Genomic DNA, 52,800 nt, shown 5'->3' on the forward strand with positions numbered 1-52,800 from the left:
AATACTGCAATGCGCTATATTGAAGATAACCTTACGAATGAAATTGATTTTAAAGAAGTTGCGAGGCTAGCTCTCTGTTCTGAGTATCACTTTAAAAGAATGTTTTCGTTTTTAGCAGGTATATCACTATCTGATTATATTCGCTGTAGACGTCTTACTCTCGCTGCCTTTGAACTAAAAAATAGCGATGCAAAAGTCATTGATGTCGCTATAAAATATGGCTACAACTCACCAGATTCATTCGCCCGTGCATTTCAAAACTTGCACGGTATAACACCTTCAGAGGCCCGAAATAGTAGCCATTCTTTGAAGGCTTATTCACCAATGACCTTCCAATTATCCATTCAAGGAGGAAATGAAATGAACTATCGAATTGAAGAAAAAGAGCCATTTCGAATTATAGGTATTACAAAACGAGTACCAATCGTTTTTAACGGTGTAAATGAAGAAATTGCTTCTATGTGGAAAAGTTTAAACCCAGATTCTATTCAAACATTAAAGTCCCTTTCAAACATTGAACCTACTGGAATCATTAGTGCTTCTACTAACTTTTCTGAAGGAAGAATGGAGGAAAAAGGCGAACTCGATCACTACATTGGAGTAGCCACAACAAAGGATTGTCCAGAGCAGTTTAAACAACTTGAAGTTACTGCTTCAACATGGGCTATATTCGAAGCTGTCGGTCCATTTCCTGATGCATTACAAAATGTATGGGGACGTATTTACTCTGAATGGTTCCCTTCTTCGAACTATGAACTAGCGGAAGGACCGGAGATATTGTGGAATAAACAGAAAGATATATCTTCTCCAAACTTTAAAAGTGAAATTTGGATACCGGTTTTGAAGAAGTGATAACAAAAGGAAAAGAGCTAAGCATTGTGCCTAGCTCTTTTTACATATTTGCTTACTCGTAAAAGTGTATATATTTCATCAGTTCTTCGATTCCTTTAAATTGGAGTAATAGTTGATTGTTCAAGTTTTCTAAAGCCAACTGAAAGGAACGTTCAATTTTTCCATAGTGTAATGTTTCTAAATCATCTAGCAAGCTTTTCATATTTTCTATATAATACACGGTTTTTCTCAAACTGCTTATAACCAGTATTTTACGCAGTTCAGATATTGGAAACATTCTATAACCGTTTTCTTTATTTCTTTCTGAGTGGACTAACCCTTCATGTTCCCAATGACGGATAGCCGAAGTATTTACGCCTGCTATGTTTGCAGCCTCTCCAATGCTCATGCGTTCATTTAACTCTACATTTTTATATTTAGTAAAATCAGCATTTTGAATCATGTTTAGTATTTCTTCTACTCGTTTTTTCTCCACCTGAACATTGAATTGCTGTTCATTAATTAACCAAAGTGCTTCTTCAAACTTTACGTTTTTAATCATCCTCATAACTTTATAAACAATAGGTATATCATATCCTTTTAATAATGCTCTAATGGTAATAAATGCTTGAAAGTGTATCGATGTATAAAACCGGTGATTACTTTCCGTTCTTGGCACAACAGGAATGAGATTTTGTTCTTCATATCTTCTCAAAGTTGTTGTACTAACATTTAAGACATTTGCAATTTGTTTAGGGCTATATGTCTCCATTTATTAACTCCTTTTTAAAGTAAAACCTTAAAGTGCTACATTAACATATTTCAAATAAAATCCTTATATATACGAGAAAAAAGTCATAAATCCGGAAGATTGCATGAATGTTATATGATTTTAGTATAAACAATTTAGGAGTGATAGAAATGGAGAAAATCATAAAACTTACGGACGAATCAGTATTAAAGGTTGGTTTGGTTGGAAATCCAAAATTTAGAACAATCATGCTCCCAGTTGCTAAAGAATCTGTATATGGGCAAGATGCTGAAACTTTGAAGTTGTGGGGAGTAGATCCTGAATTTGGAAAACATTTTATTGATGGACTCATAGATAAGTTTCAGATTTTATATTTTGACTACGAAGGCCATCGTTTGCAACATCCAAATCCAGAGAATCTCACACCTGAAAATATAGTAAAAGACCTATTAACAATTGCTGACGAAATGAATATTAATAAGTTTAGTTATTATGGTTACTCTTGGTTAGCTTTAGCTGGGTTACAATTAGCCATTCGAACGGATAGATTAGACAGTATAATCATGGGCGGGTTTCCACCAATAGATGGTCCATATAAAGAAATGATGGTAGTAACAAATAAAACATATGAGCAAGCTGTGAATAATCACAATTCTCCTGTTATTGATCAAGCACATATTAATCCTGAAAAAATTGATTGGGATAACATACAGATAAAGATCGACATGAGTCAAACTAAACAGTTTGTTACAATGTACGAGAATTTGATGGAGTTTGATGATCAAGACATCCAACATAAACTAATCATTCCGAGATTAGCGTTTTCTGGGGAAAAAGACACTATTGTTTACGGTGAAAATTTTGGCAATGTAGTAGTTGATATTATTGGTATACTTCAAAAAAACAAACAAAAGTTAGAACATCTTGGATGGGATATAGAAATCTTAAGAGGAAATGATATGGATCACACTAAAGCTATGCAACCTATAACAGTTCTGTCATTGATAAAGCCTTGGTTAATTAAAAATTTGAATATAACTTATTAAATATAGTAATTCGAATAACCTAAAAACAAAGCTGCTCTTCCCTAAAAGGAAAAGCAGCTTTATTTACATTTTCAACTCTTCTTTATAAATACTATATGACTTTATTGTTGATACGATAATGCATATTAATATGATTCCAATCCCTATAAAAATATTAAATGGATCTGGAAGCAAAGCCCCGGCATATATACAAAGTGAACCTATTACAAATACCCTCGAAGCAAATCTATGTGTTTTCCTCCAAACTACAGGATTTTCTAATGTCCAGTCCATTCGAATGCCTACTAACCCGTTTGGCTTCGTTTGTTGCATGTAATTACCTAGTACAAGAAACAATGTTCCAAGTCCAAAATTAAATGCAATTGAGCCCGATGCAATATAATTAGACGCTGCTAATAGCGCAAATAAGTTACAGCCGAATCCTATCAAAAGAATAGCATAACGGATTGCGGAAAGGACTTTAGCATGCTGTTTATACTTATCTTTCGTTACGTCAATATACCCAAGAGCTAGCCATATCAAATACAGCAACATCATGCTACCTATTGAAACAGAACTTGCTTCTACTTTAGAAAAATATCCATCTACTACTCCTGCCGCATTATAATGACGTGGAATTTGTTCTGGTAAATGTGGCCATACAATATACCATCCAATTACAATGCCAATAATTAAACTCCATGGTAATACGTGTCTTTTCATCCTCTCTCCCCCATAATTTTTTATTAAGCCCCTATTTCTTTTTTATAAGCAATATATGAATATCCCATTGTTAATCCTACTGCACCGGTAATAATGCCAATGATTAGGAAACCTTTCCACGCTGCCGGAGCAAAAATACTTAAAATCATAATAACTCCTAATACAACAAACACCTTCCCACTAAAACGGTGTGTCTTTCTCCATACTTCCTCGTTACTTAATGTCCACGGTGTTTTTATACCTACAAAGTAATTTGGTTTACATTGTGGTAAATAGTTACCGATGATTATAAATAAAAGACCAACAAGAATATATGGTGTACTATTCATTGGAATGTCATAACCTAATCCAGCTCCAATTCCAATGATACTTACTAAAAATAATAGGAATAATACGCTATAATTTATTACATTATACCCTTTAGAAAATTCCTCATAATTCTCATGCTTAGGATCTATCTTAGGCAATAAAGTCAATAAAGCATATATAAAAACCATAACTGCAACATCCAAAATCATCATGCCCATTTTTGACATACGCCCATCTACCTCACCAGACACATTCCAATGACTCGGAACCTCTCCCGGTAAATGCGGCCACGCGATGCACCATGCAATAATCGTTAAAGCTATTAATAGTAACGGAAATATATGCTTTCTCATTTCCCCTCTTCCCCCTTATTCGTAAATGTAAACACCCAAGTCAACAAATCTTGAAAGACCGTTGTGTTTAAAGAGTACACAACGAATTGCCCTTTCTTTTCATCTTGAATAAGTTCAGCATTTTTAAGTGCGTTTAAGTGGTGTGAAATACTTGGTTTTGTCATATTGAAATGTTCAGCTATCTCACCAGCGGTTAGATCACCTTCTTTTAATAAGTCTAAAATTTTTCGCCTTGTTGGATCTGCTAATGCTTTGAATGCTTGATTCAATGTCTTTCTTCCTTTCGATAATTAGACATTTAGATACTTATCTAAATGTTAAAATGATTTCAGTTGATTGTCAATTATATACGAGGCCCTTTTTACTTTTCTCACTTTTATCCTATACTGTTTACTAGCTTATCTTTCAACATAATGAAAAGACTTGAAACACATGATACACTATAGCTACAATTGTTTTTCTGAGGAGGAATATACATATGTATAAAATTTTAATCGTTGAAGACGATCCAAATATTTCATCATTACTGCAATCTCACATTCAGAAGTACGGTTATGAAGCTGTTGTTGCAGAGAATTTCGATGATATTATGGAATCGTTTAACGCTGTGAAACCACATCTTGTTTTACTTGATGTAAACTTACCGAAATTCGATGGTTTCTACTGGTGCCGTCAAATTCGTCATGAATCTACTTGTCCAATTATTTTCATTTCAGCGCGTGCTGGTGAGATGGAACAAATTATGGCAATTGAAAGCGGTGCGGATGATTACATTACAAAACCATTCCACTACGACGTTGTAATGGCAAAAATTAAAGGACAATTACGCCGTATTTACGGTGATTATGCACCAAATATTTCTGAACGTATCGTTGAAGTAGAAGGTTTAAAACTATTCCCAGAACGTCCTGAAATTCACTTCGGATCTGAACAAGTTCTTTTAACGAAAAAAGAAGCTATTTTAGCTGAAATGTTATTATCTAAATTCCCTCGTACAGCAAGCCGTGAAGATTTATTAGCTGCACTTTGGGATGACGAAAGCTTCGTTGAAGAAAATACATTAAACGTAAACATTACGCGTCTTCGTAAAAAGTTTAATGAGCTTGGTATTGAGAACTCTATTGAAACAGTACGTGGACTTGGATATCGCTTTAACGCAACTTGGAGTGAATAAGCATGAAGCTATTTTTACGTGATCATTTTGCATTTTTCCTACTGTACGTTTTAAACTTTGGTATCATTTTCGTTCTTTATGATGCAGTAGATGGATTTCAAAACAATAAATTTTACTTCGTCGTTTTAAGTTTATATTTATTTATTTGTTTCCTCGCTTACCGTTACGTTCGCAATCGTAGAATGTACCATAGATTAAGCGAGCAACCAGAAAAAATGGAAGATGCGTTTATTGAAAGAGCAACTGCTCCGATGCCTCACGGTGTCAATGAACTCGTGCGTACGCAGTACCGCCTCTTCCAAAAAGAACTACAATCGTATGAAGTAAAACAACAAGAACATCAATTATTTATTAACCACTGGGTACATCAAATGAAGACACCTGTTTCTGTTATGCAGCTTATGGTGCTAGAAATGGAAGACGAGCATTTAATTCCAAAGTTTAAAAAAGAATTAGAGCGTCTAAACCAAGGGCTTGATATGGCTTTATACATGGCTAGGTTAAATAACTTCCATGAAGATTTCCATGTTGAGACGATTTCATTAAAAGATACGGTAACAAAAAATATTAACGGATTAAAAGAACTATTCATTCGTAATGGTGTCTTCCCTGTTTTAGAAGTCCATTCTGATTTAAAAGTTGCTTCTGATGCGAAATGGCTAAAATTTATCATCTATCAGTTAATGACAAATGCTGTTCGTTACTCTGGGGAACGCGGAAAGAAAGTATTCTTATCTGCTTACCGAAACGGAAAAGATATTATTTTAGAAGTTCGCGATGAAGGTGTTGGTATTCCGCAAGAAGATATTCGAAGAGTATTTGAACCATTTTACACTGGGAAAAACGGTCGCGCATTCGGAGAATCTACTGGTATGGGGCTTTATATTGTAAGTAAAATTTGTGATTATTTAGGTCACTCTGTCAAACTAGATTCTGAAGTTGGTAAAGGAACGACGATTAAAATCATCTTCCACAACGCTGCAAATAATCAAGCAGAACATACGGAGAAGGTGACCGAAGCATGATCGTAACATATGCAAGCAAAATGTATGAGAACACACTCTCATACATTTTTTGCAATACAACTACATATTTTCCTTCTAGCGGGAGGTATGTATTATGACATTTTGGCAGTTTGCCTTTAAAAATGTAACACGTAATTCCAGAGCTTATTTTGCTTATTTTGTAAGCAGTTCCTTTTCGATTGCTGTTTTCTTTTCATTTGCTGTTTACTTATTCCATCCGAAATTACAAAACTTTGACATGACCTCTGAAATTTCAGGATTAATGATATTTTCAGAAGTAGTAATTGTATTTTTCTCTTTCTTCTTTTTACTATATTCCATTGGTACTTTTTTAAAAGTTAGAAAAAAACAATTTGGTGTTTTGACCATTTTAGGAATATCGAGAAAACAATTACATCGTCTTGTTTTTATGGAGAATATGTTAATCGGGATTTTATCTATCTTTTTCGGCATGCAGTTTGGAGTTGTTTTTTCTCAATTTTTCTTATTAGTAACAGCCAAACTTACGCATGTTCCAGGAATATATTTATACGGTCCTACTAACGCGTTTATTTTAACAACCATTGTTTTCCTTAGTCTTTTTATCATTGTATCTGCATTCACACCAATGCTTATTCGTACAAAAAAAGCGGTACACCTTTTAAAAACAAATGGTGGAAAACAAAAAGAAAGAAAACCATCCATACTTGTTTCATTATTTGGTGCGATTTGTTTATTTGGTGGTTATACGTTAGCTGGAAATCCTAAATATTTCGTATCAGTAAGCCCGCAAATCGGTGTTATATATATGGTTTCGAGTATTTTCGTTATTCCAATGCTAGTTACAATAGGAACGTATTTTTTCTTTTCTCAAATTAGTTTCTTACTGATTTATATTTTAAAGAAAAGAAGAAGATTTTATATGAAACGGATTAATATGCTTTGGATTTCAGATTTAGCAAACCGTATTCGGACGAATATTAATATGCTTTTTATTGTAGCGATGCTCTCTACAATTGCTTTCACAATGATCACGTTCCTATATGGATTCGGGAAATTCATTAAGCTAGAGGTGAATAGAACTTCCCCTTTCCCAATTTCTTATTTCTCTTATGATGCGAACCCTTTTGTTACAGAGCATTTAAATTGGCTTGAGCAACAATTACAAAAAGAGCACTTCCCTTATCAAAAAATAAAAGCTGATATATATGAAACACCACTAAAAGAAGATAAAGATATAGCTATTTATAATGACGTATACGCAATTAAGCAAAGTGACTATAACAAACTTGCGAATTCTTTACGAATGAAACAACTATTTATGGATGATAACGAAGCATATGTGTTAACAGGGACATCTTATATCACCATATTCAACGAATTTGAGCAAAGCTACAATAGAGATTACATTACACTCTCTAGTACAAATACGAAATTAAGAGTTAAAGGCTATGAGCATGTAAACGCAATCCCATCTGACTTTTCATATCAAACGATAGTGTTGCCTGATGTTATCGTAAATAACTTACCTAACACCGTAAAACATATATCAGCATACAATTACAAAATTCAAAATTGGGAACAGACATATGAAATTGCTGATAATTTTATAGAAAAGGTACAAAAAGATCGAAATAAATACCAGTATGAAGGGCCTCTTATTCGTTCCTTTGAATCAGCAGGATCGTTATACAAAATAACATCAGGTAGTGCCGCGTACTTCCTAATCGGGACATTTTTAGGAGTTATTTTCTTCATTGGAGCTGGTAGCGTTCTTTACTTTAGAATGTATACGGATTTGACGAACGAACAAGAGAAATATATAACGATTTCTAAAATCGGTGTAACAGATACAGAGATGAAACGATCTGCAACCATTCAACTTAGTATTTTATTTTTCATTCCGTACATTATGGCATCCATTCATACAATGTTCGCAACAAAAATGCTACAAGATGTAATTGGTTTATCTCTGTTCAAAGAAGTTTCAGCCGTTCTTATTATTTTTGGATTCGTTGAAATCGTATTTTTCTTATTCATTCGTTCACTTTATATGCAAAAATTATCACATTACACGAGTGGACAAAATATTTAAAACAAACTTGATGAAAAGAGTATCTCTCATACTCTTTTCATCTTCACCCTATTAGGAGGTTTAGGTGAATGACATTTTGGCAGTTTGCATTTAAAAACGTCACAAGAAACGCCAGAGCTTATTTCGCCTATTTTGTAAGCAGTGCGTTCTCCATCGCAATCTTTTTCTCATTTGCAGTTTATTTATTTCATCCTAAATTGCATATGACAGACGTGAATTTTTCTCTGAACATATTAATGACAATTTCAGAAGTTGTCATTGTGTTCTTTTCATTTTTCTTTTTACTGTATTCAATCGGGACGTTTTTAAAAGTACGAAAAAAACAGTTCGGGATTTTAACAGTGCTTGGCATATCTCAAAAACAATTAAAGCGACTCATATTTATAGAAAATATGTTAATTGGTGCTCTTTCTATATTTTTTGGCATTCAACTTGGACTTGTCTTTTCACAGTTCTTTTTGTTAGTTACCGCCAAAATTACACACGTACCTGGTTTATATTTATATCCGCCTACAAGTGCTATCGTTTTAACTATCATCATCTTTCTCGGCCTCTTCATTCTCGTATCATCTTTTACACCGATGCTCATTCGCACGAGAAAAGCCGTACGTCTTTTAAAAGAAGGAAAACAACAAAAAGAAAGAAAAGCATCCGTGCTCATCTCTCTATTTGGTGCGATCTGTTTAATATGTGGATATGCGTTAGCCGCAAATCCGCTGTATTTTATGTCGCTAGGTGACATAATTGGACTTTTATATGCCGTCTCTAGTATATTTGTCATCCCATCGCTTATTGCAGCTGGAACATACTTTTTCTTTTCACAAATTAGTTTTTTACTTATTCGTATTTTAAAAATGCGAAGAACGTTTTATATGAAACGAATTAATATGCTTTGGATTTCTGATCTAGCATCACGTATTCGGACGAATATTAATATGCTCTTTATTGTGGCGATGTTATCGACGCTCGCTTTTACAATGATTACATTCTTATATGGCTTCGGGAAATTTACAAAGTTTGATGCGATTAGACAAAATCCTTTCCCGTTTACTTATTTATCGCATACTGAAAATACGTTAGCTGATGAACATTTAAACTGGTTAGAGCAGAAATTTAATGAAGAGCACTTTACTTATACAAAATTTAAAACAGATATATATGAAGTATCTTCAGCTGAAGATAACACGCAGCTCTATTATGCCATTAAACAAAGTGACTATAATGTACTTGCTAAAGCGTTAAATTGGGAAAAACTCACGGTAAATAAGAATGAATCTTATATTCTTATGAAAGACTTAGATGATCAAGTTATTGGAACACTTCACAATAAAGAACAGAAAAATACTCTTACACTTACTCAAAACAATTTACAACTACAAGTGAAAGAATATAAAAGTTATAGCCCATTCCCAAACAGCTTAATATACCAATTACTCATACTATCTGATGAAAATGTAGAAGCCTTATCCACAGTTTCCAAACAAATGAGTGTATATAACTTCAAAGTTACAGATTGGGAAAAAGCACATAATATCGGTTCATCGTTTATAACAAAAATCCATAACGATAATGCAGCAATTCAAGCAGAGCATCCACCTTTCCATGCAAGTGAAGCGAGCGATTCTCTATATAAGACAAAACTAAATGTCGCTTCGTTCTTCTTAATTGGTACTTTCCTAGGAGTTATTTTCTTTATCGGTGCTGGCAGTGTTCTTTACTTCCGGATGTATACAGATTTAACAAATGAGCAAGAAAAATATATAACGATTACGAAAATCGGCTTAACTGAGACTGAAATGAAACGTTCAGCGACAATTCAGCTTGCGATTCTTTTCTTCGTACCTTACATTATGGCATCAATCCATACAATGTTTGCGACAAAGATGCTACAAGAAATATTACATCTCTCGTTCTTCGCTGAAATTACAGTCGTACTGTTGATTTTTGGAACAGTTGAAATTTTATTTTTCCTTTTAATTCGTTCCTTTTATATGCAAAAATTATCACAACACATTAAGTTTTAAAAAGTAGAAAGGTGATTACTATGGAAGAAGTATTACACATAAAAAACGTCTCAAAAGTATATGAGGGGAAAGTCCCTCATACTGCTTTAAAAAATATAAATTTACACGTGGATAAAGGGGAATTCGTTGCCATTATGGGACCATCTGGTAGCGGAAAATCTACATTTTTAAACGTTATCTCTACAATCGATTCTCCGACTTCTGGTGATGTCGTGATTAACGGAAAAAACCGCACACATTTCGTAGAGAGAAGTTAGCTATTTTCCGAAGACAAGAGTTAGGATTTGTTTTCCAAAACTTTAACTTACTAGATACACTGACAATCGGTGAAAATATCGTACTACCTTTAACATTAGATAATGTTCCATTAAAAGAAATGGATGAAAAGCTTGATAACATTTCAAAAAAGCTTGGAATTGATCATATTTTGGACAAGCGTATTTTTGAAGTTTCTGGAGGACAAGCACAGCGTACCGCAGTAGCACGTGCTGTTATTCATCATCCTTCACTTCTACTAGCCGACGAACCGACAGGAAACTTAGATTCAAAAGCGGCAATTGACGTAATGGAGTTATTTACGAAATTAAATAAAGAAGAAGATGCAACGATTTTAATGGTTACGCACGATCCGTTTGCAGCAAGTTATTGTAACCGTGTTATTTTTATTAAAGATGGCGAACTTTACAATGAACTGCACCGCGGATTATATCGCGAGAAATTTTATCAAGAAATATTAGATGTTTTAGCATTATTAGGAGGAAGACGTGGATGACATTTTGGCAATTCGCATTTAAAAATGTCTCACGTAATTCGAAAGCATATTTCGCCTACTTTGTAAGTAGTGCGTTTTCTATCATGGTTTTCTTTTCATTTACTGTATACGCGTATCACCCGCGGTTACAAAGTGTACAAAGTTTCCAAGAACGTGATCCTCTAATGAACTTAGCTAGTACAGCACAGCTTGTGATTGTTATGTTCTCGTTCTTCTTTCTCTTATATTCAATTGGAACATTTTTAAATGTACGGAAACAGCAATTCGGGATACTCACTATTCTTGGTATCTCACAGAGACAATTAAAAAGATTGTTATTTACCGAAAACATGATAATTGGGATATTATCTATCTTTATCGGCATTCAAGGTGGACTTGTATTTTCTAACTTTTTCTTATTAGTCACTTCGAAATTAACAAGTGCGAAAGGTCTCTATTTATATTGGCCAACAGAAGCGATTATCGTTACAACCGTAACGTTTATCATTTTATTTTTAATCGTTTCTACATTTACACCAATGTTTATTCGTACTCGAAAGACAGCCCACCTCATTAAAGGGAACAAGAAAATGCCAGCTGAAAAAAGACCATCTATACTCATCTCTTTATTCGCTTTAATTTGTTTAGGGCTATGCTATTATATCGCTGGTTATCCGCGAGGCTACGTAACGGAAAAAAATGTGCAAAATGGATCTGTCTTTTTTATTATGTTATCTATTTTACCGCTCGTAATAGTCGGGACATATTTATTCTTTTCACAAACATTCCTTCTTTTCATCTATATTTTAAAGAAGCGCAGAAAGTTTTATTTGAAACAAATAAATATGTTATGGATTTCAGATTTAGTTTCTCGTACACGCAGTAATATTAATGTACTCTTTATTGTTTCTATGCTATCTGCACTTGCATTTACGATTATTATTGGATTATTCGCCGCTAATAACAATACGAAGGCATCAGTATTAGAGCGATATCCCGTTCCCTTCACGTATACATCAGAAGGTGACAATTCCCTTGAACAAAAGCATATTTCTACAATTGAAACGGAGCTTACAACTAATAATTTTCTTTACAAAAAATATAAGTTTACAGTATTAAAAGATACAGCTTCCAAAGAAGATATTATGCTTATGAAGATGAGTGATTATAACGCAATTGCTAAACAATTGAAAAGACCGGAAATAACAATTGATTCTACAGAAGTGTATATTATTTCTCGCCACTCACCAGAACTTCTCGATCTCGTATCTAATCCATTTGCAAAGCAAAATACGATTACACTTGGATCTAATAAAAAAGAATTTCATATTAAAGGGTTTATTAATAAGGGAATCGAACCATCATTTGCATTCCCTCATTTAGCTGTCGTACAAGATTATGTATTTGATAATATGATTCCTCATATTGAAACAACTGTAATCTATAACTATTTCGTAGAAAACTGGGAAAATGCAATCGTTCCAACAAAAAATATGTTACGTGTTATTAGTGGTGATGCACGTGAGTTCTACGAAAAGCATACTGAAGAGAACGCTCAAGTTCCTTTCTTCATACATACGGCTACGGATGAACTTATTTACGGTAAAGGAAATGCAGTTGCTCAATTTTTTATTTGGGCATTTCTCGGCTTTATTTTCTTTATCGGTGCGGCTAGTGTTCTATACTTCCGTATGTATAATGACTTAACAACTGAAAGACAAAAGTATATTACGATTACAAAGCTTGGCTTAACTGAATCAGAAATGTTTCGCTCTGCAACGATTCAATTAGGAATTTTATTTTTCGTACCTTACATCGTTGCTGGTGTTCACACGTTATTTGCGGTTAAGTTTTTACAAAGCATGTTTTCTTTCTCATTACTAAAAGAGACATGTATCGTACTCACCTTTTTCGGGATTATCGAGATTATTTTCTTCTTCTTAATCCGCTCTCTGTACATTAATAAATTATCACAGCATATAAAAATATGAATAAAATGGCCTTGTGCATATTGCACAAGGCCATTTTCAATAGTTTTTAATAATTAGCAGCAATATCCGCCGTAGCCACCATATCCGTAGCCGCCGTAACCGCCATAACCACAACCGCCGCCTCCGCCGAAGCAGCTAGCACCGATGATAATTAATAAAATAAACAATACGATTAGAAGCGCAAAACCGCCTCCGCAACCATGTCTGCGGTTACAATCATCATGTCTGTGTTCACACTTTTCGCTCATTACCCTATTCCTCCTTTAGTATCATTCATAACAAGTTCACCTTGCTCTAAATGAGGGGATTCCATTTATATTATGTTTTCAGGGCGAATAGGAAGCTTGGCTTACCTAAAAACGGGCTTGTTTCAGAAAATGAGCCTTATCAAGATGTAGGTATAAAACATTTGACATACTAATAATTTCTTACTAATATTTAATTGAACGATCAATCAATTTTTTGATTATACATTCAAATTATATAAATCAGGAGTTGAATAGCATGACTGATTCTTTTATTGCAGAGGCTAGGCGTGAACAAATTATTCTTGCATGTATTGATACATTAGAAGAGGTTGGATATAACAACTTGAGCTTAACGAAGGTAGCAAAAAAAGCTAAGATTAGCACTGGACTTATTTCTTATCATTTTAACGATAAGCTTTATCTTATGAATCGGACATTACAATTTTTAGTTGATAAACAACATGAATTTATTAGTAATCGAGTACTATTAGCCCAATCTGAAATAAACAAACTAGAGGCTTTTATTGAAGCACATTTGGCTTATCAAGAAACTCATTACAAAAATAATATTGCCTTAATTGAGATTGTCTTTAATGCAAGAAATGAAGAGAATGTTCCTTATTACAGAATCGAAGACGACGACGAAGATGATGCTCTTAGAACGATGTTATTAGATATTTTGAAGACTGGACAACAAAATGGTGTGTTTTCTAACTCTTTTCAAACCGACACATTAGCTTCATTTATTTTAGGAGCAATCGAAGAAAGAATGTTGAAGGCAAATTCATCTATATCCATAGAAAATTACTCAGATGAGCTCATAAAAATGGTGAAAAAACTCACTATTTAAAACATGCCCTGGTTAAAAAATATATATAAGAAAGGATGAACTACACATGAAAAAGGCATCTGTCATTGGATTAGGTTTTTTAGAAAAGTTACTTGCTATAGTAAGTCCAATCCTTTTAGGCGTTATTGGATATTTTTCACCTAAATTAATAGAGATTATAAAAAAGATTCCTCTCTTTTCTGATTCAAAAATTATAGAACTTTTAAATTTTATTAATCCCTTCTGGCTTCCTATTATCCTCATGCTAATTGGTGTTATTGCAGGAATTTTATTTTCTTTAATTATTTATAGTGAAGCTTTAAAAATGAACATTACTTCGGAAAGCATTCACGTGAATAAGGACGATCAAAAGAAACAAATCACCAGATCAAATGTAAAAGCCGTTTTTGTAGATAAGCGTCAAGTGGTTATCATTGATCAAGAAGACCGAGAATGGTTACGTGAAACATCTGACATTACCCCAAGCAAAATTAAAGATACTTTCTTAATGCACGGCTTCCCCTGGGTGGAACAAGATCCTTATAAACATGAGTATAGCTTATGGAAATTAGAGGATGCGCGATTTAATAAAAGCATAAATACTATTTTGTATGAAAGACGAAATGCCCTTCGAGAAGGAAACTCGAAAAAAAGAAGCATTTACGCAAAGATTTGAATGAGCTAGGAGTCTTTGTCAAAGACGATGGAGAAAATCAGTATGTCCGTTCTATTAAATAATAGGACAATAGAAAAAAGATATAAAAAGCACCTTGCCCTGTATATTTGTAAGTAACTACGATTAAAAAATAGCAAAACCCACAGAGAAATTGAATTTCTCCTGTGGGTTTTATTAATTAAAATGGGCTTTTCTCCCTAAAGAAACATATTCAACAAAAGAGCAAAACCAAATGCAATAAATGATAACAATGTCTCGAGTACCGTCCACGTTTTAAACGTTTCCTTCACCGTCAAACCTAAATACTCTTTTACAAGCCAGAACCCTGCATCATTTACGTGAGAAAACATTAATGATCCTGCACCGGTTGCAATAACTAGCAACTCTAAATTCACACCAGACATGTGCTGAATAACTGGTGAAACAATCCCTGCTGCTGTCGTTAATGCTACTGTAGCTGAACCTGTTGCAATTCGAATTAAACCAGCTACCATGAAAGCTAATACAATTGGTGATAACGAAATATGTTCTGCCATTTGTGCAATAGCTGTTCCAACGCCGCTTTCAATTAATATTTGTTTAAATCCACCGCCTGCACCAATTATTAAAATAATAGAACCGACAGGCAATAAACTTTCATCTGTTAATTTTTTAATCATCTTTTTATTAATACCTTGTTTGATACCAAGTAAATAAAATGCTGCGAAACATGAAATAAGTAAGGCGATTACTGGACTCCCTATAAACACAAAAAATTCAGTCAATTTTTTCGGTAATGAAATATATGGTGCAACTACTGATAAAATCATCAATACAACTGGTAATAAAATAATAAAGAATGAAACTTTACGACTTGGCAAATCAGTTGATACTGTCGTAACTCGAACAAGCTCCGGTTCATTTTCAGGTATAACCCTCTTATGTACCCACTTTGCAAATATTGGGCCTGCGATAATGGCTGTTGGTAACGCGATAATTAATGAATATAAAAGTACCTTTCCTAAGTTCGCGTTATAAATACCGATTGCTGTCATCGCCCCTGGATGTGGTGGTACGAGCCCGTGAACAATAGATAATCCTGCAATGACAGGTAACGCAATTAATAATATATTTTGCTTCGTCGTTTTTCGAATTGAAATAACGAGTGGTAATAAAATGACAATCCCCACTTCAAAAAATACGGGAATCCCTATAACAAACCCTGCAAATAACATAGCCCAAGGTAGTTTCTTTACACCGAAAAATCGAATAAAGAAATCTGCCACTTGCATGCCGGCCCCTGAATCGGACATCATTTTCCCTAAAATTGTTCCGAGAGCTAAAATACCAACTAAATGCCCTAGTACACTACCAACACCAGTTTCATAGGCAGTCACTATTTTCGTTACATTCAGTCCAGACATAATGGCTAAAAATAAACTCGCAACTGTTAAACTAATAAATGCATGCCATTTCCACCATGATACCCCTAAAATAACAATTGTGATCGCAAGTAACGTGACGATTAATAAGTATATATCCATCTCCCATTCCCCTTACTTTTATCCCGATTGGTGTGAGCTAATAATTAGTGGATGATGCCCTCCTCCACTAATTAAAGTTTTACTTTATAAAAAAAGAGGGAACATCCCCTCTTTTTTATACGTCATAATTCACTACATAATGCTGCATCTCTGTATTGTAGTAGCCTTCGCTATATTCAATTACTTCGCCAACTTCATCATAAGAATAGCGCATACGTTTTAATAACGCTGTCCCCTCTTTTTCACCTAGCACTTCTGCAACGAAACTAGGCGCGAGTCCAACAGCGAATTCATCTCTGAAGTTTTCTAAGTGAATGCCTCGGTCTTCAACTAAATCATAAAGCGATTGCAAGTCAAAGTCCGATAAATCTGTACTTGCCATTCCTGCTGAGAAATAGTGCGTATAATGAATGTAAGGTGCATCATTTAACGTATATAAACGTTCAATACGAAAACTCTCCTTGCCGAATAATCGAAATGGCACCGTTCCTTCTTCATTATGAACGATTTCTGCTTTTAGCAATTTTTTTGTACTTTATATCCTTCTTCCACTAACACTTCTGTAAATTTCTTACCTTTTGACAACTTTGTCGCAGAAGTATTGCGGATAACTTTCGTTCCTTTACCGCTTTTCTTTTCTAAATATCCTTCTTGAGCGAGTTCTTTAATCGCATTACGCACTGTAATTTTGCTCACTTTGAACTCTTCTTCTAACTGCGGTTCGGAAGGAATATTCGTATGAATCGCATATACACCATGCAATATTCGATCACGAATAATATTTTTTATTTGTAAATATAATGGTCCTTTTTTCTCGTTACGTTCACCGTTACACCCACTACCTTTCTACATCACCTACTGATGCCGTCATTGCCCGAAGTATATCCTTCTCTGATGACATTGGCGTATCACCGACGATTGTATGTGCAAGCATTCCAGCTGCTGACGCAAATGAAACAGCTTTCTCTGGTGCAAACTCTTCTATCTCGCCATGAATAATCCCGCTCGTATAAGCATCTCCAGCACCTATTCTATCATATACAGAAAACGTAAGTGTTTTTGCAAAAGTGAACGCGCCATCTTTACATATAAATCCGCGAAGCGAATGTGTATTATCACTGTTAATAGAGCGATGAGTACCAGCGATTGTAGCGATATGATACGTTTCAGCTACCTTTGGAATAAGATCAACAAGTTGCGCCTCTCGCTCCGTTTCTTCGGTTTTTATTCCTAAAACAAACATTGCATCTTTTTCGTTCATCATAACGATATCAGCAAGTCCCAGCATTTCTTCATAATGCGGTTTTGCCTGTTCATATCCGTCTTCTCCCCAAAGTGATGGACGATAATTACAATCAAAAACGACGGTTCCTCCGTTTTCTTTAACTGCTCTCGCTAAAGACTTCATATGATGGCGCACCGTATCATTCATCGCAAGTGTAATACCGCAAAAATGAACGATATCAATTTCCTTAGCAATTTCTTCAAATTGGTACATCTCTTCAGACGCCGTATTGAAGCTACTTTCTAGTCGATTCGAATACGTAACGCGGCTTGCACGTGCACCGAATCCATTTTCTAAAAAATACATACCTACATATTTACCGCCTCTTGAAACAAGAGAAGTTTGAATCCCTAACTTTTGAATGTAAGATACAGCTGCATCTCCAACCGAATTTTCCGGTAAAGTTGAAATAAGAAGCCCTTCATGCCCTAAGTGAGAAAGTGCCGCTGCAACGTTCACACCTGTACCTGAAAATGAGTAATTTAACGTGTTAGCTTGCGACAACAATTCATATCCAGGTACTTGCATGCGCATCATTACTTCGCCAAACGCTGCAATTTTCTTACGCATATTGATCAACTAGCTTCTTCACGACTGCTAATAATTCACGAACATCTTCTACTTTCGTGTTACCAGTTTCTTTATCAATAATAGAAGAGTACACGTGCGGGATAACTTGCTCTACGTTTGCTTCAAGCGCAATACGTACAATTGTTTCGAAGTTTTCTTTATCAATTCCGCCTGTTGGCTCTAATGCGAATCCTTCTTCCGCACAAGCTTTCGCAACTGCACGATATTCTTCTTCATGAGCTAAACCTTTCATTGGGAAGTATTTCAATGAATTTCCGCCCATATCACGTACAATTGCAATTGCTGTTTTAATTGGAACGATTGCTTTTTCTTCTCCAGCTGCGCTAATTGGACCAGTAGAAATATTTACGTAACCTACTTTTCCTGTTGGCGATACTAAACTATTAATCCAGCTATCTTTTTCGCCAAGATTTGCACGTGTAGCTCCAACTGAAGGGAACACTTGGTTAATATGGCTGCCAGGATAATGCTTCGCAATCTCAGCTACAACTGCCGCTTGGCGATTATCTCCTGCTCCTAGTCCGATTGATACAGCGTCATCAATTTCTTTTCCGTATGCTTTCATCGCTGTAACGGCTTCTTCTACTGTTGGGTAGTCTTTTGATAATACCCCCACTACTACATACCCTTCTGCTGCTTCAAAAATATCTTTCGCATTTCGGGTATTGTTCGCTAATACATTTAATGCTACGCGGCCTTTATAAAAACGTTTTTGAATATTTGTCATTTTAGTTTCCCCCTACAATTTCTCTCAATTTTTCTTCAATTACATGTATGTCATCACCTTGAAGTGGACGTGGATCAATATCAAAGAATCCTTGTCTTACTCCGTAATCACGTGTATAGATTGCGATTTCCCCTTCGCGTAATGCTGTCACAACGTCTTTTGCCGATTTATTTAACTCTTTTTCGTTAATATGAATACGTGCTCTAAAGATTGCTCTTCCGGCTTCATCTTGAACGATCGTTACATTTACACCTTTTAATTCTTTTAGCGGTATAAGTACTTGTAGCAATTCTTTTTCTTGCTCACTTTTATCTTCTTTTACGCCGTACTCATCAAGCGCTTGAAGTAAGCCGAAAGTTGTTTCTTTCCCAACTTTCATACTTCTTCCGATGCAATGTAATTGCACTTTCAGCCATTCGATATATTTTCGTTTACCGCCAACAATACCAGAAGTAGGTCCTTCAATTGCCTTTGAACCACTATAAATGGCAAGGTCTGAATACTTCACATATTTTTGAATGTCTTCTTCAGCTGCCGCATCAACGATAAGTGGTACGTTATTTCGCTGCGCTACTTCCCATGCTTCTTCAACAGAAATCATATTTTTTTGCACTGCATGATGTGATTTCACATACAGAATCGCTGCTGTATTTTCACCAATTGCATCTTCAATATGCTCTGCTTTCCCTTCATTTGCGTAACCCACTTCAACAAGCTTACCGCCGCCTAAATAAATCATCGTTTCAACTGGAGCACCGTATTGAACGTTATGACCTTTTAACATAATTACTTCGTTTTTCGCGATTACTTCTTGATGAAGTCTTTCACTTTTACGGCGATTTCCTTCCGTCACGATACCAGCGATAGAAAGCGCAATGCCACTCGATGCTGAGTTCACAACGACCGCTGCCTCTGAATCTAGAATTCTCGCAATATGGTCTCCCGCTTTATCTACTAAATCAGCAATTTCCACATAATTTTGTCCACCATGTTTCATCGCATCCATAACTGTATCTGTAGGAGCGGATACACCTAAAATACTCATTCTACCGCTCGCATTAATTACTCTTTTTAATCCGTACTTAGCATTCAATGAATGACCCATTGATTACAACCCCTTTCGTATCAATCCTTCTTTCAGCAATGCGCTGATCCCCTTCTGAATCAATTAACGTAACCTTCTCATCTTTCACTGTAAATAAAGTTAAGTTTGCAATATCTCCTTCTTGAATACGGCCAAGCTCTGGTTTTTTCAGCCACTCTGCTGCATTTTTCGTAACCGCGTCAATTACTTCTTCTAACGGATAACCTAAGTAAAGGAATTTCGAAAGAACGTGAGCCATACTATACACGGGACCGTGTATACGATTCTTCCGGTAAATATCTGTACTAATTGTATTAAAAGCAATACCGTGATGCTTCGCCGCCTCTGCTACTTTAAAAGAAAAACTAGCATTACCGTGACCAACATCTAAATGAACACCACGATTCACTGCATCTAGTAATACAGGTAGCGGTTTGCCTTCTTCATCGAATAAATTATTTTCTTTCCCGTTTAAGTAATGTGTAATGACATCATCTTTTTCTAAAAGAGGTACAACTTCCTCAATGTGAGGAGGCGCTGAACCGATATGTACCATAATTGGTAATGATGTTTCACGGGATAAAGAGCGTGCAACATGAAGCGGTTCAATTCCGCTATCACAAACGACACTTTTACTCATTCTCGCCTTTAACCCAACGATTACATCTTTATACTTTTCTACTGCTTCTATTACTTTCTCTTTATCTATCCATTCCATATTGGACAATTCATCAATTCGTTTCAAACCGATGCGAGAAATGTTTAAAAAGGCAAATAAATTCGTTTTTGCCTGTTCTCTACTTTTTACTAAATCTGCAATACGATCAGCTCCGCAGCTACCCGCATCAACAATTGTCGTTACCCCTTGCTTAACGCCAATTTCATCCACCTCATCGCCATACGGATCAAACTCCGGAAAAGCATGAACGTGCAAATCAATCCAGCCACTCGATACGTAAGTACCTGAGTAATCAAGAACCTTTCCACCTTCGCCAGCACCAGCTTTCGTCACCTGTGCGATTTTATTATTTTCAATTACAATGTCAATCTCTTCCCCGTTCACACGTTTTACATTACGTAGTACGAATCGTTCTGTCATTGTACTTCCACCCTTTTCTATAAGAAGCCATAAGAATACGCTTACATTAAAGTTTCATTTTATATGTCTTTCACACGTTTAGCGTAACACAAAAAAAGGGAGAAGTAAATATAACGTTATAATGTTTGGAAGTGAATAAAAAGATGCTCCTCCAAAATGGTAGTAGTATAGGAAATTATATCAACGATTTTTTGAATATATCTATCATAACTTACAATATATCAACGATTTTTCAATTATATCTATCATAACTTACAATATATCAACGATTCGACAAGGAATATCGATTTACCGACAAGAAACGTCAATTCCTTTCTTATATAAAAAAAGGCTGTCCCAAATGGCACAGCCTTTTTCTCTATTCCTGAACCGTCACAATAACCCCATCCATATTATTCCCCGAAATTTCATACTGCTTGTTTGCTGGAACGTTCACTTTCGTATTCTCAGAAACTTTATAATAAGAAACAGTATATTTCTTACCTTCTACTTCAGTTGAAACCTCTTTTTCCTCTTTTAAAAACTCTAAATATTCCTCTAGTGTGAAATTCTTTTTTGCATAATTGCGCTATGAGGTAGGCCAACATAACGGATATGCCATGGCTCATATTGAATTCCAGTAATGTTACTTTTATTTTTCGGATAACGTAATACAAAGCCATGCTTCCATACGTTCTCTTCGATCCATTTTCCTTCAGGCGCTTTCTCCATCTTCTTTTGCGTTGATCCAACGTCTAGTGATAATCCTAAATTATGTTCACTATATCCTGCTGGAAGCGCGTAATCAGATCCCATTTCTTTATATAATTTACTTTGTTCTTTAAAATCTCGATACCCACTACTCATTAAGAAATGCTGTACGCCATCTTTTCCAGCCGCATCGACAACGTTCAAAAACTTTTTTACAACATACTTTGATAAACGAAGATTTCTATCAAATATTACGTAGCCTCTTACTAATTCACTATTATGATTTACATTTATAATATCAGACCTAATACTATCTTTTTTTACTGGATAATCCCTATTAACTAATAATAAATCACCCTTATAAATTTGTTCCTTCGTAATCTCTTTCCTCTCGGTATTTGCCGCCTTTACTAGCTCATCTTTTCCGACAATTTTAACATCGATTTCCTTTTGAAATAACGGTGATATATAAAAGCCTACACATACTGTGCATGCTATAAAAAAAGAAATAAATACCCACTTTTTCATTTCTAGTTCCTCCTTAACGTAACTTACGTATAGAATAGAAAAAACTATTAAAATAAAAAGTGGGGTAAAGTTTAAATTTTTATTAAATTGTTAAGTTCTCGTCTTTTGGCAATCGCACTTCAAACATTGTTCTAACTACATTACTTTCAGCAGAAATTGTACCGTTATGCTGCTCAACAATATTTTTCGCAATAAACAGTCCAAGGCCTGTCCCGCCACGGTTCTCAGTTCTCGATTTATCACCTGTATAAAACATATCAAAAAGATACGGTAAATCTTCTTCTGGAATGCTGTCTCCATAATTCATAACTTGTACGACAACTTCTCCATTATCGATATACCCATTCAGATCAACAAATTGCCCATCATATCCGTATCGAACGGCATTTGTTAACAAGTTTTCAAATACTCTAGCTAACAATTTTCCATCACCGTTAATTGGCAAATGAGGATCAATATTCAACCTAGCTTGTAAATGATGTTTCTCTAATAAAGGATACAATTCCTCATCTAACTGTATAAGTAGTTCACTTATATCAATCGGCTTTTTATCCAGCTTTAGCATGCCATAATTCATACGTGTAATTTCAAATAACTCATCAATTAAACTTTCGAGCCTTTGCGATTTCGTATATGCAATTGTGGAGAAATGTTTAATTTGTTCTTTTGTTAAATTCTCATCTTTAAGAATTAAATCTAAATACCCTAACACGGATGTTAATGGAGTTCTTAAATCATGAGCTAAGTTTACAACGAGCTGATCTTTACTACTTTCAGCAAAGTCTCCTCTTTCCACCGCTTCTTTTAACTTTTCACTCGCAACATTTATTTCACGTGCGATATCTCCAAACTCATCGTTTGATGAAACTTGAACTTTATTCGTAAAGTTACCGTTCGCAAGATGATGAATCCCGTTAGAAATCTCACTAAAATACTTTAAATACGGTTTTGTCAAAAAGAAGAAAAAGATAATAGATAACGGAATAAAGAAAATTAAAAAGAAGTTAATGTCTCCAAATTCCCTTACCACTGACCTAAATTGCGCTAAAGGCTCTTCGTAGCGAACCATCGTTTTATAATACAGCTGCAATCCTTTATAAATTATATAAGTTACAGTTGCTGCAAGCACCATACTTAACGCAAATAAGGCAATCATTTTAAATCGAAAACTTTTCATCATATTAGCCATTGAAAGTATAACCTACTCCCCACACTGTTTTTATTAATTTATCCTTTCTTTTATCTTCCCCAAGCTTTTTCCGCAACGTACGAATATGTACCATAACTGTATTTCCGCCTTCATAATAATCATCTGCCCATACTTGCTGAAAAATATTTTCCACATTATACACTTTCTTCGGATGGCTCGCTAATAAATATAAAATATCAAACTCTTTCGGTGTTAACTCAATTTGCTCTCCATAGACGTTCACTGTTCTTCGCTCAGGATCAATAATAACTCCGCCTATCTCTAAAGCAGATTTATTCTCCGCTACTTTCGGCTGATTTAATGTAAGAAACCTACGTAATTGTGCATTTACACGCGCAACTAATTCAATCGGTGTAAAAGGTTTCGTCATATAATCATCTGCACCTAATACAAGACCTGTCACCTTATCAAAGTCCGAAGTTTTCGCACTTAAGAAAATGATTGGCATATGGTGCTTCGCGCGAATTTGACGCGTCACTTCATACCCATCCATTTTCGGCATCATAATATCTAAAACCACTAAGTCGATTGGCTGCGTTTCAATAATATGAACAGCCTCTTCCCCGTCCGCTGCCTTCACGACGTGGTACCCTTCTTTTTCTAAATGTATCTCAATTAAATCAGCAATTTCTGCCTCATCATCCACTATTAAAATTGAAATGCGCTTCATTTTACTCCCCCTTTTATACGCTCGATTGTAAACTAGTCTATCCAATTTGTACAATACGAAAAGGTTACCCGTTAGAGTAACCTTTGTAAATAAAATTATATCAGCGATTTTCCAAATATATCGACCATAACTTGAATTATATCGGCGATTTCTCAATTATATCGACCGTAACTCGCATTATATCAGCGATTATTGAAATATATCGACTTACCGACAATTAACAACGAAATTCGCCCGCTACTTTAAAGACTCAAGTTACCGCTCCAAAACAATTCGCTGTTTCGTGATCTCCGCCAACCTTCCGCGGTCTACTTCATACTCAGCTTCAACACTTTGCGGCACCATAACTTTTCCGCCCTTAAGCGTCACTTCCGGCGAAATAATATCCTGCTCCCAATGTCTGCTAGAAGCAGATATATCGCCTGGAATCGTAAAGTTCGGCAATGAAGCAAGCGCAACATTTTGCGCTCGTGAAATCCCCATCTCTACCATACCACCGCACCAAACTGGTATGTTATGCTCCATGCAATAATTATGGATTTGAATCGACTCCGTTAATCCACCCACTCGCCCTGGTTTAATGTTCACAATTTGGCAGCTACCAAGGGTAATCGCAACGCGTGCATCTTCTAAACTATGAATACTTTCATCTAAACAAATCGGCGTTTCAATTTTCTTTTGCAACTCCGCGTGATCAAGAAAATCATAATCGGCTAACGGTTGTTCAATCATCATTAATTGGAATTCATCTAGTCGTTTCAGCCTCTCCGTATCCCCTAATGTATATGCTGAATTTGCATCTGCCATTAGCGGGATATGCGGAAACTCTTTTCGAATCTCTTTCAATAATTCGTAATCATGCTCTGGCTTTATTTTCACTTTAAAACGCTCGTATCCTTCTTCTGCGTACTTCTCGATTTGTTTTAACATAACCGGAATCGTATCGATCCCAATTACAACGCCGACTTCAATTTCAGACTTCGTTCCGCCAAGCACTGTCGCTAACGATTTCTTTTGACACTTCGCATATAAATCCCAAACAGCCCCTTCAATTCCGGCCTTTGCCATTCGGTTTCTTTTTATATGTTGAAATAGACCCGGTACCTCATTCGGATGAGAAATTTCAGCCTTTAATAAATCAGGTATTAAAAAGTCTTGCAGTACATGCAGCGCCGTCTTCACCGTTTCTTCCGTATACCACGGTTCAGAGAACGCAACGACTTCGCCAAATCCAATGTACCCGTCTTCATCTTCTAATTCAATAACGATACTCTCACGCTTTTCGTAAGTCCCGTAGCTTGCAGCAAACGGGATTACGAGTGGCATTTCCGTTATATACAGTGTCGCTTTTTTTATTTCCACCTACATCTCCTCCACTAATTGTCTTAACTCTCGTCTTAACAATTTTTTCGAAGCGTTACGTGGTAATTCCTCTAAGAAACATGCTTTCTTCGGCACTTTATATTTCGCTAATTTCTCCTCGCAAAAGTGAAGAATTTCTTCTTCTGTTACCGCCCCGCTTTTCACAACAAAAGCAGCGGGTACTTGTCCCCATTTATCATCAGTCATACCGACAACACCAGCTTCCGCTATCGCTGGATGGGACAGCAATACTTCTTCAATTTGAGCCGGATATATATTCTCTCCGCCAGAAATAATTAAATCACTGCGGCGATCTAATACGTATAAAAATCCTTCTTCATCTAAATAACCGAGGTCGCCAGTATGAAGCCATCCGTTTTGAATAGTCTCACGCGTCGCATCTTCACGGTTAAAGTAACCACCTGTTACGTTCGGTCCTTTTACTACGATTTCACCTTCCGCATGTGGCGGCACTACTACGCCGTCTTTTTCAATACGAAGTTGGCACTGAAATAGTGGCTTTCCAGCTGATCCTACTTTCGTTAACATGTAATCTGCGGACAACGTACAAATTTGCGAAGACGTTTCTGTCATACCGTACGTTTGATACACAGGAATTCCTTTATCTACACATGTTTCGAGTAACGGTTTTGGCGCTGGTCCTCCGCCAAGTAACATACATCGTAAAGAAGAAGGATATGTTTCTTCTCCAAGTCTCTCTAATAAATCAGTTAACATTTTTGATACGACTGAAATAATCGTTACGCCTCTCGTTTGAAGTGCTGTATGAATAAAATCAGCATCATATTTCGGAACGAGTAAAATGCGCATGCCGTACATAATATTTTTCATTAGAAGAGATAACCCGCCAACATGGAACATCGGCATACACGCTAACCAGCAATCATCATCACGAAGTCCTAAATTAAGCGAAGAGCCAACCGCGCTGGCCCAGTGATTTCCATATGTTAAAATAACGCCTTTCGGTTTCCCTGTCGTCCCTGACGTATAAATAATCGTCATCGCTTCTTCTAAAGAGAATTCTTCTTGTATAGAGGCTTCCTCTTTTGGTCCATTCATCACTTCGGCGAATGAATAGACAGGAACATCTTTAGCATCAAATTCTTGATCGGTCACTAAACAAATAACTTCAGCATCATCCATTTGCCAAAGTAGCTCTTCTCTTGAAAGACGCGTATTTAAAAGCACAGCTACTGCCCCTACGTACGATAGGGCGTGAATAACTGTAATCATCTCCATACCATTTTTCATCAGAACAGCCACCTTTTCCCCTCGCTTCACTCCTACATGCGTGAGGTGTTCACAAACAGATACTACCTTTTCATGCAGCTGCATAAAAGTAACTTTCTCTTCCTCTATTTCAATTGCAGTACGATCTGGTGTTAAAAATGCACGTTGCTTTAACCAATTTGGCATCGTCTCCATCATACATTCTCCTTTCATGAAAGAAAGAGACTTGATGTGACATCAAGTCTCTTAGTTGTTTTGTTTCCGGTTTGATCTCATCTAGCTACAGCGGCTAGAATGTTCGGTGGCTTCACTTCTTCCTACGAGGCAAAAAGCGCCTCTACGTCAGGAGTTCCAACGCCCTCTTGTTCTAAGCGAGCCGCTTCCGCTTTTAATTTCATCCAGCTACAGCGGCTAGAATGTTCGGTGGCTTCACTTCTTCCTACGAGGCAAAAAACGCCTCTACGTCAGAAGCTCCATCCCCCTCATATTCTAAGCGAGCCGCTTCCGCTTTTGATTTGATCAAGGGAAACGAGGGAATTGACCGAAGTCCGGACTGCGTTTTTCTTTGAATGCGTCGCGACCTTCTTTTGCTTCGTCAGTTGTGTAGTACAATAACGTTGCATCTCCAGCTAGTTGTTGAATACCAGCTAGACCGTCTGTGTCTGCGTTGAATGCAGCTTTTAGGAAACGAAGTGCCATTGGGCTGTTTGCTAAGATTTCTTGTGCCCATTGTACTGTTTCTGCTTCAAGTTGTTCTAATGGTACTACTGTATTTACTAAGCCCATATCAAGCGCTTCCCCAGCACTGTATTGACGGCATAGGTACCAAATTTCGCGAGCTTTCTTGTGGCCTACCATACGAGCTAAGTAACCAGCTCCGTATCCACCGTCAAAGCTTCCTACTTTAGGACCTGTTTGTCCGAATACAGCATTTTCTGCAGCGATTGTTAAGTCACATACGATATGAAGTACGTGTCCTCCACCGATTGCATAACCTGCTACCATTGCGATAACTGGTTTAGGAATTGCGCGAATTAGACGTTGTAAGTCTAATACGTTTAGACGTGGGATTTGGTCGTCACCTACATATCCACCATGACCACGAACTTTTTGGTCGCCGCCAGAACAGAATGCACGTCCACCTTCACCTGTTAAAATGATAACACCAACATTTGCATCATCACGAGCTTGTGCAAAAGCGTCGATTAACTCCATTACCGTTTTTGGACGGAATGCGTTATGTACTTCAGGACGGTTAATCGAAATTTTTGCGATACCATTGTATGTTGAATAAATAATATCTTCGTAATTGCCTTCTTTTACCCATTCAATAGCCATTACAACTACCTCCTTGTATATTTCTGATCTCCTCTATAAGTGTAACTTCATTCTTAACTGAAAAAAGCATCACTGCATAGTTTTTAGAAATCCCTTTACTATTGTATCAAACTTTTCCGGTTGTTCCACATGAATTGCATGGCCAGCACCATCAATTTTGACAATTTTCGCATCAGAGACGCATTTTTCGATGTTTTTTAATATGCGAAAGAACTTTTCATCATGCTCTCCGTTCATTAAAAGAACAGGTATTTTTAAGTTTTTTAGCTCATCCCACCATGAAGGCTGAGCCCCAGTTCCCATGCCGCGCAAGCTATTTGCGAGCCCTTTTGGGTTGTTAGCAAGTCGTTCTTTTCGCACCGCTTCTTGTACGTTTTTTGCTAAACGTTTTTGCGTTTCAAACAGCGGAATATTTTCCCACATCGATACAAAACTTTCTATGCCTTCTCGCTCAATTTTATCGGCAAGTCGCTCATCTTTTTCACAGCGTTCTTTTCGCTCATCTTCACTTTTGAGTCCAGCTGTACAATTTTCTAATAAAAGAGAACGTACATATTCTGGATATAGACATGCCATCGTAATCGCCAGTCTACCGCCCATTGAATAGCCAAGTATATGTGCTTTTTCAATATGAAGGTAATCTAATAGTTCTTTCATTTGCAATGCCACATTTCGAATGTCATAATGCGCAACATCTTCAGGACTCTCGGTCTTTCCGTGTCCAACAAGATCCACTACAATAACTTGAAACTGCCCACTCCATGAAGAGATAAAAGAACGCCACGTTTCCATGCTTCCCGTAAAACCATGAAGAAGTAGAAGTGGTTCCCCGCTTCCGACTACTTCATATTCATACGATACACCTTGCAGCGTTACTTTCATTTTGATTCACCTTGCAATGATGTAGTAATTACGTCCTGTGTTTTTGCCCATAACGTACGGTGCAACGTTAAGTTTTCATCACGGTTCGTACAAATTTCTACAACGTGTAAACCTTCTGTCGTTGCTCCCTTTTGTACTTCCTCCCGGAATTGCTCCCAACCATTTACACGGCTAAATGAACCACCGTACATTTTAACAACATGCTCATAGTCAAGCCCAATCGGCGTTCCAAATAACGATTCGAAGTGTTCCTTTTTCTCATATTGTGGTAAGAATGAGAAAATACCCCCACCATCATTATTTACAACGACAATCGTTATATTTAATTCATGTAATTTTGCAGCTAATAGTCCATTTAAATCGTGATAGAATGATAAGTCACCGATGACTAATACGAGCGGATCGCAAATCATGCTCGCTCCTAAAGCTGTCGAAATGATGCCATCAATCCCATTTACACCGCGGTTTGCCATCACTTGAATATTTTTATCTGATGTGAAGAAGAATGAATCTGTATCACGAATTGGCATACTATTACTCGCAAATAACGTTGCTCCTTCTGGTAATACGCGTACAATATCTGTAATGACTTTTCCTTCAAATGCAGTTTCATATGTTTCCATTTCACGAAGCGTTTCCTTCGTTTTTTCGTTTATATGTTGCCACATTTGGGACCAATCATTCTTTTTCATAACTGGCATTTTTTCTATTAATGTACTGCAAAATGCAATATCACTTGCCTGTACAACTTCTGTCGCAACAAGAGCTGGATCTCTCCATTGTCCAGATTCGTCAACAACGATATGAACAGCTTTCGTTTGTTTTTTAATGAACTGCGTTAATGCTTTCGAAACAGGCATACCACCAAAACGAATTAAAACGTCCGGCTTCCACGTCTCTTTTAACAATTCATTTCGTAAAAATGTATCATAACAGTCGATTACCATCGTTTTATCATGGTGTCCGCTACGAATATTAGAAAGTGGGTCTGCTAATATTGGGTATCCCGTTTTTTCAGCTAGTTGCGTTGCAAACGTTGCGATTTCTGAATGACTATCATCTCCACAAATAATAAGCCCCTTTTCCATATGTGAAAGGCGCCCTACAAGAGAATCTACATATTCACTCGGCATCACCACGTTCCCTTGCTGAACTACTCCTGTATATTCCCCGCGTCCTTTATCCCATAAACTTTCTAATGAAAAGTCCGGGATAAGCGGTTCACGAACTGGAAAATTAAGATGAACAGGTCCTTGCGGCGCTAAACAAGCACTTGCTATCATGCGCTGCGTTGTCATGCGAGCGTAGTGGTACATCGCTTCACTCGCTTCTGGAAGTGCCATCTCTGTAAATTGCTTCACAAACGTACCGTATAAATTAAATTGATTCATCGCTTGTGGTGCACCGACATCTCTTAATTCATGCGGTCTATCTGCTGTTAAGACGATAAGCGGCACTCGTGAATGGAAAGCTTCACATACAGCTGGATAGTAGTTCGCTGCTGCCGTTCCTGACGTACATAATAATGCAACCGGACGTTTTTTCGCTTTTGCGATACCGAGCGCAAAAATCCTGCAGATCTTTCATCTACATGTAAATATGTGTTCATTCCTTCGTGTTGTTCCATTAGTAGAGCAATCGGCGTTGACCGTGAGCCTGGACTAATGACAACATCACATACATTTAGACGCGTCAGTTCATCCACGAACGCGCCTAAATAATATGATAATGCTTCTATATGATTGTTCATTTCATTAATTCCTCCAAAGCACCAAGCATCGGTCTAAACTTCAAACTTGTCTCTTCATATTCAAGTTGCGGTACTGAATCAATTACAATCCCGCAACCGGCAAATAAGGATGCTTTCTCGCCATTTAATAATCCGCAGCGAAGTGCAACCGCAAATTCACCATTTCCTTCATCATCTATCCAGCCAATCGGTGCACCATATAATCCTCTGTCTAACAATTCAACATCACGAATCAGTTTCATCGCTTCCAAACGAGGTGTCCCGCCAAGAGCTGGTGTTGGATGTAATTCTTCTACCATCGTTAAAAGACTCGCAGTGCCTTTTGCCTCTACAGGCGTATATAAATGAATTAAGTTTTTCGTTGTTAATAGACCTGGACTCTCCGGAATATTAACGTATTCGCAGTGCTCATTTAATACCGACCTGATCATGTTCACAACATAACCGTGTTCAGCTAAATTCTTTTCATCATGAAGAAGCGCATTACTATTTCGCTTACTTTCTTCTATAGATTGACCATGACCAGTTGAACCAGCAAGACACATCGAAGTAAACTTCTCATCTTCTTTGCGAATTAACCTCTCTGGCGTCGCTCCTAAGAAGCATGCTCCTTTATAATCAAAAGAAAATACGTAACAATCCGGTTGCCCAATGCGAAGTGCTTCTAAAACAAGAGCAGAATCAATATGATGATCCATTTCTACTTTTAGCTCCCTCGCTAATACAACCTTCTGCACGTTACCCTGCTTCATCTCATCTTGCACTTTCTCAATGGCTTTCATCCAGCCTTTCGGATCCACTTCCACTTTAGAAGTAACTGTTAATTTCGATCCTTCTAATGCACATTTACTCTCCCCAAAAATTTTCTCTTCTAAAGAAACAATTTCGTTATAAAGAGTTTCTGCACAATCTGTTGCTGAAACGAATGTATTCATCGTTAACCATGCTTTTTCATTTTTTACAGTTAATAAAAATGCTGGTAGTGAAAATGTCGTATCATCGAATTCTTTCCATAAGTCCGTTTTCTCTTTTTCTTGGTCAAATGAAAATCCACCAAATAAAAGAGGACCTGTTCCAAATTCATATTTTTCTCTTTGTACAAATGCTTTCTCTTTTACTTTATCCCACTCGTCACGAGCCGCTTGAAAGCGTTTGTGAGAAGAATTTGCTATAGTGAAAACAGAGCCAATTCCAGCAAATATTACATGCTGAGCTGGATCTGCAAAATAACATCTATTTTCCAATGCAATCCTTTTTCCTGCTGCATAAAACAGAAGCGGATCCATCCAGTCTATTTGTTTTACAAAACTAACCAATATTTTTTCATCAGTTGCATGCTTAATGGCTGCACTAAGAACTTCTTGCAAGCCTTTTTGTTTCGTTTGAATCACAATTGTCTCCCCCTATGGGCGAAAAATAGTCATAATTACGCTTGATTTTAAGATACACCTCAAACGAAAGGCCTGTCAACGTTTAGCATTTCTGAGAAATTCACCTTCTCTTCCTAGAAAATAAACGTTGACACTAAATGATGCTTTTTCTACACTTAGTTGTGTACAATATGTGACCAAAGGAGGATTCAACATGGAAATGAACGTCGAAACGAATTCCTCTCCTACGGCGCCAAAACCAAGCAAGCAAACAGGCTGGCGCATTTGGTGGAGTTTACTACGTCCCCATACATTAACAGCAGCTTTCGTTCCTGTTTTCATCGGAACAGCCTATGCAATGCAGGTCGGAGGTATAAATCAAATCCATCTCCCTCTTTTCCTTATAATGCTTCTTGCTTGTCTTCTCATTCAGGCAGCAACAAACATGTTTAATGAATACTTTGATTATAAAAGAGGACTCGATCACGAAGGTTCAGTTGGTATCGGCGGCGCTATCGTTCGCGATGGCATTCAGCCAAAAACAGTGCTTAACTTAGCATTTGGATTTTTCGGCATCGCAATACTATTAGGTGTTTATATTTGTATGAATTCTAGCTGGTGGCTTGCTGCGATCGGTCTTGTTTGTATGGCCGTTGCTTACCTTTACACGGGTGGCCCACTTCCCATTGCCTATACACCATTTGGAGAGTTAACAGCCGGATTATTTATGGGTGTTATCATTATTGGAATTTCATTCTTTATTCAAACTGGAACTGTAACATCAGAAGTCATTTTACTATCTATTCCAAGCTCCATTTTAATTGGTGCCATTTTACTAGCTAATAATATTCGTGACTTAGATGGCGATAAAGAAAACGGTCGTAAAACGTTAGCAATTCTCGTTGGACGTGAAAGAGCGGTTGGTGTACTTGCTTCTATGTTCATCGTTTCCTACATTTGGACAATTGCTTTAATTATCGTGGGCATCGTATCACCATGGATGCTTATCGTATTTTTAAGTGCACCGAAAGCATTTAAAGCGACGAAAGGCTTTATCGGCAAAAGCATTCCAATGGAAATGGTACCTGCGATGATTGCAACAGCAAAAACAAATACGATCTTCGGTCTCCTCATGGGAATCGGATTATTACTTGGATACTTTCTATAAAAGGAGCTGCTTATGCGGCTCCTTTTTCATATCTGAAATTCATCTCATAATTCCTACTCGCAACGCTCATACTATGTAAAGAAACTGAATTGTAGGAAGGTGGACGACTATGTTAACTCCACAACAAATAAATCAATTTAAATCCGTTTTAGAAAAACAAAAACACGAACTAGAGCAAACGATACAAACACACGAAAATGAAGATCGTGCATCTGAACGTGAGTCTGTTGGAGAATTATCTAGCTATGATAACCATCCAGCTGATATGGCAACAGAGCTATATGAACGTGAAAAAGACTTCGGGCTTATTGAACTTTGGCATAAACAGCTAGAGGATACGAAACATGCCTTGCAAAAAATAGAAGCGGGTACGTACGGCATTTGCGAAGTGTCTGGCGAAGAAATTCCATTTGAAAGATTAGAAGCAATGCCGACTGCTACAACATGCATCCAGCACGCGACAAATAAGCTAAATATGAATACACGACCAGTTGAAGAAGAAGTATTGTCTCCCTCTTTCCATAAACACGATGAGGATCGCTCTGTTGAGTACGATGCAGAAGATGCGTGGCAAGATGTTGCCAATTATGGAACGTCTGAAACACCGTCTGATTTAGAAAGACGAGATTCGAAAAACTATAATGGCATGTACGTAAACAGTGAGGAAAATGTAGGATACGTAGAAGATTTCGAAAACTTTATTGGTACAGATATGTATGGAAAAAATCCGCAAGTTTTCGCTACGGAAGAACATGAAGAATATGAACAAATGCTTGATGACTTTGAAGAGCGTACCTTTAAGGGCGAATTATCTTCAAATGAATCGAGTTCCAAAGAATAAAAAAAGCATTCCGAAAATCGGAATGCTTTTTATCGCTAGCTAATTAGTTTTTTGTAACGTTAGCAGCTTGTGGTCCACGGTTACCTTCAACGATTTCGAAAGAAACTTCTTGACCTTCTTCTAAAGTTTTGAATCCGTCACCTTGGATAGCTGAGAAGTGAACGAATACATCGTCTCCACCTTCAACTTCGATGAAACCGAAACCTTTTTCGCTGTTGAACCATTTAACTTTACCTGTTTGCATGTCATGTACCTCCTAAATAAAAATGAAACTATGAATCCACATGAAAAGGTGGATATAAAGGACATGAATGTATAACAAGCTTACAGCCTTTAATTCAACGTGCTTTATTTCCGTACCACATTATGTAGCTCAATAGTGATTTCACTATATCACGCTATATCCAAAACGTCAAATGAGAACACTTTCATTCCACCATTTTTTTATAATTTTAATATAATGTTGAATTTCCATATTCATATTTTAGCCCGGTATTTGCGGACAGCTTGATTGGCGGGAGCTGATAATCAGTTTTGGTTTGTTCCACTTTATTTGAAAATTAACAAAACTAAAGTATTCTAATCCTATTAAATTCTGTACAATATAAGTATCTATTACATACGAGGTGAAAAAAATGAGAGCACACGAAATTGAGTATAAGTTATATGGCGATGATATGCAGTTTGTTGAAATTGAGTTAGATCCAGAAGAAAGCGTGATCGCAGAAGCTGGCGCAATGATGATGATGGAAGATTACATAGAAATGGAAACAATCTTCGGTGATGGTTCTGGCCCATCTGGAGGTTTATTCGGAAAATTAATGGGCGCTGGTAAGCGTCTCGTTACAGGCGAAAGTATGTTTATGACTGTATTTACAAATACAGGTCACGGCAAACGCCACGTCTCATTTGCTGCTCCTTATCCTGGTAAAATTATTCCTGTAGATTTAACAGAATATCAAGGAAAAGTAGTTTGTCAAAAAGATGCCTTTCTTTGTGCCGCAAAAGGTGTTTCTATCGGAATTGAATTTACGAAAAAAATAGGAACTGGTTTCTTCGGTGGTGAAGGTTTTATCATGCAGAAACTTGAAGGTGACGGTCTTGCTTTCATGCACGCAGGTGGAACTGTATATAAACGTGAATTAAAACCTGGTGAGAAACTTCGCATTGATACAGGTTGTCTCGTTGCTATGACAAAAAACATTAGCTATGATATCGAGTTCGTTGGAAAAGTAAAAACAGCTCTATTTGGCGGCGAAGGTTTATTCTTCGCAACGTTAGAAGGACCTGGAACAGTTTGGATTCAGTCCTTAACACTTAGCCGATTAGCAGCACGCCTTACAAGCCCAGCAGCGCAAAGTACTGGCGAAGGTAGTGTATTAGGTGGCCTTGGTCGTTTATTAGATGGGAAAGAGTAAACTGTGCCCTTATGTGGGCATGGCCATCAACTAATAAAATAATAAAATTAAAACACCCTTGCTTGCAGTAATAAAGTGAAAGGGTGTTTTAATTTACGTCTACAAACGAGAAAAAGCAGTTAAAATAAAGTAATAAGGTTTACTTAAGGAAAATAAGGTATATTATATTTGTTGAGTAGATTCTCTTTAGAGACAAGAAAAGTAGGTGAACAAAGTGGGAAAATATCAATTGGATTCCAAAAGTCAGGTAGCTGTGGCAAAGTTCCATGAAAAACAGAAGCCTGCCAAATTTGATAAAAAGCAGCAACTTGAAAAATTGCGTACGGAGTATTTGAAAAAGAAGCAAAAACAAACAGATAAATAATATGTTTTATTTTCCGAATTTTTTCTGTATGTAACGCAAACAAACACAAGAAAATAGGTAAGTTATTCATCATTCAAATATATACAGGCTATTTTTTCAAACCTCTTACTTATGCAACTAACGCATGCGTCAGTTCATTAAGAATAACTAAAAAAGTCGATTCCTTGAGATGAAAAAGAGTAAACAGTGTCCTTATCAGGCACTGTTTTATTTTGACATTATAATTTCCTCCACTGATTTAGGTAAGCGATACAAGCTATTCCCCACCTCCAAAAGAATGAATCAAGTTCCTCACCGCATATATTAAACTATACCTTTTCTTAAGGAGGGCTACCTTAATGCGTACTCCTTTATCCTTTGATAAAGAAACTGCCATACTGTTAGCTTCTTGTTGTGAGTTAACGTATGAACAATATAAACAAAATGGTATTTTCGAAATACCAGATGGTTTTCAATATGTACAAGGTTTTCAAGGAAAGGCAATTCAAACAACAGAATGGTTCGGATTTATATTAGAATCTGAGGATACAATTATCGTTGCCTTCAGAGGCACTCAAACAGATCCAGATTGGATTATTGATTCTCTCGTCAATCAAAAACCTTATCCTTATGCTTTAAATGGCGGAAATGTCCATAACGGTTTTCTCTCTATTTATGAGTCTTGTCGTGATTCTATTATGGATATGCTCGTATCATTGCCAGCACATAAAAAACTGCTAGCTACTGGGCATAGTCTAGGTGGCGCGCTTGCCACATTACACATATTAGATGCACGTATAAATACTGCCTTCGCACAGTATGGACTTTATACATTCGCTTCTCCAAAAGTAGGAGATATCGCTTTTCGAAATTATTATAAACTACAAGTAGCTAGTAGCTTTCGTTTCGTCAACTTATTCGATGTCGTCCCACTTCTCCCTCCCCGAAACATAAATTTTAATGATCATGATTGGGAGTATGCACACGTCCATCACAACATGACATTTACAAAAAACACAAAATCCATTACAAATAATCATTCCATTACAACATACAAAACATGTCTGACTTCTCATTTTTAACCAGTAAACAATTGGAAATAAAATATTCGTATACTATAATAATCTATGAAGTTATTTTTGGATGAGGGGACCTTACATGTTAAAATTTATCTTCGCATTTTTCCTTATTATAATTTTTACGGTTACAGGTTTCTTTACATTTTCATACTTTGCGACAGGAGAGTATGATGGGGCAGGTATCATATATACCACTGTTCCATTTCTTTCTTAAGCAAAATAAATAAAACGAGCTTAATTTTATTAAGCACGTTTTATTTATTAATATCCATTTCTGTTGGTAAATCGATAATATATCTCCCAATATAGCAACCTCTTTAAAACTGTTTAACTGCATTACCAATACCCCAAATTTCATTACTGTACTGCAAAATCGTTCGATCGCTCGCAAAATGACCAGACTGTGCAATATTTAAAATCGACATTTCTAGCCACTTCGTTCGGTTCTCATAAGCTCTACCGACAGCTTCTTGTCTTTCAGCATATGGACCAAAATCTCGCAGAACGAAATATTCATCATTTTGAATAACGAGAGAATCGTAAATTGTTTCAAATTCGGCTCCCGACTGTGCAAAGAAACCATTCGTTAACTGATCTACTACCTTTTTAATGTGCCCATTGTGGTGATAATAATCACTTGCACGATATCCACCATTTTGATAGTAATGAAGAACCTCTTCGGCTGTTAAACCGAAAATGAAACAGTTATCATCACCGACCCGGTCTTTTATTTCAACGTTAGCACCGTCTAGCGTTCCGAGTGTAATCGCACCATTCATCATAAATTTCATATTACCTGTTCCCGATGCTTCTTTACTCGCCGTTGAAATTTGTTCACTTACATCCGCTGCCGGGAATATATCTTCTGCTAAAGAAACTCGATAGTTTTCTAGAAAGATAACTTTCATATATTGACTGACATACGGGTCATTATTTACTTTTCTTGCGAGTTCATTTATTAATTTAATAATTTTTTTCGCGTAATAATAGCCAGGTGATGCTTTCGCTCCAAAAATAAAAGTACGCGGATAAAATGTAAAACTAGCATCCTCTTTCAAACGGTTATACAAATATAAAATATGAAGAACATTTAATAATTGTCGTTTGTAAGCATGTAATCTTTTCACTTGCACATCAAAAATAGAATTTGGATCAATGGTAATCCCCATTGTATTATGAATACGCTCCGCTAAAATCTCTTTACGCTCTTGTTTTACCTCTGCAAATTTCTCTTGGAAACTCGCATCATATTGAACTAATTGTAGCTCTTGAAGCTTAATCGGTTCTTTCTTCCACTCTGTTCCAATCGCCTCTGAAATGAGATTTGTTAACTGTGGATTTGCTTTCATAAGCCAGCGCCTATGAGCAATTCCATTCGTCTTATTATTAAACTTATCTGGATAAAATTCATAAAACAATCGCATTTCCCGCTGCTTTAATATTTCCGTATGAATTTTCGCTACACCGTTTACGCTATGGCTACCGACAATCGCTAAATGAGCCATTTTCACAAGGTCATGTGCAATAATCGCCATTGCTTCAATACGATCCCACTCATACGGATACTGTTCCCACAGTTCATGACAGAAACGTTCATTAATCTCTTCAATAATCATATAAATTCTCGGTAATAACGGTTTAAAAATGTGAATTGGCCACTTTTCGAGCGCTTCTGATAACGTCGTATGATTCGTATAAGAAATCGTCTGCGTCGTTATGTGCCAAGCTTCTTCCCATGCTAACTTTTCTTCGTCTAGTAAAATACGCATCAGTTCCGGAATTGCTAAAACCGGATGTGTATCGTTAATGTGGATCGCAATTTTTTCATGTAGTTGACGAAGGTCACCGTATCTTTCTCTATGCATTCGAACGATATTTTGCAAACTTGCTGATACGAGGAAATACTGTTGTTTTAAACGAAGTATTTTTCCCTCATCATGCGTATCATCTGGATATAAAAACTCCGATACAGCCTCTGTTTCACGCTTATATTTCAAAATATCTTTGCAGTTTTGCGGGAAAGGAACTGGTTCAGCATTCCAAAGTCTAAGTGTATTTACAGTACTCGTCTCATAGCCAACTACCGGCACATCATATGGCACGGCCATAATGACTTCTGCATTTGTATGCCTAAACTCTAAACGCCCGTCAATTTCTAGCGGTTCAACACTGCCGAAATAACTTACTTCTACAGCTTGATCATGCCTTCTTACTTCCCATACGTTTTCATGAAGAAGCCACTGTTCTGGAAATTCGACTTGATAACCATCAACAATTTTCTGATCAAACAAACCATGTTTATAACGAATTCCACAGCCGTGTCCTGGCAAGTTTAAAGATGCAAGTGAATCGAGAAAACAGGCTGCTAAGCGTCCAAGCCCACCATTACCAAGGCCTGCATCTGCTTCCACTTCTTCTAACTCTTGTAACGAAATCCCTAGTTCAGATAACCCTTGCTCGCATACATCTCTAATACCTAAATTCAAGATGTTACTTCCAAGCAAACGTCCAAGCAAAAACTCAATAGACAAGTAATACATTTGCTTTTGCTCTCCGGATCGATAACTCTCATTCGTTGCAATCCATTGACTATTCATATACTCACGTACCATATGGCCGAGTGTATTATATTGATCACGAGTTGTAGAATCTTTAAAACTTTTACCATACATCGTCTCTAACTTTTCTAGAAAAGTTGATTTAAAACTTTCAACATGAGTAAACATTTTTTCACCACCTACATGTTATTCCATGAGACTTTTATATAATTCCTTATAAGCAAGAGCCGATTGCTCCCAGCTGTAATCTTCAGTCATCGCTTGTTTTACAAGCTGCTCCCATACCGGTTTATCGTGATAGAATTCAATTGCACGATGAATCGTATGCAGCATGTCATGTGCATTAAAATTCGTGAAACTGAAACCATTTCCTTCGCCTGTTTCTTCATCATAAGAATGTACCGTATCGTTTAATCCACCTGTTTCTCTTACAATTGGAATCGTACCGTACGCTAATGCGATAAGTTGTCCAAGTCCACACGGTTCAAACAGCGATGGCATTAAAAACAAATCGCTTCCCGCATACACTTGGTGAGCTAATTCTTCATTAAATCCGATATAAACTTTTACCTTCTCCGGATACTCATATGCCATCCACTCAAAGAATTGCTCATATTCCGAATCACCTGAACCTAAAATAATACATTGTACATCTTCTTCCATTAGTTCGCGGAATACAGTACGTACTAAATCAAGACCTTTTTGCTTCGTTAATCTCGTTACCATTGAAATAATTGGTGTATCCTCTTTTTCTGGCAAACCAAAATAACGCTGCAAGGCGCGTTTATTTTCACTCTTTTCATATAATGACTCTGCATCATACTGAGCCTTAATATACGAATCCGTTTCTGGATTATATACGCTCGTATCAATACCATTTACAATGCCGCTAAGCTTATCATTATATTTTCGCAGTAATCCATCTAACTTCTCACCGAAAAATTCATATTGAATTTCTTCTTTATATGTCGGGCTCACCGCTGTAATTTGATCCGAAGCGATAATACCGCCCTTCATAAAGTTCACATTCCCATAAAACTCTAACTGCTCACTGTGGAAATATTCATCACCAAGTTCTAACAAGTCGTACATTACTTCAGGAGGAAATACACCTTGGAACTGTAAGTTATGAATTGTATATACCGTTTTAATACGCTCATATAACGGGTTATCTTGATACTTTTCACGAAGTAAGAAATTAACCATAGCCGTATGCCAATCGTGGCTATGAAGAACATCCACTTCAAAATCAAGGTGCGAAATACACTCTAACACCGCTTTTGAGAAATAAGAAAAACGCTCTCCGTCATCATAATGACCATACAGAGAATCTCTCTTAAAATAATATTCATTATCTATTAAGTAATACGTAATTCCGTCTTGCTCACCTTTTAAAATTCCACAATATTGATTTCTCCACCCAAGCGGGACGTTAATTACTTTATGTAACGTACATCCATCTCTTAACTTTTGCGGAATGAGGCTATAATTCGGAAGTATAATACGAACGTCCACTCCTAATTTTTTCAGCTCTTTTGGGAGCGCACCCGCTACATCAGCTAATCCTCCCGATTTCACAAACGGTACACATTCTGATACTGCAAATAAAATATTCACTTGTTGTCCCACTGCGCGAAAAGTTTTTATTACTCCTCTTGCAGCTTCCTCCCTTCGAGTTTTCATTTGAATTAAAACTTTAATCAGTGGAGGAAGACCCCCACTGATTCTTTTAAGAATAACTATTAATCGTACTGTTTTGTACGCTTCCTTTTTCTACAACATACGGCCCATCGGCGTTTCCTTTTAATACGACACCGTCACCAATTTTCACGTCTTTATCAATAATAACACCATCTATTATACAGTTATCTCCAATTTGGCTCTTTTGCATAATAATACTGTTACGAATAATTGAACCTTTTCCAATTTTAACTGAACGGGAAACAACACTGTTTTCGACTTCCCCTTCAATAATACTACCGTTTGCAATCATTGTATTTTTCACGATTGCACCCTTTAAATAACGAGTTGGTGGCTCATCTTTTACTTTCGTAAAGATCGGTGCTTCTTTCTTAAATAATTGCTTCCAAATAGCAGGTTGCAAAATTTCTAAGCTATGTTTATAGTAACTTTCAATCGAGTCAATAATTGCTACATATCCAGTATGTTCATATGTAGCAATGTGTAATGATTTCCCGCGCTTTTCTCTCACTACATCAAATAAACTGTATTGTTCCACATCTTTATATGACTCAAATAAGTCTAACAATAATTGTTTCTTTAACACATATGTTTGAAGTGAAACCCCTTCATGGCAAACTTCCGTAATATCAGCTGCCGTATGTATATGCCGCTCTAACACCGCTTGAAAATTTAATGCTGTTACGAGATGGCTATTCGTAATAACAACGTACTCTTCTCTGCTTCTTAGAAAATAATCAATATGTCTTCTAAAGTGTGCAAAAGACCCAAATTCATCTTGGTCACATTGGCAATTTGGCGGGAATAAAAATAGTCCGTCTCTTTTTCTATCTAAATCCCACTGTTTTCCTGAACCAACATGGTCCATTAACGAACGATTTTTATGGCTTGTAAAAACTGCCACACTATGAATACTAGAATTCACCATATTTGAAAGCATGAAATCAATGAGTCGATAACGGCCCCCAAACGGTAACGCCGCTAGTGAACGATGCCCTGTTACTTTCTTTAAGGAAGGAAAACTTCCCGTTGCATTAATAATTCCTAACATTTTTTCTCCCATTCATTTCATCCCCCTTTTCTATTTCCCTTCAGCAATTAATACTACATCGTCAACATTCTTTTCTGGACGAATGATTGTTCCATCCTCGATAACCATTTCTGATCCAACAATCGCTCTTTCAATCACAACATTTTTACCAATCTTAGCCCCTGGCATAACGACAGAATCAATCACCATACTTCCTTCTTCCACCGTCACTCCTTGGAATAACACAGAATGCTTCACGTCCCCTTCAATGACGCACCCTTCGTTAATAAGCGATTCTTCTACTTTCGCCTTTTCAGCAATATATTGAGGCGGTTCGTTTGGATTGACAGAGTAAATACGCCAATTACGATCGTTTAAATTCAGTGATGTTTCATCGCGAAGCAAATCCATATTCGCTTCCCATAAGCTCTTCACCGTTCCAACATCTTTCCAATATCCTTCAAAAGGATACGCCATTAGCTTCTTCCCTTCATCCAATAAAAGCGGAAGTACGTCTTTTCCAAAATCGTTACTAGATTCAGGGTTTCTTGCATCCATCTCTAAATACTCTTTCAAAATTGACCAATTAAAAATATAGATTCCCATTGATGCAAGATTACTTCTTGGAAATTGTGGTTTCTCTTCAAACTCAACAATCTCCATTTCTTCATTTGTATTCATAATGCCAAAGCGACTCGCTTCATCCCAAGGTACTTCAATAACAGAAATGGATACGTCCGATTCTTTCTGAATATGGTAATCTAGCATCTTACTGTAATCCATTTTATAAATATGGTCGCCTGATAAAATGAGAACATACTCCGGTTCATACTGACTTAAATAGTTTAAGTTTTGATAAATGGCACTTGCCGTACCTGTATACCACTTAACCCCTGAAGACTCCGCATAAGGAGGTAAGACTGTGACCCCACCGTTTACTCGGTCTAAATCCCACGCATTTCCGATTCCGATATAATTATGAAGTTCGAGTGGTTGATATTGCGTTAAAATCCCAACCGTTTCAATACCAGAATTCGCACAGTTACTTAGCGTAAAATCAATAATGCGATATTTACCACCAAATGGAACAGCTGGCTTGGCTAAATTCTTTGTTAATGCACTTAAACGACTACCTTTTCCCCCTGCTAGTAACATTGCTACGCACTTTTGTTTTTGAGCCATCTTGTTTTTTGCTCCCCTTTCTCGTCTTCACTGGTCGTAATATGGATACGCCAAATGGTGGAATTGTAATCTCTACATGTGCTGCTTGATTATGGTACGGTTCTAGAATCGTCTTAAGACGTTTCTTATTCACTTGTCCCGAACCGCCATATTGCTGTGCATCACTGTTTAAAATCTCGTTATAATACTCGAAATCTGGTACACCTACTTTATAGTTTTCATATGTAGCTTTCGTAAAATTACATACGATAACTAACGCATCTTCTTGTTTATCCCCTTGGCGGATAAACGAGAAAATACTTTGCTCGTTATTATTAGCATCAATCCACTGAAAACCTTCAGGCGAATGATCAAGCTGCCAAAGTGGTTTTGAGCGCTTATACAATGCTATGAGCTCTTTAAAGTAATCATGCATATAACGATGCATTTCAAAATCATGTAAATTCCAATCTAAATCTTCAAGGTCTTTCCACTCATCAAACTGCCCGAATTCTCCTCCCATGAAAAGTAATTTCTTTCCTGGGTGAGTAAAGAAATATCCATATAACAAACGAAGCTGAGCAAACTTATCCCAGTAATCACCTGGCATTTTATTTAATAACGACTTTTTCCCATGAACGACTTCATCATGAGAAAGGGGTAATATGAAGTTTTCAGAGTAAGCATATAGTAAAGAGAACGTCATTTTCTCATGAATATATTTTCTGTACTCTGGCGCACACTCCATATATTTCAGCACGTCATTCATCCAGCCCATATTCCATTTGTAATTGAATCCAAGCCCACCTTCATACGTTGGTGCTGTTACAAGTGGCCAAGCTGTTGAATCCTCTGCCGTCATAAGAAAATCTTCATCCTCTGCAAACACTGCTTCATTTAACTCCCGTAAAAATGACACAGCGTACTCATTACTTTGCTCTTGTCCTTCTTTATTCCAGTACAACATGTTCGCAACTGCATCTACTCTGAAACCATCAATATGGAAATATCTCATCCAAAATAACGCATTTGAAATTAAGAAATTACGTACCTCTCTCTTTCCTAAATCAAAATTGACAGTTCCCCATACTAGATTTTCTTGTACATCTTTATCTTTATATTCATAGGTCGGTGTGCCATCAAACAAATATAAACCGTGAGCATCTTTACAAAAATGCCCCGGTACCCAATCTAAAATGACACCGATTCCATATTTATGACATTCGTCGACAAAATACATTAAATCATGCGGTGTACCAAATCTACTCGTCGCTGCATAATATCCCGTTCCTTGATATCCCCAAGAACGATCATATGGATGCTCAACAAGCGGCATAATTTCAATATGTGTAAATTGATGTTCCACCACATACGGAATGAGTTCTTCTGCCATTTCCCTGTAAGAATATAGTGTTCCATCTTCTTTCTTTTTCCAAGAACCAAAATGTAATTCATAAACTGTCATCGCTTCTTTATAAATCGGTTTTTTCTTTTTCTTACGATTCCAGTTTTTATCATTCCATTCATATCCTTTTATATCAAAAACTACAGATGCCGTATTCGGTCTTACTTCTGCATATATAGCATACGGATCTGCCTTTAAAATGACGTCACCAGCCAACGTTTCAATCGCATATTTATATATTTCTCCTTCTTCAATATGCGGTATAAATAAGGACCAAATCCCTTCTTCTGTCACTTGTAGCATCTTATGTTGCTCATAATCCCACTCATTAAAATCTCCAACAACACTCATTGCTTTCGCATGAGGAGCCCAGACTGTAAATCGTACCCCTTGAATCTCATCTTCCGTCACAACATGTGCACCAAAGATGTTATAACTTTCATAGTACTTTTCTGTATGAAACTCATCTCGTTTCACTTCTTCACAATTTATTACACTCAATATGCTCACCTCACTTAGATGACAGAATTTTTTATACTTTAACTATTTCTGCGAAAAACTGCAATATCCTTGTTAATTTATAAAAAACATTCGTTTTTTTCTTAAAAATGTTAGTTTTTCTTCACATTTCCGTGTAAAATATCGAATTTTGACGAATATTAATTGAAAACGCTTTATTATTCTTCTATATTTTTACCAATTATTTTTTCTCAACCTTTATTTTATTATGTTTATCCTATTTTTCATGCTATTTTCCACTCAAAATCAAAACAAAATAATCTGTCATAAAAAAATGTTTCTCAATATTTTTTGTCACAATGTTATTGAAATGCGAAATTTAATCCTGCTTTTGAAAAGCTACTTTCCGAAAAAGGAGTAACCGCAAAAGTAAATGAACCGAAATTAGAGGCAGGTTCTGTTACAGTTGGCGGCGCTATCGATGACAAAAACTTTGCTGGATTAGATGGTGATTTCCCGTTCATTGATGTAACTTTCAAAGTAGAAAATGATGAATTTTATGAAGCAAACGCTCAATTAGAGTCACCAATTTTTGTTTACTGGAAACAAGGTGAATCAGAACCAAATAGAATGCGTGTACTTCAAGATCAAACATTCTCAGTTATGTCCTTAAACTCACTAGTAGAAGGAAATATTAAACCTGGTGCGTTCTTAAATGAACGCGAATATTTAGATGAAAAGTTCGATTATACAAAGCTTGGCGTAAAAGTATATGCGACTGATTCTTACCGTCATAAGTTTGAAGGCTCACTAGATAAATACGGATACTTCAAACTAAATGGACTTCCAGTTAATAAACGCGACTATAACTTATATGTAGAGGTGCCAGGACATTTAACAAGCCGCCTAACAACGAAACTTGGTACTGAAAAAGACGGTAAGCTGCTTGGCCAATATTATTATGCAAGACCTGACGAAAACCTTACCGGCGATGTAAATGCTGATAAAGTAATCGATATTAAAGATGCTGAAATTATCGCTAGCAACTATGGTAAAAAAGGAGTAACTGTAAAAGACGGAGACCTTAATAAAGATGGTATTGTCGACGAAAAAGATATTCGCTTCGTTGAAAGGAACTTCTTGAAAAAAGGTCCAGATGCATCTAAATCACAAACACCTGTAGAAAAATCCAAAAGCGGTACACTGGCAGATATTTTAAAGAAATTAGGATTAACACCTAAAAAATAATAAAATGAAACTTTAATCAGTGGGTTTTTACTGCCCGGCAAATAGCGGAATAATAAAGAGCACTCTACGTAAAATAGAGTGCTCTTTTCTATAAACAACCCTTATCCAGCAAAAGGGGTATATTGGGGATATACAAGGGAAACCGGAAAAGGAATTTATATTAAATTATATAAGTTCAGAGGTAAGAAGCAGTTTCCCACCTCTGAATTATTTAGCAATTATTATAGTACTGGTGCCATTGTTTCTTTTAATACTTTTACAGAATGAGCGAACTTCACTTTTTCCTCTTCATTTAGCTCAAGTTCTACGATTTCACGTACACCTTCGCGGTTAATTACAGCTGGAACACCTACGTAAGCATCTTTCTCGCCGTATTGACCTTCAAGGTATGCAGATACAGTTAATACGCTGTTCTCGTTGTTTAAGATTGCTTTAGTTACACGAAGTAGTGACATACCGATTCCGTAGTAAGTTGCACCTTTACGCTCGATGATATGGTAAGCTGCATCACGTACGTTTTCGAAGATTTTGTCTAAGTCTTCTTGTTTGTACTGTTCGTTGTTAGCTAAGATTGTTTCTAATTTTTGTACACCGATAGTAGCGTGGCTCCATACTGGAAGTTCAGTGTCACCGTGTTCACCAACGATGTAAGCATGAACGTTACGTGGATCTACATCTAAGTAGTCACCTAACATGTAACGGAAACGAGCAGAGTCTAAAGTAGTACCAGAACCGATTACGCGCTCTTTCGGTAAACCAGATTCTTTCCAAGTTACGTAAGTTAAAATATCAACTGGATTAGTTGCGATTAAGAAGATTCCATCGAATCCGCTATCCATAATGCAGCGAACGATTTGTTTAAAGATCTTTGTATTTTTCTCAACTAAGTCTAAACGAGTTTCACCTGGCTTTTGTGGTAACCCAGCAGTGATAACAACTAAATCTGCATCTTTACAATCTGCATAGCTACCGCTCCAAACTTTTGTTGGTGATGGAGAGAATGGTACCGCATGGCTTAAGTCCATTGCTTCCCCTTCTGCTTTTGCTTCATTAACATCTACTAATACGAATTCTTCAGCTACACCTTGGTTGATCATTGAGTAAGCGTAACTACAACCTACAGCTCCTGTTCCTACTAATACTACACGATTGATACCTTTTTTCATGGTAATTTCCCTCTCTATTGTTCACATATATTTTTTTATGATTGTTTAAGTAATTAATTAAAATACTAATTTAATGTTGTTTAACTTCTTTACATTCATATTGTAGCACGTATTATTGTGAATTACTTCACAAATTATGACCTATTTGTGAACTTTTTCACATAGAGTGTAAAGTTATTGGAATAGGTGTGGAATCCATTTCAATGGAGGCGTTTTCTTTAGATTGTGAAAGGGTTTTTCTTGTGGTTTTTATCGGTAAGTGAAATTATATCAGCGATTATTAAAATTTATCGATCGTAACTCAAATTATATCAGCGATTTTTGCAATATATCGACTTACCGACAAAACTCGACAATAATGACAACATAAAAAAGCTGTCTCCAGTAGGTCACCCTATTGAGAGGCAGCTTCTTCTATATATTATTTATTTTCCACAGTAGCTCCCGGATGTATTTTCATCCGTTTCTCCAAGTGTAGGAGGCTACAGCCATACAGCTGGGGTAAAAGTTCAACTTGAGGTATCATTTTAGATAGATAGTTCCTTCATATTCATACAGGCCCAAATAAACAACATGATTGTATTTACCGCTCTATATACCCAACTGCAACAGCCCATACTTCATATTTCTTCTATTGCATAAAAAAGCAGACTATCCAAAGTTCACTTTTATACAACAAAAAAGAGATAGCAGATTATGCTATCTCTTTTAGTATGACCCGTACGGGATTCGAACCCGTGTTACCGCCGTGAAAGGGCGGTGTCTTAACCACTTGACCAACGGGCCAGTTCTGGCAGAGAAGAAGGGATTCGAACCCTCGCACCGCGTTCGCGATCTACTCCCTTAGCAGGGGAGCCCCTTGAGCCACTTGGGTACTTCTCTATAAATATGGCTCCGCAGGTAGGACTCGAACCTACGACCGATCGGTTAACAGCCGATAGCTCTACCACTGAGCTACTGCGGAACAATTATGGTGGGCCTAAATGGACTCGAACCATCGACCTCACGCTTATCAGGCGTGCGCTCTAACCAGCTGAGCTATAGGCCCATAATTGAAAAGCGGGTGAAGAGAATCGAACTCTCGACCAGAGCTTGGAAGGCTCTTGTTTTACCACTAAACTACACCCGCATTAAATTGTAAATGGTGAGCCATGAAGGACTCGAACCTTCGACCCTCTGATTAAAAGTCAGATGCTCTACCAACTGAGCTAATGGCTCATTTTGAAAGTGGTGCCGACTAGAGGACTTGAACCCCCAACCTACTGATTACAAGTCAGTTGCTCTACCAATTGAGCTAAGTCGGCTCGTGATTTCAAAATGGTGGCTCGGGACGGAATCGAACCGCCGACACGAGGATTTTCAGTCCTCTGCTCTACCGACTGAGCTACCGAGCCTTTATGTAAAAAATGGCGGTCCCGACCGGGGTCGAACCGGCGATCTCCTGCGTGACAGGCAGGCATGTTAACCACTACACCACGGGACCATTTGGTTGCGGGGACAGGATTTGAACCTGCGACCTTCGGGTTATGAGCCCGACGAGCTACCGTGCTGCTCCACCCCGCGATGATAAAATATTCACTTTAGAAAAAATGGAGGAGGTAGAGGGATTCGAACCCCCGCGCGACTCTCGCCGCCTGTCGGTTTTCAAGACCGATCCCTTCAGCCGAACTTGGGTATACCTCCGAGATATATACGTCTAATGGTGGACCTTGTAGGACTCGAACCTACGACCGGACGGTTATGAGCCGTCTGCTCTAACCAGCTGAGCTAAAGGTCCTTTATGGTAGCGGCGGAGGGGATCGAACCCCCGACCTCACGGGTATGAACCGTACGCTCTAGCCAGCTGAGCTACACCGCCATAAATGATATTAATATAAGTGGAGCCTAGCGGGATCGAACCGCTGACCTCCTGCGTGCAAGGCAGGCGCTCTCCCAGCTGAGCTAAGGCCCCATGTTTTTTAGGAATATCGGGAAGACAGGATTTGAACCTGCGACCCCCTGGTCCCAAACCAGGTGCTCTACCAAGCTGAGCCACTTCCCGTTAATAAAAGCGCGCCCGAGAGGAGTCGAACCCCTAACCTCTTGATCCGTAGTCAAACGCTCTATCCAATTGAGCTACGGGCGCATATGGTGCCGAGGGCGGGGGTCGAACCCGCACGGTGGTCACCCACCGCAGGATTTTAAGTCCTGTGCGTCTGCCTGTTCCGCCACCCCGGCATGTCATATTGAAAATTGGAGCGGAAGACGGGATTCGAACCCGCGACCCCAACCTTGGCAAGGTTGTATTCTACCACTGAACTACTTCCGCAAGACATGTATGAGTTATTTAATTAAAAGTGCGGGTGAAGGGAGTCGAACCCCCACGCCAAAGGCGCCAGATCCTAAGTCTGGTGCGTCTGCCAATTCCGCCACACCCGCATATTAATTTATTTAAGAAAAATGGGGCGACTGATGGGAATCGAACCCACGAATGCCGGAGCCACAATCCGGTGCGTTAACCACTTCGCCACAACCGCCATGATTTCTGGTGCCGACTAGAGGACTTGAACCCCCAACCTACTGATTACAAGTCAGTTGCTCTACCAATTGAGCTAAGTCGGCTAAATGGTGGAGGATGACGGGATCGAACCGCCGACCCCCTGCTTGTAAGGCAGGTGCTCTCCCAGCTGAGCTAATCCTCCATTTGCCTGGCAACGTCCTACTCTCACAGGGACAAGGTCCCAACTACCATCGGCGCTAGAGAGCTTAACTTCCGTGTTCGGTATGGGAACGGGTGTGACCTCTCTGCCATCATTACCAGACTGTATTCATTTAAGACAAGAATTATTGTAACTCATTTACTTTTGAAAGTCAACAAGTTTTTTATATTCTTTCAAAACTAGATAACATTGCTTCATATTATATGGTTAAGTCCTCGATCTATTAGTATTCGTCAGCTCCACATGTCACCATGCTTCCACCTCGAACCTATCAACCTGATCATCTTTCAGGGATCTTACTAGCTTACGCTATGGGAAATCTCATCTTGAGGGGGCTTCATGCTTAGATGCTTTCAGCACTTATCCCTTCCGCACATAGCTACCCAGCTATGCCCTTGGCAGAACAACTGGTACACCAGCGGTGCGTCCATCCCGGTCCTCTCGTACTAAGGACAGCTCCTCTCAAATTTCCTACGCCCACGACGGATAGGGACCGAACTGTCTCACGACGTTCTGAACCCAGCTCGCGTACCGCTTTAATGGGCGAACAGCCCAACCCTTGGGACCGACTACAGCCCCAGGATGCGATGAGCCGACATCGAGGTGCCAAACCTCCCCGTCGATGTGGACTCTTGGGGGAGATAAGCCTGTTATCCCCGGGGTAGCTTTTATCCGTTGAGCGATGGCCCTTCCATGCGGAACCACCGGATCACTAAGCCCGACTTTCGTCCCTGCTCGACTTGTAGGTCTCGCAGTCAAGCTCCCTTATGCCTTTGCACTCTACGAATGATTTCCAACCATTCTGAGGGAACCTTTGGGCGCCTCCGTTACACTTTAGGAGGCGACCGCCCCAGTCAAACTGCCCACCTGACACTGTCTCCCGGGTCGATAAGACCCGTAGGTTAGAATTTCAATACAGTCAGGGCGGTATCCCACCAGCGCCTCCACCGAAGCTAGCGCTCCGGTTTCAATGGCTCCCGCCTATCCTGTACAAACTGTACCAAAATTCAATATCAGGCTACAGTAAAGCTCCACGGGGTCTTTCCGTCCTGTCGCGGGTAACCTGCATCTTCACAGGTACTATAATTTCACCGAGTCTCTGGTTGAGACAGTGCCCAAATCGTTACACCTTTCGTGCGGGTCGGAACTTACCCGACAAGGAATTTCGCTACCTTAGGACCGTTATAGTTACGGCCGCCGTTTACTGGGGCTTCAGTTCAGAGCTTCGCTTACGCTAACCCCTCTCCTTAACCTTCCAGCACCGGGCAGGTGTCACCCCCTATACTTCGCCTTACGGCTTCGCAGAGAGCTGTGTTTTTGCTAAACAGTCGCTTGGGCCTATTCACTGCGGCTTTCCGTTAAGAAAGCACCCCTTCTCCCGAAGTTACGGGGTCATTTTGCCGAGTTCCTTAACCAGAGTTCTCTCGCACACCTTAGGATTCTCTCCTCGCCTACCTGTGTCGGTTTGCGGTACAGGCACCTTTTATCTCGCTAGAAGCTTTTCTTGGCAGCGGGGAATCAAAGACTTCGCTCCATAAGGAGCTTCCCCATCACAGCTCAGCCTTTATGATAAGCGGATTTGCCTACTTATCAGCCTAACTGCTTGGACGTGCACAACCAATCGCACGCTTCTTCTATCCTTCTGCGTCCCTCCATTGCTCAAACGATAAAGAGGTGGTACAGGAATATCAACCTGTTGTCCATCGCCTACGCCTGTCGGCCTCGGCTTAGGTCCTGACTAACCCTGAGCGGACGAGCCTTCCTCAGGAAACCTTAGGCATTCGGTGGACGGGATTCTCACCCGTCTTTCGCTACTCATACCGGCATTCTCACTTCTAAGCACTCCACCAGTCCTTACGGTCTGACTTCACTGTCCTTAGAACGCTCCCCTACCACTGATACCATTGGTATCAATCCGCAGCTTCGGTGGTGTATTTAGCCCCGGTACATTTTCGGCGCAGAGTCACTCGACTAGTGAGCTATTACGCACTCTTTAAATGGTGGCTGCTTCTAAGCCAACATCCTAGTTGTCTAAGCAACTCCACATCCTTTTCCACTTAATACACACTTTGGGACCTTAGCTGGCGGTCTGGGCTGTTTCCCTTTTGACTACGGATCTTATCACTCGCAGTCTGACTCCTAAGGATAAGTCATTGGCATTCGGAGTTTGACTGAATTCGGTAATCCGATGAGGACCCCTAGTCCAATCAGTGCTCTACCTCCAAGACTCTTACACTTAAGGCTAGCCCTAAAGCTATTTCGGGGAGAACCAGCTATCTCCAGGTTCGATTGGAATTTCTCCGCTACCCACACCTCATCCCCGCACTTTTCAACGTGCGTGGGTTCGGGCCTCCATTCAGTGTTACCTGAACTTCACCCT

Annotated in this window: 38 protein-coding genes, 22 tRNA genes, 2 rRNA genes and 7 pseudogenes (2 of these 69 running past the window's edge); 18 read left to right on the plus strand and 51 right to left on the minus strand. The window is 37.9% G+C overall.

Annotated features, from left to right (window positions below; translation table 11 throughout):
* On the plus strand, nucleotides 1-852 hold the 3' portion of the coding sequence (locus N2V80_RS24090) for an AraC family transcriptional regulator (RefSeq protein ID WP_000377728.1). Its footprint begins 21 nt before the window's first position; only the last 852 of its 873 coding nucleotides appear in the window; its start codon lies beyond the left edge, outside the window; the stop codon is at nucleotides 850-852.
* 52 nt (nucleotides 853-904) lie between these two features.
* On the opposite strand, the gene N2V80_RS24095 is transcribed toward N2V80_RS24090, so the two are convergent.
* The gene (locus N2V80_RS24095) at nucleotides 905-1,603 is read right to left on the minus strand and encodes a MerR family DNA-binding transcriptional regulator (RefSeq protein WP_061654856.1); all 699 of its coding nucleotides are present in this window, start codon (nucleotides 1,601-1,603) and stop codon (nucleotides 905-907) included.
* Between the two features lie 149 nt (nucleotides 1,604-1,752).
* Between N2V80_RS24095 and N2V80_RS24100 the strand changes: the two genes are divergently transcribed.
* The gene (locus tag N2V80_RS24100) at nucleotides 1,753-2,628 is read left to right on the plus strand and encodes an alpha/beta fold hydrolase (protein ID WP_000411236.1); all 876 of its coding nucleotides are present in this window, start codon (nucleotides 1,753-1,755) and stop codon (nucleotides 2,626-2,628) included.
* A 63-nt stretch (nucleotides 2,629-2,691) separates the two neighbouring features.
* Here N2V80_RS24100 and N2V80_RS24105 read toward each other — a convergent pair whose 3' ends face one another.
* The 3 genes from N2V80_RS24105 to N2V80_RS24115 are packed head-to-tail and all read right to left on the minus strand — an operon-like array spanning nucleotide 2,692 to nucleotide 4,261.
* A complete protein-coding gene (locus N2V80_RS24105) occupies nucleotides 2,692-3,330 on the minus strand; it encodes an SdpI family protein (RefSeq protein WP_000820678.1) in 639 nt (212 codons plus the stop codon).
* A gap of 23 nt (nucleotides 3,331-3,353) precedes the next feature.
* Nucleotides 3,354-3,992 (minus strand): SdpI family protein, encoded by a 639-nt coding sequence (locus tag N2V80_RS24110; RefSeq protein ID WP_061654857.1) that lies wholly within the window; start codon nucleotides 3,990-3,992, stop codon nucleotides 3,354-3,356.
* The gene (locus tag N2V80_RS24115; protein ID WP_001070526.1) at nucleotides 3,989-4,261 is read right to left on the minus strand and encodes an autorepressor SdpR family transcription factor; all 273 of its coding nucleotides are present in this window, start codon (nucleotides 4,259-4,261) and stop codon (nucleotides 3,989-3,991) included. Before N2V80_RS24115 ends, N2V80_RS24110 begins: the two co-directional genes overlap by 4 nt.
* 209 nt (nucleotides 4,262-4,470) lie before the next feature.
* On the opposite strand from N2V80_RS24115, the gene N2V80_RS24120 reads away from it, so the two are divergent.
* The 6 genes and pseudogenes from N2V80_RS24120 (at nucleotide 4,471) to N2V80_RS24145 (ending at nucleotide 13,031) form a co-directional block, all read left to right on the plus strand.
* Complete coding sequence (locus tag N2V80_RS24120; protein WP_000276738.1) at nucleotides 4,471-5,166, plus strand: response regulator transcription factor; 696 nt, start codon at nucleotides 4,471-4,473, stop codon at nucleotides 5,164-5,166.
* Between the two features lie 2 nt (nucleotides 5,167-5,168).
* Entirely contained in the window at nucleotides 5,169-6,191 is a 1,023-nt protein-coding gene (locus N2V80_RS24125; protein ID WP_000765341.1) for a sensor histidine kinase, read from the plus strand.
* A gap of 94 nt (nucleotides 6,192-6,285) precedes the next feature.
* The gene (locus N2V80_RS24130) at nucleotides 6,286-8,265 is read left to right on the plus strand and encodes an ABC transporter permease (RefSeq protein ID WP_061654858.1); all 1,980 of its coding nucleotides are present in this window, start codon (nucleotides 6,286-6,288) and stop codon (nucleotides 8,263-8,265) included.
* Nucleotides 8,266-8,333: 68 nt separating this feature from the next.
* Nucleotides 8,334-10,289 carry an FtsX-like permease family protein gene (locus N2V80_RS24135; RefSeq protein ID WP_061654859.1) on the plus strand — a complete coding sequence of 652 codons (1,956 nt, stop codon included), beginning with the start codon at nucleotides 8,334-8,336 and terminating at the stop codon, nucleotides 10,287-10,289.
* Between the two features lie 20 nt (nucleotides 10,290-10,309).
* Nucleotides 10,310-11,061: pseudogene (locus N2V80_RS24140) on the plus strand (ABC transporter ATP-binding protein).
* Nucleotides 11,058-13,031, plus strand: coding sequence for an FtsX-like permease family protein (locus N2V80_RS24145; protein WP_000144954.1), 1,974 nt, complete (start codon nucleotides 11,058-11,060; stop codon nucleotides 13,029-13,031). The pseudogene N2V80_RS24140 and the gene N2V80_RS24145 overlap by 4 nt, the downstream one beginning before the upstream one ends.
* A 53-nt stretch (nucleotides 13,032-13,084) precedes the next feature.
* On the opposite strand, the gene N2V80_RS24150 is transcribed toward N2V80_RS24145, so the two are convergent.
* Entirely contained in the window at nucleotides 13,085-13,279 is a 195-nt protein-coding gene (locus tag N2V80_RS24150; protein ID WP_001290395.1) for a YjcZ family sporulation protein, read from the minus strand.
* 256 nt (nucleotides 13,280-13,535) lie between these two features.
* On the opposite strand from N2V80_RS24150, the gene N2V80_RS24155 reads away from it, so the two are divergent.
* Nucleotides 13,536-14,129 (plus strand): TetR/AcrR family transcriptional regulator, encoded by a 594-nt coding sequence (locus N2V80_RS24155; protein WP_000132250.1) that lies wholly within the window; start codon nucleotides 13,536-13,538, stop codon nucleotides 14,127-14,129.
* A gap of 46 nt (nucleotides 14,130-14,175) precedes the next feature.
* A pseudogene (locus N2V80_RS24160) lies at nucleotides 14,176-14,846 on the plus strand (YqeB family protein).
* A 135-nt stretch (nucleotides 14,847-14,981) separates the two neighbouring features.
* Here the strand turns inward: N2V80_RS24160 and gntP are convergent.
* From gntP to N2V80_RS24235, 15 genes and pseudogenes are all read right to left on the minus strand, one after another.
* Nucleotides 14,982-16,307 carry a gluconate permease GntP gene (gene gntP / locus N2V80_RS24165; protein ID WP_000356201.1) on the minus strand — a complete coding sequence of 442 codons (1,326 nt, stop codon included), beginning with the start codon at nucleotides 16,305-16,307 and terminating at the stop codon, nucleotides 14,982-14,984.
* Nucleotides 16,308-16,422: 115 nt separating this feature from the next.
* A pseudogene (locus tag N2V80_RS24170) lies at nucleotides 16,423-17,146 on the minus strand (GntR family transcriptional regulator).
* Complete coding sequence (locus tag N2V80_RS24175; RefSeq protein ID WP_061654861.1) at nucleotides 17,146-18,162, minus strand: sugar kinase; 1,017 nt, start codon at nucleotides 18,160-18,162, stop codon at nucleotides 17,146-17,148. Before N2V80_RS24175 ends, N2V80_RS24170 begins: the two are co-directional and overlap by 1 nt.
* Entirely contained in the window at nucleotides 18,155-18,910 is a 756-nt protein-coding gene (dagF, locus tag N2V80_RS24180) for a 2-dehydro-3-deoxy-phosphogluconate aldolase (RefSeq protein WP_061654862.1), read from the minus strand. The genes N2V80_RS24175 and dagF overlap by 8 nt, the downstream gene beginning before the upstream one ends.
* 1 nt (nucleotide 18,911) lies before the next feature.
* Nucleotides 18,912-20,015 (minus strand): DgaE family pyridoxal phosphate-dependent ammonia lyase, encoded by a 1,104-nt coding sequence (locus N2V80_RS24185; RefSeq protein ID WP_061654863.1) that lies wholly within the window; start codon nucleotides 20,013-20,015, stop codon nucleotides 18,912-18,914.
* On the minus strand, nucleotides 19,993-21,093 hold the full coding sequence (locus N2V80_RS24190; RefSeq protein WP_058840199.1) for an amidohydrolase/deacetylase family metallohydrolase: 1,101 nt from the start codon (nucleotides 21,091-21,093) through the stop codon (nucleotides 19,993-19,995). Before N2V80_RS24190 ends, N2V80_RS24185 begins: the two co-directional genes overlap by 23 nt.
* A 358-nt stretch (nucleotides 21,094-21,451) precedes the next feature.
* A pseudogene (locus N2V80_RS24195) lies at nucleotides 21,452-22,311 on the minus strand (M15 family metallopeptidase).
* Nucleotides 22,312-22,393: 82 nt separating this feature from the next.
* Nucleotides 22,394-23,500, minus strand: a complete 1,107-nt coding sequence (locus N2V80_RS24200) for a HAMP domain-containing sensor histidine kinase (RefSeq protein WP_061654864.1) — start codon at nucleotides 23,498-23,500, stop codon at nucleotides 22,394-22,396.
* Nucleotides 23,493-24,191 (minus strand): response regulator transcription factor, encoded by a 699-nt coding sequence (locus N2V80_RS24205; protein ID WP_000822516.1) that lies wholly within the window; start codon nucleotides 24,189-24,191, stop codon nucleotides 23,493-23,495. Before N2V80_RS24205 ends, N2V80_RS24200 begins: the two co-directional genes overlap by 8 nt.
* Before the next feature lie 255 nt (nucleotides 24,192-24,446).
* A complete protein-coding gene (gene menC / locus N2V80_RS24210; protein WP_061654865.1) occupies nucleotides 24,447-25,553 on the minus strand; it encodes an o-succinylbenzoate synthase in 1,107 nt (368 codons plus the stop codon).
* Nucleotides 25,554-26,999: an o-succinylbenzoate--CoA ligase gene (locus N2V80_RS24215; protein ID WP_000449541.1), complete on the minus strand. Its 1,446-nt coding sequence runs from the start codon at nucleotides 26,997-26,999 to the stop codon at nucleotides 25,554-25,556. It lies immediately after the preceding gene.
* A gap of 324 nt (nucleotides 27,000-27,323) precedes the next feature.
* The gene (menB, locus tag N2V80_RS24220) at nucleotides 27,324-28,142 is read right to left on the minus strand and encodes a 1,4-dihydroxy-2-naphthoyl-CoA synthase (protein ID WP_000963886.1); all 819 of its coding nucleotides are present in this window, start codon (nucleotides 28,140-28,142) and stop codon (nucleotides 27,324-27,326) included.
* A gap of 69 nt (nucleotides 28,143-28,211) precedes the next feature.
* Entirely contained in the window at nucleotides 28,212-29,024 is an 813-nt protein-coding gene (menH, locus tag N2V80_RS24225; protein WP_000869216.1) for a 2-succinyl-6-hydroxy-2,4-cyclohexadiene-1-carboxylate synthase, read from the minus strand.
* Nucleotides 29,021-30,774: pseudogene (menD, locus tag N2V80_RS24230) on the minus strand (2-succinyl-5-enolpyruvyl-6-hydroxy-3-cyclohexene-1-carboxylic-acid synthase). The gene menH and the pseudogene menD overlap by 4 nt, the downstream one beginning before the upstream one ends.
* Nucleotides 30,771-32,165: an isochorismate synthase gene (locus N2V80_RS24235; protein WP_000616750.1), complete on the minus strand. Its 1,395-nt coding sequence runs from the start codon at nucleotides 32,163-32,165 to the stop codon at nucleotides 30,771-30,773. The pseudogene menD and the gene N2V80_RS24235 overlap by 4 nt, the downstream one beginning before the upstream one ends.
* A 193-nt stretch (nucleotides 32,166-32,358) precedes the next feature.
* Between N2V80_RS24235 and N2V80_RS24240 the strand changes: the two genes are divergently transcribed.
* Complete coding sequence (locus N2V80_RS24240; protein WP_000425740.1) at nucleotides 32,359-33,312, plus strand: 1,4-dihydroxy-2-naphthoate polyprenyltransferase; 954 nt, start codon at nucleotides 32,359-32,361, stop codon at nucleotides 33,310-33,312.
* 109 nt (nucleotides 33,313-33,421) lie between these two features.
* A complete protein-coding gene (locus tag N2V80_RS24245; RefSeq protein WP_000957366.1) occupies nucleotides 33,422-34,153 on the plus strand; it encodes a yteA family sporulation protein in 732 nt (243 codons plus the stop codon).
* A 43-nt stretch (nucleotides 34,154-34,196) separates the two neighbouring features.
* On the opposite strand, the gene cspD is transcribed toward N2V80_RS24245, so the two are convergent.
* On the minus strand, nucleotides 34,197-34,397 hold the full coding sequence (gene cspD / locus N2V80_RS24250) for a cold-shock protein CspD (RefSeq protein ID WP_001193054.1): 201 nt from the start codon (nucleotides 34,395-34,397) through the stop codon (nucleotides 34,197-34,199).
* A gap of 391 nt (nucleotides 34,398-34,788) precedes the next feature.
* Between cspD and N2V80_RS24255 the strand changes: the two genes are divergently transcribed.
* The 4 genes from N2V80_RS24255 (at nucleotide 34,789) to N2V80_RS24270 (ending at nucleotide 37,207) form a co-directional block, all read left to right on the plus strand.
* Entirely contained in the window at nucleotides 34,789-35,571 is a 783-nt protein-coding gene (locus tag N2V80_RS24255) for a TIGR00266 family protein (protein ID WP_061654866.1), read from the plus strand.
* 214 nt (nucleotides 35,572-35,785) lie between these two features.
* Complete coding sequence (locus N2V80_RS24260; RefSeq protein ID WP_000521639.1) at nucleotides 35,786-35,935, plus strand: hypothetical protein; 150 nt, start codon at nucleotides 35,786-35,788, stop codon at nucleotides 35,933-35,935.
* 338 nt (nucleotides 35,936-36,273) lie between these two features.
* The gene (locus N2V80_RS24265) at nucleotides 36,274-36,996 is read left to right on the plus strand and encodes a lipase family protein (RefSeq protein WP_001260134.1); all 723 of its coding nucleotides are present in this window, start codon (nucleotides 36,274-36,276) and stop codon (nucleotides 36,994-36,996) included.
* Between the two features lie 76 nt (nucleotides 36,997-37,072).
* Nucleotides 37,073-37,207 (plus strand): hypothetical protein, encoded by a 135-nt coding sequence (locus tag N2V80_RS24270; protein ID WP_000911064.1) that lies wholly within the window; start codon nucleotides 37,073-37,075, stop codon nucleotides 37,205-37,207.
* Nucleotides 37,208-37,310: 103 nt separating this feature from the next.
* Here the strand turns inward: N2V80_RS24270 and glgP are convergent, their stop codons facing one another.
* The 5 genes from glgP to glgB all read right to left on the minus strand — a co-directional run bounded on the left by glgP (nucleotide 37,311) and on the right by glgB (nucleotide 45,349).
* Complete coding sequence (glgP, locus tag N2V80_RS24275; RefSeq protein ID WP_061654867.1) at nucleotides 37,311-39,719, minus strand: glycogen phosphorylase; 2,409 nt, start codon at nucleotides 39,717-39,719, stop codon at nucleotides 37,311-37,313.
* Between the two features lie 18 nt (nucleotides 39,720-39,737).
* Nucleotides 39,738-41,168 carry a glycogen synthase GlgA gene (glgA, locus tag N2V80_RS24280; RefSeq protein ID WP_061654870.1) on the minus strand — a complete coding sequence of 477 codons (1,431 nt, stop codon included), beginning with the start codon at nucleotides 41,166-41,168 and terminating at the stop codon, nucleotides 39,738-39,740.
* Between the two features lie 112 nt (nucleotides 41,169-41,280).
* Nucleotides 41,281-42,315: a glucose-1-phosphate adenylyltransferase subunit GlgD gene (gene glgD, locus N2V80_RS24285; RefSeq protein WP_061654868.1), complete on the minus strand. Its 1,035-nt coding sequence runs from the start codon at nucleotides 42,313-42,315 to the stop codon at nucleotides 41,281-41,283.
* An 18-nt stretch (nucleotides 42,316-42,333) separates the two neighbouring features.
* Nucleotides 42,334-43,464, minus strand: a complete 1,131-nt coding sequence (glgC, locus tag N2V80_RS24290; RefSeq protein WP_000057606.1) for a glucose-1-phosphate adenylyltransferase — start codon at nucleotides 43,462-43,464, stop codon at nucleotides 42,334-42,336.
* The gene (gene glgB / locus N2V80_RS24295; protein WP_000111398.1) at nucleotides 43,412-45,349 is read right to left on the minus strand and encodes a 1,4-alpha-glucan branching protein GlgB; all 1,938 of its coding nucleotides are present in this window, start codon (nucleotides 45,347-45,349) and stop codon (nucleotides 43,412-43,414) included. Before glgB ends, glgC begins: the two co-directional genes overlap by 53 nt.
* A gap of 327 nt (nucleotides 45,350-45,676) precedes the next feature.
* On the opposite strand from glgB, the pseudogene N2V80_RS24300 reads away from it, so the two are divergent.
* A pseudogene (locus tag N2V80_RS24300) lies at nucleotides 45,677-46,555 on the plus strand (dockerin type I domain-containing protein); the annotation flags it as partial.
* Between the two features lie 221 nt (nucleotides 46,556-46,776).
* On the opposite strand, the gene N2V80_RS24305 reads toward N2V80_RS24300, so the two are convergent.
* The gene (locus N2V80_RS24305) at nucleotides 46,777-47,721 is read right to left on the minus strand and encodes an L-lactate dehydrogenase (protein WP_061654869.1); all 945 of its coding nucleotides are present in this window, start codon (nucleotides 47,719-47,721) and stop codon (nucleotides 46,777-46,779) included.
* A gap of 441 nt (nucleotides 47,722-48,162) precedes the next feature.
* Here N2V80_RS24305 and N2V80_RS24310 point away from each other — a divergent pair.
* Nucleotides 48,163-48,338, plus strand: a pseudogene (locus N2V80_RS24310) (IS4 family transposase); the annotation flags it as partial.
* 97 nt (nucleotides 48,339-48,435) lie between these two features.
* On the opposite strand, the gene N2V80_RS24315 reads toward N2V80_RS24310, so the two are convergent.
* The 24 genes from N2V80_RS24315 to N2V80_RS24430 all read right to left on the minus strand — a co-directional run.
* A tRNA-Glu gene (locus N2V80_RS24315) sits at nucleotides 48,436-48,507 on the minus strand.
* Between the two features lie 5 nt (nucleotides 48,508-48,512).
* Nucleotides 48,513-48,603, minus strand: a tRNA-Ser gene (locus N2V80_RS24320).
* Nucleotides 48,604-48,610: 7 nt separating this feature from the next.
* Nucleotides 48,611-48,685: transfer RNA gene (locus N2V80_RS24325), tRNA-Asn, on the minus strand.
* Nucleotides 48,686-48,692: 7 nt separating this feature from the next.
* Nucleotides 48,693-48,769 (minus strand) — tRNA-Ile (locus tag N2V80_RS24330).
* Between the two features lie 10 nt (nucleotides 48,770-48,779).
* A tRNA-Gly gene (locus N2V80_RS24335) sits at nucleotides 48,780-48,850 on the minus strand.
* Between the two features lie 13 nt (nucleotides 48,851-48,863).
* A tRNA-Lys gene (locus N2V80_RS24340) sits at nucleotides 48,864-48,939 on the minus strand.
* Nucleotides 48,940-48,949: 10 nt separating this feature from the next.
* A tRNA-Thr gene (locus tag N2V80_RS24345) sits at nucleotides 48,950-49,025 on the minus strand.
* A 14-nt stretch (nucleotides 49,026-49,039) separates the two neighbouring features.
* A tRNA-Phe gene (locus N2V80_RS24350) sits at nucleotides 49,040-49,115 on the minus strand.
* A 13-nt stretch (nucleotides 49,116-49,128) separates the two neighbouring features.
* Nucleotides 49,129-49,204, minus strand: a tRNA-Asp gene (locus N2V80_RS24355).
* A 3-nt stretch (nucleotides 49,205-49,207) separates the two neighbouring features.
* A tRNA-Met gene (locus N2V80_RS24360) sits at nucleotides 49,208-49,284 on the minus strand.
* 27 nt (nucleotides 49,285-49,311) lie between these two features.
* Nucleotides 49,312-49,404, minus strand: a tRNA-Ser gene (locus N2V80_RS24365).
* 17 nt (nucleotides 49,405-49,421) lie between these two features.
* Nucleotides 49,422-49,498, minus strand: a tRNA-Ile gene (locus N2V80_RS24370).
* Between the two features lie 4 nt (nucleotides 49,499-49,502).
* Nucleotides 49,503-49,579: transfer RNA gene (locus N2V80_RS24375), tRNA-Met, on the minus strand.
* Nucleotides 49,580-49,599: 20 nt separating this feature from the next.
* Nucleotides 49,600-49,672, minus strand: a tRNA-Ala gene (locus N2V80_RS24380).
* A 16-nt stretch (nucleotides 49,673-49,688) separates the two neighbouring features.
* Nucleotides 49,689-49,762: transfer RNA gene (locus N2V80_RS24385), tRNA-Pro, on the minus strand.
* 10 nt (nucleotides 49,763-49,772) lie between these two features.
* Nucleotides 49,773-49,846: transfer RNA gene (locus N2V80_RS24390), tRNA-Arg, on the minus strand.
* Nucleotides 49,847-49,849: 3 nt separating this feature from the next.
* Nucleotides 49,850-49,938, minus strand: a tRNA-Leu gene (locus N2V80_RS24395).
* 16 nt (nucleotides 49,939-49,954) lie between these two features.
* Nucleotides 49,955-50,029: transfer RNA gene (locus tag N2V80_RS24400), tRNA-Gly, on the minus strand.
* Nucleotides 50,030-50,058: 29 nt separating this feature from the next.
* Nucleotides 50,059-50,139 (minus strand) — tRNA-Leu (locus N2V80_RS24405).
* Between the two features lie 22 nt (nucleotides 50,140-50,161).
* Nucleotides 50,162-50,237: transfer RNA gene (locus N2V80_RS24410), tRNA-His, on the minus strand.
* A 9-nt stretch (nucleotides 50,238-50,246) separates the two neighbouring features.
* A tRNA-Thr gene (locus N2V80_RS24415) sits at nucleotides 50,247-50,322 on the minus strand.
* A 4-nt stretch (nucleotides 50,323-50,326) separates the two neighbouring features.
* Nucleotides 50,327-50,402, minus strand: a tRNA-Val gene (locus N2V80_RS24420).
* Nucleotides 50,403-50,406: 4 nt separating this feature from the next.
* Nucleotides 50,407-50,522, minus strand: a 5S ribosomal RNA gene (rrf, locus tag N2V80_RS24425).
* 101 nt (nucleotides 50,523-50,623) lie between these two features.
* Nucleotides 50,624-52,800, minus strand: a 23S ribosomal RNA gene (locus N2V80_RS24430) (it continues 744 nt past the right edge of the window).

Origin of the sequence: Bacillus sp. FSL W8-0640, from assembly GCF_038007725.1 — a bacterium.
GTDB lineage: Bacteria > Bacillota > Bacilli > Bacillales > Bacillaceae_G > Bacillus_A > Bacillus_A cereus.

Excerpts from the sequence above, each read along its gene's own strand:
- N2V80_RS24095 (WP_061654856.1), bottom strand. The coding sequence starts at position 1,603 with ATGGAGACATATAGCCCTAAACAAATTGCAAATGTCTTAAATGTTAGT.
- N2V80_RS24100 (WP_000411236.1), top strand. The coding sequence starts at position 1,753 with ATGGAGAAAATCATAAAACTTACGGACGAATCAGTATTAAAGGTTGGT.
- N2V80_RS24105 (WP_000820678.1), bottom strand. The coding sequence starts at position 3,330 with ATGAAAAGACACGTATTACCATGGAGTTTAATTATTGGCATTGTAATT.
- N2V80_RS24110 (WP_061654857.1), bottom strand. The coding sequence starts at position 3,992 with ATGAGAAAGCATATATTTCCGTTACTATTAATAGCTTTAACGATTATT.
- N2V80_RS24120 (WP_000276738.1), top strand. The coding sequence starts at position 4,471 with ATGTATAAAATTTTAATCGTTGAAGACGATCCAAATATTTCATCATTA.
- N2V80_RS24125 (WP_000765341.1), top strand. The coding sequence starts at position 5,169 with ATGAAGCTATTTTTACGTGATCATTTTGCATTTTTCCTACTGTACGTT.
- N2V80_RS24130 (WP_061654858.1), top strand. The coding sequence starts at position 6,286 with ATGACATTTTGGCAGTTTGCCTTTAAAAATGTAACACGTAATTCCAGA.
- N2V80_RS24135 (WP_061654859.1), top strand. The coding sequence starts at position 8,334 with ATGACATTTTGGCAGTTTGCATTTAAAAACGTCACAAGAAACGCCAGA.
- N2V80_RS24145 (WP_000144954.1), top strand. The coding sequence starts at position 11,058 with ATGACATTTTGGCAATTCGCATTTAAAAATGTCTCACGTAATTCGAAA.
- N2V80_RS24150 (WP_001290395.1), bottom strand. The coding sequence starts at position 13,279 with ATGAGCGAAAAGTGTGAACACAGACATGATGATTGTAACCGCAGACAT.
- N2V80_RS24155 (WP_000132250.1), top strand. The coding sequence starts at position 13,536 with ATGACTGATTCTTTTATTGCAGAGGCTAGGCGTGAACAAATTATTCTT.
- gntP (WP_000356201.1), bottom strand. The coding sequence starts at position 16,307 with ATGGATATATACTTATTAATCGTCACGTTACTTGCGATCACAATTGTT.
- N2V80_RS24175 (WP_061654861.1), bottom strand. The coding sequence starts at position 18,162 with ATGCGTAAGAAAATTGCAGCGTTTGGCGAAGTAATGATGCGCATGCAA.
- dagF (WP_061654862.1), bottom strand. The coding sequence starts at position 18,910 with ATGACAAATATTCAAAAACGTTTTTATAAAGGCCGCGTAGCATTAAAT.
- N2V80_RS24185 (WP_061654863.1), bottom strand. The coding sequence starts at position 20,015 with ATGGGTCATTCATTGAATGCTAAGTACGGATTAAAAAGAGTAATTAAT.
- N2V80_RS24190 (WP_058840199.1), bottom strand. The coding sequence starts at position 21,093 with ATGACAGAACGATTCGTACTACGTAATGTAAAACGTGTGAACGGGGAA.
- N2V80_RS24200 (WP_061654864.1), bottom strand. The coding sequence starts at position 23,500 with ATGGCTAATATGATGAAAAGTTTTCGATTTAAAATGATTGCCTTATTT.
- N2V80_RS24205 (WP_000822516.1), bottom strand. The coding sequence starts at position 24,191 with ATGAAGCGCATTTCAATTTTAATAGTGGATGATGAGGCAGAAATTGCT.
- N2V80_RS24215 (WP_000449541.1), bottom strand. The coding sequence starts at position 26,999 with ATGGAGACGATGCCAAATTGGTTAAAGCAACGTGCATTTTTAACACCA.
- menB (WP_000963886.1), bottom strand. The coding sequence starts at position 28,142 with ATGGCTATTGAATGGGTAAAAGAAGGCAATTACGAAGATATTATTTAT.
- menH (WP_000869216.1), bottom strand. The coding sequence starts at position 29,024 with ATGAAAGTAACGCTGCAAGGTGTATCGTATGAATATGAAGTAGTCGGA.
- N2V80_RS24240 (WP_000425740.1), top strand. The coding sequence starts at position 32,359 with ATGGAAATGAACGTCGAAACGAATTCCTCTCCTACGGCGCCAAAACCA.
- N2V80_RS24245 (WP_000957366.1), top strand. The coding sequence starts at position 33,422 with ATGTTAACTCCACAACAAATAAATCAATTTAAATCCGTTTTAGAAAAA.
- cspD (WP_001193054.1), bottom strand. The coding sequence starts at position 34,397 with ATGCAAACAGGTAAAGTTAAATGGTTCAACAGCGAAAAAGGTTTCGGT.
- N2V80_RS24255 (WP_061654866.1), top strand. The coding sequence starts at position 34,789 with ATGAGAGCACACGAAATTGAGTATAAGTTATATGGCGATGATATGCAG.
- N2V80_RS24265 (WP_001260134.1), top strand. The coding sequence starts at position 36,274 with ATGCGTACTCCTTTATCCTTTGATAAAGAAACTGCCATACTGTTAGCT.
- N2V80_RS24270 (WP_000911064.1), top strand. The coding sequence starts at position 37,073 with ATGTTAAAATTTATCTTCGCATTTTTCCTTATTATAATTTTTACGGTT.
- glgP (WP_061654867.1), bottom strand. The coding sequence starts at position 39,719 with ATGTTTACTCATGTTGAAAGTTTTAAATCAACTTTTCTAGAAAAGTTA.
- glgD (WP_061654868.1), bottom strand. The coding sequence starts at position 42,315 with ATGGGAGAAAAAATGTTAGGAATTATTAATGCAACGGGAAGTTTTCCT.
- glgC (WP_000057606.1), bottom strand. The coding sequence starts at position 43,464 with ATGGCTCAAAAACAAAAGTGCGTAGCAATGTTACTAGCAGGGGGAAAA.
- N2V80_RS24305 (WP_061654869.1), bottom strand. The coding sequence starts at position 47,721 with ATGAAAAAAGGTATCAATCGTGTAGTATTAGTAGGAACAGGAGCTGTA.